The sequence below is a fragment of the Brevibacterium gallinarum genome (assembly GCF_014836885.1).
Taxonomy (GTDB): Bacteria; Actinomycetota; Actinomycetes; order Actinomycetales; family Brevibacteriaceae; genus Brevibacterium; species Brevibacterium gallinarum.
Genome location: NZ_JACSPY010000012.1, coordinates 1 through 57543, shown reverse-complemented (window position 1 = coordinate 57543; position 57543 = coordinate 1). Strand labels below are relative to the sequence as shown.

Sequence of the window (57543 nt, the reverse complement as noted above, 5' to 3'; positions counted from 1 at the left end):
ACACCTCGATCTGCATCGGCTGCAAGGCCTGCGAAGTCGCGTGCAAGGAATGGAACCGCAACCCCGCTGACGGCAGCCTCGAACTCCTCGGCTCCTCCTACGACAACACCGGCGGGCTCGGCGCGAACACGTGGCGCCACGTCGCCTTCATCGAACAGGACGCCGAACAGATCGCCGCCGCCCGCGCATCCGGCCGCAGGCTCGTCAACCTCGGCATGCCGACCCTGCGCACCCGCGACGTCGACACGCCCACCCCCGGCGCTCCCACCCCTGGTGCACCTACCCCCGGTGCTCCCACCTCTGGTGCGCCCACAGCCGGTGGACCGGCCGCCGGTGGCCCTCCGGTCGATGCGCTCGCCGCCGCTGAGACGCTCGGCGATGCCGACCTCACCCCGCCGGACACCCCGGAGTTCCGGTGGCTTATGGCCTCGGACGTGTGCAAGCATTGCACGCACGCCGGCTGCCTCGACGTGTGCCCGACCGGTGCGCTGTTCCGCACCGAGTTCGGCACCGTCGTCGTCCAGGCCGATGTGTGCAACGGCTGCGGCACCTGCGTGGCCGGCTGCCCGTTCGGCGTCATCGAACGCCGCGACGACGGCACCATCAACCCGCCGACCGAACGCGAGAGCCCCGCTGCCGGCAAGCCGATCGAACAGGACGTGCCGCATCCGCGGACAGCGAACAAGTGCACCCTGTGCTACGACCGCCTCGTCGCCGGTGACCAGCCGGCGTGTGCGAAGACCTGCCCGACGACCTCGATCAAGTTCGGCGACCGCGCCGACATGGTCGCCACCGCCGAACAGCGCGTCCGCGACCTCCACGCCCAGGGCATGACCGAAGCCCGCCTCTACGGCGCCAACCCCAATGACGGGGTCGGCGGCACCGGCTCGGTGTTCCTGCTCCTCGACGAACCCGAGGTCTACGGCCTGCCGCCGGACCCGCGCGTGGCGACGAAGGATCTGCCGCAGATGTTCGCCACCGCCGGCATCGCCGCCGCCGGAATGATCGCGGCGACCGCGCTCGCATTCCTCGGAGGCCGGAAGTGAGGGAGAGCGCGTGACGACCAGCGAATTCGACTCCTACCGCCCGCCCGAGCCGCCGCGCCGGCGCAGGCGCGACCTGTTCCGCCGCTCCCGCAGCGACGACGGCGCGCAAGCCCGTGGCCGCGCCCGAGGTGCCGGTCCCGGTGGCGGCCGCCGCCGCGGCGGCGGGGCGGATGGCTCGCGGGAGATGCCGATGGTCGAAGAGGCGGAGTTCACCTCGTATTACGGCCGGCCGATCGTCAAGGCCCCGCCGTGGGGGCACGAGATCTCGGCGTACCTGTTCCTCGGCGGACTCGCCGGCGGGTCCGGGCTGCTCGCGCTCGGCGCACAGCTGACCGGCCGGGAGCTGCTGCGCCGCAATACCCGGCTGACGGCCCTCGGCGCCGTCAGCGCCGGAGCGGTCGCCCTGATCATGGATCTCGGCCGGCCCGAACGGTTCCTCAACATGATGCGCACCGTCAAAGTCACGTCGCCGATGAGCCTCGGCTCCTGGATCCTCGCCGGCTATTCGACACCGATGGGAGTCGCCGCCGTCGCCGAGATCGACCGGATGACGGGTGAGAAGCTGCCGCTGGGCCCGCTGCGCCCCGTGCTGCGGGGCGCTGAAGGGCCAGCCGGGTTGGCAGCCGCAGTGCTCGCTGCACCCCTGGCCGCCTACACCGCGGTGCTGCTTTCGGACACCGCCGTGCCGACCTGGCATGGAGCGCGCAAGCATCTGCCGTACGTGTTCGTCTCCTCCGCCAGCCTCGCAGCCGGTGGTGCTGCGATGGTGACGACGCCGACCTCGCAGACCGGCCCGGCACGCGTCCTCGCCGCCCTCGGCGTGATCGGCGATGTCGTCGCCATGCATGTCATGAAGGACACCATGCACCCGGCCGAAGCCGAACCGCTGGACACCGGCGGCCCCGGTGCCAAGCTGAAATGGGCGGAGCGGCTGGCGATCGTCGGCGGGATCGGCACGCTGTTCGCCGGCAATCGGCTCGTCGCCGCTGCCTCGGGAACGGCACTGCTGGCCGCCTCGGCGCTGACTCGGTTCGGGGTGCTCGAAGCTGGCTTGGAGTCGACGAAGGATCCCAAGCACGTCATCGAGCCGCAGAAGGACCGTCTCGCCGCCCGCCGTGCCGCCGGCATCACCGACGATTCGATCACGACAGCCGGCTGAACCTCCTTTCCCACAGGCGGGTGAGGTTTCGATCGCCGCTGCCGGGACGCCCGGTCACGCCCCGAACCGGTCAGGCCTCGAACCGGTCAGTTCCCGGCTGCCTCGGCGACTAGGGCGAGCACGGCAGCACCGTAGCGCTCGAGCTTGGCAGCACCGACCCCGCTGACCTCGCTCAGAGCGGCCCGGTCGGTCGGCCGGGCGCGCACGATACCGGTCAGCGTTGCGTCAGAGAACACCACATACGGGGGCACGCCCTGCTCCGATGCCTGCGCGGTGCGCCAGGTGCGCAGACTCTCGAACAGCTGCGCATCGGCACCGGTGAGCTCGGTTGCCGCCGTGGAACCGCGCCGCGCGCTGCTCGTCCCGGCCTGTGCGGTGCGGGTGCGCTGCACGTCCTCACGCAAAAGCACGGTTTCTTCACCGCGCAGCACCGGGCCGGCCGCCTCCGGGACGACGAGCACTCCGTAGTCGCCGACGGCCTGCAGCAGCCCGCGCGCCAGCAGCTGCCGGACGATCGAACGCCACACCGCCGGGGTGAGATCGGCGCCGATGCCCCACACGCTCAGCTCCTCATGCCGTGAAGCGGTCGAACGATCACTGACCCGTCCGCGCAGCACATCGATGATCTGCCCGGCTCCGTAGCGCTCCCCGCGCTGGCGGTCGAGGCGGATGACCGCTGACATGAGCTTCTGCACCGGCACCGTCGCATCCCAGGTGCGGGGCGGCTGCAGACACGTATCGCAGTTGCCGCAGGCCTCGGCGTCCTGGCCGAAGTAGCGCAGAATCTGCACCCGGCGGCAGTCGACCGTCTCGCACAGGGCGAGCATCGCCTCAAGGTGCTCGCGCTGACGCCGGCGGTGCGCCGCCGAACCCTCCGACTGGTCGATCATCCGGCCCAGCTGCACGACATCGCCGAGACCATAGGCCATCCACGCCGTCGACGGCAGGCCGTCACGACCGGCCCGGCCCGTCTCCTGGTAGTAGCCCTCCACAGATTTCGGCAGGTCGAGATGGGCGACGAAGCGCACATCGGGTTTGTCGATCCCCATCCCGAACGCGATCGTGGCGACCATGACGATGCCCTCCTCACGGAGGAATCGGCGCTGATTCTCCGCCCGCTCCACCTCGCTCAGACCCGCATGATAGGGCAGTGCGGCGAAGCCCTCGCCGCGCAGGAACTCCGCTGTCTGCTCGACGCTGCGGCGGGACAGGCAGTAGACGATCCCGGCATCCCCGGCATGCTCGATGCGCAGGAACTGCAGCAGCTGATTCCGCGCCCGGGACTTCGGTTCGATGCGGTACTGGATGTTGGGCCGGTCGAAGCTCGCAACGAAATGCCGGGCATCATCGAGCCGGAGGCGTTCGGTCAGCTCAGCGTGCGTCGCCTGCGTCGCGGTGGCCGTCAGCGCGATGCGCGGGATCCCGGGGAACCGGTCGGCCAGCACCGCCAAGCCCAGATAGTCGGTGCGGAAATCGTGGCCCCACTGCGAGACGCAGTGCGCCTCATCGATGGCGAACAGCGAGATCCGTGCACGCTCCAGCACTGCCAGTGTGCGCTCCTGAACGAGACGCTCAGGTGCCATATAGAGCAGGTCGAGCTCACCGGCGAGCAGCGCCGCCTCGACCTGCTGGACTTCCTCCCAGCTCAGCGTCGAGTTGAGGAAGGCTGCTGCAACACCGTTGGCGCGCAGCGCTGCGACCTGATCCTCCATGAGCGCGATGAGCGGTGAGATCACCAGCCCGGTGCCGTCGCGCACCAGTGCCGGCACCTGATAGCACAGCGACTTCCCACCACCGGTGGGCATGAGCACGACCGCATCGCCGCCGGCGCTGACATGCTCGACGATCTCCGCCTGATCCCCACGGAACGCGTCGAAGCCGAAGACCCCTTCGAGGATCTCCTGGGCGCTGCGGGTGCTTACGGATCCGCTGGTGCGGGTGTCTGAATCGCTCACCTGTCCAACCTATCGCGGCTACCGTCAAGGCGCCCGGGCTTCAGCGGCACGCGGGCTGGGGACATCACCGCCGGATGCTGATGCCGGGTTCGGCGCGCGTGCAGCCGATGACCGGGTGACCGGGCAGCTCACCGACGATGAGCAGCCCGCCGGAGGTCTGCGCATCGGCGAGCATGAGCACGTCCTCTTCGCTCACCCCGGCACCCACCTCGAATGTGCCGACCGACCGGGAGCCGTCGGCAGCAGGAGAGCCGTCGAGCTCCGAGCGTACCCAGTCGAGGTTGCGCCGCGTCCCACCGGGCACAAAACCCTCGGCCAGACTGCGCACCGCGGCATCGAGCACCGGCACCGCGACCATATCGATCTCCGCTCCGATGCCGGAAGCCCGGCACATCTTGTGCAGATGTCCGAGCAGCCCGAACCCGGTGACATCGGTCGCGGCGGTGACCCCGGCCTCGAGCGCGGCAGCTGAGGCCGCGGCATTGAGCGTCGTCATCGTCTCGATCGCCTCATCGAACACCTCGCCGGTGGCCTTGTGCCGGTTGTTCAGCACGCCCACGCCCAGCGGTTTCGTCAACGTGAGCGGCAGACCAGCCTCGGCGGCGTCATTGCGCAGCAGCCGGGCCGGGTCCGCGGTCCCGGTGACGGCCATCCCGTAGACCGGTTCGGGTGCGGTGATCGAATGCCCGCCGATGACCGGGCAGCCGACCTCCCCGGCGACCGCCACCCCGCCGGCGAGCACCTCGCTCATGAGCTCCATCGGCAGCAGCTCGCGCGGCCAGCCGATGAGGTTGATCGCCACGACAGGCACCCCGCCCATCGCGTAGATGTCCGAGAGCGCATTCGCCGCAGCGATCCGCCCCCAGTCATAGGCGGAGTCGACGACAGGGGTGAAGAAATCAGCTGTTGAGAGCACCGCCAGGTCCCCGCGCACCTGCACCGCGGCAGCGTCGTCGCCGTCATCGAGGCCGACGAGCACATCAGGTCCGGTCTGCCCGGTGAGTGCGGCGAGGGCGTCTTCGAGCTCGCCGGGAGGGATCTTGCACGCACAGCCGCCGCCGGCGGCCAACGATGTCAGTCGAGGTGAGGGCGTGTGCGCAGCTGTGATGTCCATGCCCGCGAGTATAGGCGGTGGTAGGTTGGAGCGTGGAGGCGTCCGGGTCCTGGTGGGCCCCCCGGTCTTCAAAACCGGTGAGACCGAGCACCTCGGTCTGGCGGGTTCGATTCCCGTCCGCCTCCGCCACTGGCTTCAGAGTCGAGGAGGATCGTGGAGGACCCGCGTCGCGCCATCCCGCGCACCGACCGGCTCATGGAGCATCCGCAGCTCATCGCCGCCAGCCGCTCACTCGGCCGCAGCGTGGTGCTCGGGCTCGTGCGCGCCGCCCAGGACCGTGCCCGCCGCGGGGAGATCCCCGCCGCCGAGGTGATCGAGACGGTGCTTGAGGCTGTCGGCTCCCAGCGGGCCTCCTCCCTGACCCCGGTGCTCAACGCCACCGGCGTCATCATCCACACCAACCTCGGCCGCGCCCCCTTGGGCGAGCCCGCCCAGCAGGCCCTGGCCGATGCCGCAGGGTACGTCGACGTCGAACTCGACCTGCCCTCCGGCGCCCGGTCCCGGCGCGGGGCCGCAGCACGGGCGGCCCTGCTGCAGCGCTGCCCGCATGCCGAGGATGCGCTCATCGTCAACAACGGCGCGGCCGCGCTGCTGCTGGCCGCCACCGCACTGGGCGGGGGACCGGCAGCCGGCGGAGGCGGGCAGGAGGGACCCGGCCACGGTGGGATCGTCATCAGCCGCGGGGAGTTCATCGAGATCGGTGCCGGCTTCCGGCTCTCCGACCTCATCACCGCTGCCGGCACGCAGCTGCGCGAAGTCGGCACCACGAATCGCACCCACCCAGAGGACTACGCCGCCGCCCTCGACGCTGGAGCCGGCTGCGTGCTCAAAGTCCACCCCTCGAACTTCGCGCTCACCGGCTTCACCGCCGCCGTCGAGACCGCCGCGCTCGCCGCACTGTGCCGTGAGCACTCCGTGCCCCTCATCGTCGACGTCGGCTCCGGACTGCTGAGCGCCGATCCCGTCCTGCCGGACGAGCCGAGCATCGAGGCGGCCCTGGCGGCGGGAGCCGATGCCGTCATCGCCTCCGGTGACAAACTCCTCGGCGGCCCGCAGGCCGGGCTGCTGCTCGGCACCTCTGAGACGATCGCCCGGCTCGCCCGTCACCCGCTGGCCCGCGCCGTCCGCGCCGACAAGCTCACCCTCGCCGCACTCGACGCTACGCTGCGTGCCGGCACCAGCCCGGTGCATGCGATGCTGCACGCCGACCCTGCTGAGCTGCGCCGCCGCACCGACGCCCTCGCCGCGCAGGTCGGCGGCACCGTCGTGGCACATGACGGCCGGGTAGGCGGCGGTGGCGGCACCGGCGTGCCGCTGCCGGGCTGGGCGCTCGCCCTGCCCGAGGACTTCGCCCCAGCCCTGCGCACCGGCGACCCGGCCGTCCTGCCGCGCGTCCATGACGGCAGCTGCCTCATCGACCTGCGCTGCATCCCCGCAGACCAGGACCCGGCACTCGCCGATGCCATCAGGGCTGCCGGCGGTCGCCTCGGGAACGGCAGATGAGCAGCTTCGTCATTGCCACCGCCGGGCACGTCGACCACGGCAAGTCGACGCTCGTGCGGGCACTGACCGGAATCGAACCCGACCGGTGGGCTGAAGAGCGCAAACGCGGGCTGACGATCGACCTCGGCTTCGCGTGGACGGCCCTGCCGTCGGGCCGTGAGGTCGCCTTCGTCGACGTGCCCGGCCACGAACGCTACGTCGGCAATATGCTCGCCGGCCTCGGACCCGTCCCCGTCGTCTGCTTCGTCATCGCCGCCGATGAGGGCTGGCAGGCGCAGTCGAGCGAGCACCGCGACGCGATCGCAGCCCTCGGCATCACGGCCGGTCTCATCGTCATCACCCGCCGTGACCGCGCCCCGGACGCCGTGCCCGAGGTGACGGCCCGGGCGCGTGCCGAACTGCGCGGCACCGGTCTGGCCGCCGCCCCGATCGTCGCCTGCTCCGGCGCCACCGGTGAGGGACTCGACGAGGTGCGCGAGGCTCTCGACGGCGTGCTCGCCGGACTGCCGGAGCCGGATCCTCAGGCGCGGCTGCGGCTGTGGATCGACCGGGCGTTCACGATCGCAGGGTCGGGCACCGTCGTCACCGGCACGCTTGCCGGCGGCACGGTGCGGGCAGGTGAGCGGCTGCAGCTCCTCGGGCAGGAGACCGGCGGGCTGCGCGAGATCACCGTCCGCGGGGTGCAGTCCCGCGGGGAGCCGTCGGAGGTGCTCGAACCGGTGTGCCGGGCGGCGCTGAACCTGCGCGGCATCCCGGCAGCCGAGGTGCACCGCGGGGATGCCCTCATCTCACCTGACTGGTGGGTCACCGACACCGTCGATGTGCGCTGGGCTTCCGGCGGGGCACTCGATGAGGGCAGCGAGCACATCACCGTCCACATCGGCACCGCTGCGATCGGTGCGCGGCTGCGGCCCTTCGATGCCGATCATGCGCGCCTGCAGCTGAGCCGGCCGCTGCCGCTGCAGCTCGGTGATCGAATGGTGCTGCGCGACTCCGGGGCGAAGATGGTTGTCGCCGGTGTGCAGATCCTCGACCTCGACCCGCCGCCGCTCACCCGGCGCGGGGCCGGGCGCAGTCGCGCTGCTGCGCTGGCCGAACTGCCGGCCGCCGGCTCGGTCAGGGCTGAGGTCGACCGCCGGCAGGCAGTCGAAGCCGAGACCCTCACCCGCTTCGGCCTCGACGTCAGCCGGCTGCCCGAGGGGGTCGTCACGGTCGGGCGGTGGCTCGTCGACGTCGACGCGCTGCGCCGGTGGGCGCAGACTCTGCGCGCAGCTGTCACCGCGCACCAGGCCGTCGATGCGCTGACACCGGGCATGACCCGCCAGGCCGCTGTGCACACGCTCGAACTCCCGCACCCGGATCTGCTCGATGCTGTTGTGCAGGTGGCGAAGCTGAACCAGCGTGACGGGATCATCTCCCCTCCGCAGCCGCGTGCCGACCTTGGGCGAGCGGAGAAGAGCATCCAGGCACTCGAGCGGCAGCTCAAGGCCACGCCGTTCACCGCGCCTGAGGCAGACGACCTGTCCCGCCTGGGCCTTGGGGCACGCGAGCTCGCCGCTGCCGAACGGGTCGGCCGGCTCATCCGCATCGCCGACGGTGTCGTTCTGCTGCCGAGCGCACCGGCCCAGGCGATGCGGGTGCTCGCGGGCCTCGGCCAGCCGTTCACCGCCAGCCAGGCGCGGCAGGCACTCGGCACCACCCGCCGGGTGGCGATCCCGCTGCTCGAACACCTCGACTCCCGCGGCTGGACCCGCCGGCGGGATGGGAACCTGCGCGAAGTCGTGCGCTGAGCCGGCAACGGTTGCCGTCCTTAGCAACACACGACTTCGCGTCCCGCGGTACTGATCATCGGTGTCCCACGAAGCCGTCGACAGCAATCGTGCCCATTAGCATGAGCGCTCCGCAGTTATATCGGTTATGCGTGAACCAGGCCTCCGCGGACGAAAACGTGACGCACCGATTTCTGCGGTTCCGCCAGCACAGTAATGTCATCGAGCGGATTGGCGTTCAAGAGGACAATATCGGCCTGAGCGCCTTCGCGGATGATTCCGAGTTCGCCTTCCTGATCCAACAGGCGAGCGGCCACTGTTGTCGCAGAACGCAGGACGGCACCAGCGGACTGGACTTGCGAACGGATCTCGAACTCTTTGCTCTGCCATTTCCACATGTCACCCAGCAGGTCAGAGCCGTACGCGATGTTGACCCCGCCCTGATCCGCGGCTTCGAGTGCCTTCAGGCCCGCGTAGAGCACACTGTCGACCTTGTCGGCGCTTGCCTGCGGCAGTCCGTGGCGGACTCCTTCGGCCTTCAACCGTTCATAAGTCACAAGAGTCGGCACGAGGAACGCGTCGTTCTCAGTGAAGAGTCTGATGCTCTCGTCATCGAGAAGGTTGCCGTGCTCGATAGAGCGGACCCCGAGCTTCAGCCCACGGTTGATCGCGCGGGCAGTGTAGGCGTGTCCGAGAACGTAGCGGTTTGAAGCGGCTGCCTCTTCGACGGCGGCCCGAATCTCCTCATCAGAGAACTGTGTAGAGTCGATTCGGTCGGTTGGCGAAGCGACGCCGCCCGAGAGCATGATCTTGATGTGGTCCGCACCTGTCCGCAACTGCATGCGAGCGGCCTTGCGGACTTCATCGACGCCGTCGCACACCGTCCCAATGTGCGGGCAGCACTGGTGCTGGTCGACGATGGACGTCCCCGGTCCGCGCATATCGGCATGGCCGCCGGTTTGAGACAGAGCCTTCCCGCCGAAGAACAGCCGAGGTGCAAGGAATAGCTGCTCTGCAGCTGCCCTGGCCAGCCCGAAGTCCGCACCTCCGGCATCCCGAAGCGTTGTGAAACCGCGTCGGAGAGCACCTTGCATCGTGTTGATGGCCGACGCGGTCAGGTATGCAGGCGACTCATCACCCAGGCGTCCAAGGTCTGCAGTATTGGCCAGAACGTGAACGTGACAGTCGATGAGACCGGGTATCGCGATCGCTCCTCCGGCATCGATTGAGGAGTCGGACTCGTTGTTTGCCGCACTGATGCTCGAAATTCGATCACCGTTGATCTGGATAGACTGCGGTTCAGACACGGTTTCGGTGACTGGATCGAGGATCCGCACGTTGGTGATAGCAGTGATTGATTCATCTAGGTGCATCCGGTCTCTCCTGCCGACAGATAAGCGGTAGCTGCTGTGTCTGGATCAAACGTAACCTGCTGCAAAGGTGTTTGCAATACGATGGCTGATGGCACCGTGCTCTGGATAGAGAAGCTCATTGGAGACCGGACTCCCTCTCCGGCGATTGCGCGTGTGCTCGGTGTCATCTCGTCTGAACCTGAGACTGCCGCGTTCGCGACTGCGCAGCAGGTCGCGACAATGGCCGGGGTCAACGTTGCTTCAGCGACGCGCTGTGCTCAGTACCTGGGGTATCGCGGCTGGCCGGACTTCGTGACCGACCTGCGTGGCCACTATCTCGCTACCCTCACTGCTGATCGCATTATGGGCCAGAGTGAAGCTGCTTTTGATCGCACAGTGAGTTCTTCGATCGCCGAAGACATTCGGATGCTTGAGCTCCTGCTGGAGGCGATCGACGAAGACGAGATGGTTGCGGCCGCTCGGATGATCGCCTCGGCTCGCAGTACGGCGGTCCTGGCGACCGGTTACTGTTCCGGGCCAGGCGGTGTGCTGGCGCATGGTGCGCAGCTTTTCGGGTTCAATGTCGAGCAATACGCCGGGTCAGCTACCGCGCAGATCAATGCTGCCAGGCGGCTCGGAGAAGACGATGTGCTCGTGGTCTTCAACGTCTGGAAGACCACCGACGTCATCAATCAGCTGGCACTGGAGGCCGCCTCTCGAGGTGTGCCTCTGCTCGTCATCGCCGATCGGTCGACTGCTGTGACTGAAGCCGCCGACCACTCCATTCTCGTGTCGAGCGGAAGTCCTCGGTACCTTCCGTCGATGACGGGAGTGTTCTCTGTTGTGCAGGCAGTGCTCAAGCTCATCGCCACTGAACATCGCGAGAACGTCGAGAAGAGCCTGCGTCGTGTCGATCAGCTTTGGCATGGGCTTGGCGTCGTGAAGGACGATCCGACTGCGTTGGACGTTTCTGCGATTCTTGACTGACGCTCGGGGCAGTCTGCAAAATTCCTTGCGCCACGGTGTGATTCGTGTAACTATTCACGCATGCTTATCAGCCGAACTGAGGAGGATCCGTGTCCGTGGTGAATATCAGTGTCCTGGTCGGGTACCTACTGCTCATGGTCCTTGTTGCTGCGTGGTTCTCTCGTAAGTCGGCGATGAAGGACGGCGAGGATTTTATGTTGGCCGGGCAATCCCTGCCACCGTGGGTGCTCGCTGGCACTCTGCTCGCGACTTTCGTCGGTTCCGGTTCGATCATCGGCGGAGCAAGCTTCATCTTCGCCAATGGGCCGATTCCGGGAGTCTTCTTCTTCCTGGGCACGTTCGTCGGAATCATCGCGCTGTCTCTGATGGCGAAGAAAGTGCGCGAGAATTCCTTCCACACCGTGCCAGAACTGCTGCGTGCACGGTTTGGTCAGGCCACGGGTGTCATCGGCACGATCGTCGTCCTCGTCGCATTCATCGGGATCGCCGCGTACCAGTTCACCGGGGCAGGCTACATCTTCAGCCTCATCACACCTCTGTCCGAGGTGCAGGGCACGCTCATCGCCGTTGTCGTCATCACCTTCTTGTCACTGTCAGGCGGACTGAAATCCGTGGCGTGGACCGACTTCCTCTCTTCAGCGCTGATCGTCATCGGTTTGCTGGCAACGCTGTACTTCGTTTTCGTGCATGACCTGGGCGGCTTCGGCGGCTATGTCAACCAGCTCGACCCGGCATTCCGCACAGTGACCGGAAAACTGACCCCGCTGCAGATCCTGGGTTACTTCCTCCCACTCTTCCTCCTGGTACTTGGCGACCAGAACATGCACCAGCGCCTTGCCGCTGCGCAGAGCCCGGCGAGCGCACGCAAGGCAACCGGGTTGTTCTTTATCGGTGCGATATTCATGGTGGCGCCAATCATTCTGCTGGCCTCGGCAGCGACGATCGTGAACCCATCGTCTGAAGCCGATATGGCGATCCTCGGGCTTGCGGCAGGGGACTTCACCCCTGCAGTCGTTGGGGCGACGCTCCTGGTTGCCGCCCTGGCGCTCATCGTCACAACCGGTTCGTCGTACCTGCTCACATGCTCAGGCAACATCGTCTACGACCTCGTGTTCCGTGGGCGCCGTCGCGAACCGTCGCACGAGCGCAGCCAGGTTGTCGTCGGCCGAATCGCAGTGGCTGCAGTTGCCGTGCTCGCCTTCGTCATGGTCCAGTTCTTCCCCACGCTGCTGGAACTGCAGATGTACGCCTACACGATGTACGGGGCCGCGGTGACGCCCACGGTGTTGGCGGCGCTGTTCTGGAAGCGTGCCAGCGCTGCGGGAGCAGTGGCATCCATGCTGATCGGCGGGATCGCGACAATCCTATGGGAGGTCTTCGGCCCCGCCGAAGAAGTCCGGTCGGTGGTCATCGCCGCTCCGATCGCCATCGTCGTGCTGATCGTCGTTTCGCTCGCAACGAAACCGGCCGCTATGGTCGATCGTCCTGCCCGGGTGTAGCGCTGCCTCGACAGCACAAGGCCCCGGTCGGAGATCGCGTGGATCTCGGACCGGGGCCCAGCCGTGCCCCTATGCGCGTGGGCACGTCACGACCAGCGGCCATCGCCTCGCCGGTGAGCTGGCGGCCGGTCGAGCTCAGATATCAGCGAGGAAGCTGATGGGATTCTCGATGCAGTCGGCGATGAACGTGATGAACTCGCTCGGCTCGCGGCCATCGCACACCCGGTGGTCGAACACGAACGACAGGTACATCACCTTGCGCACCGTCAGCTCGCCGTCGACCACCCACGGCCGCTCCTTGATGCGGCCCAGGCCGAGCATCGCGACTTCGGGCAGATTGATGATCGGTGCCGATCCGTCGACGCCGAACACGCCGTAGTTGTTCAGCGTGAACGTTCCGCCGCTCAGCTCGGAGGGGGCGAAGCGCCCGGTTGAGGCCCTGTCGACCTTGTCCCCGATCGCATCGCGCAGCTGCCGCAGTGTCATCCCGCCGGCACCGTGGACGACCGGGACCATAAGCCCACGCGGGGTGTCGGCGGCCAACCCGAGGTTGACGTCTGCGTGCACGCGGATCTCTCCGGCGGCCTCATCGACAGACGAATTGAGGATCGGCCACTTCTGCAGCCCGGCGGTGACGAACCGGGCGACGAGCGACATGACCGAGAACTTCTCACCGCGCTTGGCTTCGAGCTGCTTCTTGGCAGCCAGCAGCTCGGTGGCGTCGACGTCGAGCCAGATCGTGGCCTCTGGGACCTCCTGCCGCGAGCGGGACAGCCGTTCGGCGACGACCTTGCGCAGCCCGGTCAGCGGGATGACCGTGTCCGCGCCCGAGGCGGTGGCAGCTGGTGCCGCGGCGTCGCCTGCCTGTGTGCCGGTTTCGGAGCGGCGGGCGATCTCGTCCATGACGTCGCGGCGCATGACCATGCCGCCGGGTCCGGAGCCGGTGAGCTCTTTGGCGACGAAGCCGTTGTCGGCGGCCATCTTGCGCACCAGCGGTGAGACGACGCGGGAGAACTTCCCCGCGCCCGAGGCGCCGGTCGCCTCAGCCGAGGCAGGTGCGGCATCCGGGGCGGCCGGGGCAGGTGCGGCTTCCGGCGCGGCCGGGGCTTGGGCTGCTGGCTGCGGCTGGGCGGCCTGCTGACCGGTCTTCCTGCCGAAGCTGCGGCGGCCGGAGCGTGTGGCGCCGGAGACCTCCTTGGTGCCGTAGCCGATGAGCACAGCACCGGAGCCTTCGCTCTCCTCACCGGGACCGGGAGGTGTGTCATCGCCGTCGGTGGAGCGTAGTGCCGTGCCAGGCACGACGTCCTCGCCGCCGGCTGGCCCCGCAGCGTCAGCAGCACCGTCATCCGCGGCGCCGCCTCCAGCGCTGCCGGCGGCGCTACCTCCAGCGCTGCCGTGTTCGCCGCCGATCGTCAGGATCGCCTGGCCGGCGTGGACGGTGTCGCCCTCGGCGAAGTGCAGGGCGGTGACGACACCGGCATAGGGGCAGGGCAGGTCGACGACGCTCTTGGCGGATTCGACCTCGGCGACGATCTCGTCGATCGCGACGGTGTCACCGACTTCGACCTTCCAGCTCACCACCTCGGCCTCGGTCAGACCCTCGCCCAGGTCCGGGAGGATGAAGTCCTGGCCGGTGCTCGTGTGTGTGGCGGTCACAGCTCCCACTCCCACTTGTCCAGGGCATCGAGGATGCGGTCGGGTGTCGGCAGGTAGAACTCCTCGAGCTTCGGGGCCGGGAACGGCACGTCGAAGCCGGTGATGCGCAGCACCGGGGCGGCCAGCGAGGTGAAGCAGCGTTCGGTCACCCGGGCTGCCACCTCGGCGCCGTAACCGCAGAACTGCGCGGCCTCATGCAGCACAGCAGCGCGTGAGGTCTTCGCAACCGACGCGGCGACGGTGGCGTCGTCGAAGGGGGAGAGGCTGCGCAGGTCGATGACCTCGATCGATACGCCCTCCTCGGCACCGGCCTCAGCGGTTGCGAGCGCGGTGCGCACGGTCGGGCCGTAGGACAGCAGCGTGACATCGCTGCCCTCACGCACGACCTGCGCCTCATACATCGACGCGGTCTGCACCGGCAGGGTCAGCGTGTCCTTCGACCAGTAGCGGGACTTCGGCTCCATGAAGATGATCGGGTCCGGGCTTGCGATCGCCTCACGCAGCATCGAATACGCATCAGCCGGGTTCGACGGGGTGACGACCGTCAGCCCTGGGGTGGCGCACCAATAGGCCTCCGAGGAGTCCGAATGGTGTTCGACACCGCCGATGTCGCCAGCACACGGGATGCGGATGACGATCGGCAGCTCGACCTGTCCTCGGGTGCGATTGCGCATCTTCGCCACATGCGACACGATCTGCTCGAACGCCGGGTAGGAGAAGGCATCGAACTGCATCTCGACGACCGGGCGCATCCCGGCCATCGCCATGCCGACAGCGGTGCCGATGATCCCGGATTCGGCCAGCGGGGAGTCCCACACGCGCTCAGCGCCGAACTTCTCGCGCAGCCCGTCGGTGACGCGGAAGACACCGCCGAGCCGGCCGACGTCCTCGCCGTAGACGACGACGGAGTCATCGGCTGCCAGCGCATCGCGCAGCGCGGTGTTGAGCGCGGTCGTCATCGACACCGCGCGCGCGGCTGCCGCGGTCGCCTCGCCCGAGGCGGTGTTAGCCTGAGTGCCGGCGCTCGCCTGGGTGCCAGCACCGGCCTGGGTGCCGGAGGTCATCTGGGCGGTCATGACACCTCTTCCAGCTCGGCGGCCAGCAGGGCGCGCTGCTCGGCCAGGGCCGGGCGGGCGTGGGCGTAGACGTGGTCGAAGATCTCGAGCGGGTTGCGCTCGGCTTCGGTGTTCATCGCGTCGCGGACCTCGGCGGCGAACTCCTCGGCATCGGCGGCGATCGCCTCGACCGAGCCGTCATCGAGCGCACCTGTCTGGCGCAGGTAGGACTCCAGGCGCGCGATCGGGTCGCGGCGCTTCCAGATGTCGACCTCGGCGCCCTCGCGGTAGCGGGTCGGGTCATCGGAGTTGGTGTGTGCCTCGATCCGGTAGGTCAGGCCCTCGATCAGGGTTGGGCCGTCACCGGCGCGGGCTCGGTCGATCGCGGCGGTGACGACGGCGTAGACGGCGGCGACGTCGTTGCCGTCGACGCAGTAGCCGGGCATCCCGTAGCCGATCGCCTTGTCCGCCAGCAGGGTCGCGTTCGTCTGCTCGCGCAGCGGCACCGAGATCGCGTACTGGTTGTTCTGGATGAAGAACACCGTCGGGGTCTGCCACACGGCAGCGAAGTTGAATGCCTCGTGCGCATCGCCCTCGCTGGTGGCGCCGTCGCCCATGAACGTCAGCGTCGCGGTGTCCTCGCCGCGCAGCTTGGCGGCCATGCCGAAGCCGGCTGCGTGCAGGCCCTGGGTGGCCAGCGGGGTGGCCGCCGGTGCGGTGCAGTGGTCGTGCGGGTCGAAGCCGCAGTGCCAGTCGCCGCGGAAAGCCGCGAGGATCTCCGGCACCGGGATCCCGCGGGTGAGCAGGGCGGCGGAGTCGCGGTAGGTCGGGAACAGCCAGTCGGTGTCCGTCAGCGCAGACACCGCGCCGATCTCGCAGGCCTCCTGGCCGGCCGCCGACGGGTAGGTCGCCAGACGTCCCTGGCGGGTGAGCGCGGTGACCTGGGCTTCGAAGCGCCGGGCGATGACCATCCGGCGGTAGAGCTTGAGCAGCATGTCAGCCGAGGGCATGCGCAGACCGTCGGGTGCTTGGGCGTCGGTGACCTGGCCGGCTTCGTCGATGAAGCTGATCGGGTGCAGCGACGGCACCTCCCTGGCGGCGTCGGCAGAGCGTGGAATGTCGATAGTCATGCAACCATCGTCCTGTGATCGCGGTCACCGCACCAGCAGATCGGGCCACTGCCAGACGGGTGGCCGCGCGTCTGTGCAATATCGGACGATCGCGTGTGCGAGCTCACGGCTGCGGGGACGTTCGTCCACCGTGCCCGAGGCGGTCCGCGCCCGGGTGCCTGACTTCGCGCTGGTCAGCGGGCAGGTCCCGATGTGCGCTTGAGCTCACCGAGAAATGCAGCGCATGCGGCGATCGTGGCGAGCGATCCGGTGATGAGGACGATGTGCCCGGCCTCGGCTGCCATGCCGACGATCGCCGGTGCCGGGCCCGGTTCGCCGGTGCTGTCCTGGATCGCGTAGTCGATCGCTGAGATCCCATAGGAGGCGATGAGCAGGACGAGCCCGAGGGCGAGCGTGCCGACGCACACGGTGAGGATCCGCAGCGCCGCGCGAGCGGATCCGGTGATCACGGGCTGCTGCCTGGCAGGCTTGCTGTGCGGGGAGGGGGAGGTGCGGGACATGCACCCATCTCAGCACTCCGACCTGGGACCGGCCTGTGATGGCGCCTCCCACCACGCCCGAGGCGGTGGGCGCCTTTCCGTTCGGACGGTGCCCACCGCCTCGGGAACGGTGTGCCGGCTGGCGGTTCGCCAGCGGTGACTCAGACGTCGAGTCGGTTGCCGCGGGTCTCGCGGATGACGGAGACGGCGGCGAAGCTGATGACGGTGAGCACCATGATGTACACGGCGATCGCGAGTGAGGTCTTGAACTCCACCAGCAGGAACTCGGCGATCATCGGAGCGAAGGCACCGCCGAGGATCGCGCCGAGCGCGTAGCCGATCGACACGCCGGAGTAGCGGATCTTGGCCGGGAACATCTCGGCGTACATCGCCGACATCGGGCCGTAGGACAGGCCCAGGCCGATGGTGAGGATGAACAGGCCGACCGCGTAGAGCCACACGTTGCCGGTGTCGACGAGCATGAACGTCGGGATGATCGTGAGGAAGATGAGTGCGTAGCCGATCTGGAAGCTGCGCACGCGACCGATCCTGTCCGAGATCGAACCGCCGGCAAGGGTGAAGATGAGCCAGCCGAAGGAGGCGATCGTCGTCGCCAGCAGCACCGGCGGGCGCTCGAGGCCGATCGTGCCGCCCTGGTCGAGGGGTTTGGAGGCGTAGGCGGCGAAGAAGGCGATGACGAGGTAGCCGGCGGCGTTGTTGGAGATGAAGACGAGCGCGGAGAGGATGACCTCCTTGGCGTTGGTCTTCATGAGGCTGGCGAGCGGGGCGCTGGCCTCGGCGCGGCGCTCGGCGAGTTCGGCGAAGACCGGCGACTCCTCACACGAGCGGCGGATGAAGTAGCCGACGAACACGAGCGCGATCGAGAGCAGGAACGGGATGCGCCAGCCGAAGGCGGCGAACTGCTCAGGGGTGAGCACGCTGGAGATGGTGAACATGACGCCGGTGGCCAGGATCATGCCGACCGGCACGCCGATCTGCGGGTAGGCGCCGAAGATGCCGCGCTTGGACAGCGGTGCGTGCTCGACGGCGAGCAGGGCGGCTCCGCCCCATTCTCCGCCGGCGGAGAAGCCCTGCAGGATGCGCAGCAGGATGAGCAGGATCGGGGCGGCGATGCCGATCTGTGCGTAAGTGGGCAGCAGGCCGATGAGCGAGGTGGCCGCACCCATCATGATGAGGGTGAAGACGAGCATCGTCTTGCGGCCGAGCTTGTCTCCCAGGTGGCCGGCGACGACGGCGCCGAGCGGGCGGAAGAGGAAGGCGACGCCGAGGGAGGCCCACGAGATGATCTGGGCGAGTGCCGGGTTGTCCGAGCCGAGCGGTGCGAAGTACTGGGCGGCGAGGATGAGGCCGGCGGCCTGGGCGTAGATGAAGAAGTCGTACCACTCGATGGTCGTGCCGACGAGGGTGCCGACGAGGACTTTGCGCTCCTCGCGGGTGGTGGCGGTGGGCCGCGACGTTGCGGCCGAGGTGGCGGTCATGAGGCTTGCTCCAAAGGTGAGGTGCGGTGGGCCGGTGGGGTCGAGGCGGCACAGCGGTGTGCGCAGCAGGACGGACAGGATCGTCGGTGGCGGGTGGTGCCGCCAGGGGCGTTGATCGAACGGTCGATGGCCGACCATTCGGTCAGTAATGTTTGAAGCCTAAGCGCACGCAGCGGGATGCGGTAGCCCTGGACGTGAAATAGACCACATTCCGGACGGTTGTCCGGAATGTGGTGGAACGCCCTGTCAGGCGGGGTGCCGTGAGAGTTCGCAGGTGAGGCGGCTGCTCAGCTGCCGGGGCGGTGACTTCGATCGATTTCGGTAATCCATGCGTTGACCTCCGCAACGGCGTCATCGAGGGAGAGCGATAAGCCTCCGGACTCTGCGGCTCTGGCGTAGTCGCCTGTCCAGTGAGGCAGCGCGATGACGGTCGGCGGCCATTGTCGGGTGGGGAGAGAGAGTTCGCGGGCCTCCGCTTCGCGGGCGAAGAACACGGCGAGGGATGCGTCTCGCACGTCGGCAAGAGCGGGATATCGGGAATCCGCAATGAGGTCGCGGATCAGGAGCAGGTCGACGACGTCACGCGCTCGATCGTTCAGATAGTCCGGCGGTTCGTGTGGGTCTGAAACCGCGTGGAGTTTCTGCGCGACCTGGTATCGCAGTGCGATGCCGACCAGGGCGTCGGGGTCAGGTAGGCCGAAACCGGCCAGAGAAGGAGGGGCTACGCTTTCGGATTCCGCGCCGATGCCCGCTTCGTCGGGAGATATCTCGAAACGAACTCGTCGCCACGCGACGCCCCGAATCTCCAGAACGAGATCGAACCTGCGGGGTTTGATGAGCTTCGTCGGCGTTTCGATCACTTCGACTTCCTCGCGGCGCATCGTCACCGGGCCCCAGGGATGTTTCAAGGCGCTATCGAGTGACGTCAGGAACTCGTCCATGTCTCCACGCACGATCCCGTCCACGTCGCGTGTAGCACGCGCAGCAGCTGAGAGGCGGTGCTGCAAGAGCGTTCCTCCTTTGAGGAGGAACAGGCGCTGTCCGCTTGCATCGACCGCTCGCTGTACCGCTGCAATTGCGATTGACGAGGCGACCAGCCAGCTAAGTCTGCCTCCGCCTGCCTCGGCGCCCATTTTCCCTTCCGCCTGAGCGATCCACGTATTGAGGACTCGTGTGGATGCGGGTTGCTTCGCTTTGGGCTTGAGGTTGGAGAGGCTTTGAGAGAGCGGTGAGCGGATGTGGTCATCGCTCATGTCGGCTCTCCAGCTTTGCGGTCAGAGCAGTGTGTTCATCCTTCGTCAGATAGCCGCGGGCGTGTCCTCGATCAATCGCCTGGCGCACCAGATATGTCGGGGTACCTGAATCGATGCACTGTTCGACGGCAGTCGCAGGGGTCACCGTGGGTATCTCCTGCCACCAGGTCAGCTGCTGGGGAACCAGATCCTCGTAATGGACTGCGTATCCTTCGCCGCCCGCGCGTCGAATGCGTCGATGTCGTCCTACGGTGACGTGAATGCGACTCGGGTTGACATCGCTGATGCCATATGCGCTGAGCGCGGTCTCGTGTGAGAGGGCGGCTTCTGGGGCGCGCGTCCAGAGTACGGCGAGCATGTACGGATCGAATTCCCCCACAGGGAAACGAGGGAACCTGTACACGCCGAAGGCGACGCGGTCGAGGGTGCCTCGGTGAACCAGCATCTGCAGGGCATGTTTGCTTACGCCGTGCTCGGCTGCCTGCTGAGCGGTCACGAATCCGTGTTGGTCAACTGCGATCTCCCACAGATCGTCGCGGGCCAGGCTCTTAGATGCCATGGCAAAAGTATAACGGAAGTGAAACACTTTTGATACCCCGCCTCGCGTGGACTGGCAGCTTGCCTGTGATGGAAGCGAGGCTCAGCTGCCGGGGCGGTGGCCGTCGACCTCGTCGAGCACGAGCAGCGAGCGGGTCGAGACGATGCCGGGGATCTCATGGACCTGGCGCAGGATCACCTGGGACAGCTCGGTGTTCGACGGCGCGTTGACGGTCAGCAGGGCGTCGATGTCGCCGCTGACGGCCTGGACCTTCTCGACGAAGGGCAGGGCGGCGAGGTCGTCGCGGACATCGAGCCAGGGCCGTTCGCCGATCTTGACGACGACGACAGCCGAGACCGTCATGCCGAGGGCGGCTTTGTCGATGTCGGCGGTGAAGCGGCGGATCGCGCCCGAGGCGATGAGCGCGTTGAGCCGGGAGTGGGCGGCGGAGCGGGAGATGTGCACGCGCTCGGCCAGCTGCCGGATCGAAGAGCGGGAGTCGGCGACGAGGGCCGCGATGATCCGGCGGTCGACGTCATCGATGTCACGCGCCATGTGCAGAGTCCTCCCGTCCGGATTGGCCAACAGCTTAGTACCCATGACAATAACTGACCGAACGGTTAGTATGAAAAGCGCTGCCCGCGCACCCAGCGGCGGGCGCGACGACGACGTCGATCTCAGGAGCCGCCATGACCGAAATCCTCACCTCCTACGCCTGCGGGACATGGACTGCCCCCGCCGCCGACACCTCGGGCACGGCCCAGCCCTCCGTGCGCACGATCTGCGACCCGGCCACCGGCACCGAACTGGCCGGTGTGTCCTCTGCGGGCATCGACTTCGCCGCCGTCGTCGCCCACGCCCGCGACACCGGCGGACCGGCCGTGCGCGCGCTGACCTTCCACCAGCGCGGCGTCATCCTCAAGGCCCTGGCCACCTACCTCAACGAGCGCCGCGACCGCTACCACGCCATCTCACTGACCACCGGCGCGACCGCCCGCGATGGCCTCATCGACATCGACGGCGGCATCTCGACGCTGTTCTCCTACTCCTCGGTCGCCCGCCGGCATATGCCGAACTCGACCGTCTACCTCGACGGCGGCGTCGAGCGCCTGTCGAAGCGGCAGACGTTCGCCGGCCAGCACATCTGCACCGCCCGTCCGGGAGTGTCCGTGCAGATCAACGCCTTCAACTTCCCCGTCTGGGGGATGCTGGAGAAGTTCGGGCCGATGTTCGCCGCCGGCCAGCCGGTCATCGTCAAGCCGGCCACCAACGGCGCCCAGCTCACCCACGCCGTCGTCACCGACATCATCGACTCCGGCCTGCTGCCCGAAGGCGCGCTGCAGCTCATCTGCGGGTCGACCGGCGACCTCTTCGACCACCTCGGCGAGCAGGACACCATCGCCTTCACCGGTTCGGCGACCACCGCCCGGACGCTTGCCTCGCATACCTGCGTGACCGAGCGCGGCACCCGCTTCTTCGCCGAAGCCGACTCGCTCAACTTCTCCCTCCTCGGCCCTGACGCCGGGCCCGGCAGCGAGGAGTTCGACCTCTACGTCCGCCAGCTTGTCACCGAGATGACCGCCAAGGCCGGCCAGAAATGCACCGCCATCCGCCGTGCGCTCGTGCCCGCCGAACACCTCGACGCCGTCGCCGAGGCGGTGTCCGGCAAGCTCGCCGGCGTCACCGTCGGCAGCCCGCACGACGAGGCCACCCGCATGGGCCCGCTCGTCTCCGCTGACCAGGCTGACGATGTGCGCGAGGCGATCAGCACCCTGACGGCCGCCGGCGCCGAGGTGGTGTGCGGCGGCGAGGCGACCCGCACCTCGGGCGAGGGGTCAGGTTCGCGCGCATTCGTGCCCCCCACCCTGCTCAAAGCCGCCGCTGACGTCGACGCTGTTCACGACGTCGAGGCCTTCGGCCCGGTCGCCACGCTCGTGCCCTACCGCTCGCTTTCCGAGGCCGTTGAGATCGCCGCCCGCGGCCGCGGCTCGCTCGTCGGTTCGGTCGTCAGCCACGACCCCGAGGTCGTCCGCGAGGTCGTCCTCGGCACCGCGCCCTGGCACGGCCGGATCCTCGTGCTCGACCGCGACGACGCAAAGGAGTCGACCGGCCACGGCTCACCGCTGCCCACCCTGGTGCACGGCGGGCCCGGCCGCGCCGGCGGGGGAGAGGAGCTCGGCGGCATCCGCTCGGTGCTGCACTACATGCAGCGCACCGCCATCCAGGCCTCACCCGATATGCTCACCGCGATCACCGGCACCTGGACGCCCGAAGCGGCCCGCCGGACTGAGGGCGGTCACCCCTTCGGCAAGGACTTAAGCGAGCTGCGCATCGGCGACACGATCGTCGGCGGCCCGCGCGAGGTGACACTCGAAGACGTCGAGCACTTCGCCGAATTCACCGGCGACACCTTCTACGCCCACACTGATGAGGAGGCCGCAGCCGCCAACCCGTTCTTCCCCGGGCGTGTGGCCCACGGCTACCTCGTCGTCTCGTTCGCCGCCGGCCTGTTCGTCAAGCCCGAGCCCGGCCCGGTGCTGGCGAACTACGGCCTGGAGAACCTGCGCTTCATCACCCCGGTCTCACCGGGAGATGAGCTGACTGTGACGCTGACGGCCAAGCAGATCACCCCGCGGGAGACCGATGAGTACGGCGAAGTCCGCTGGGATGCGCTGGTGACGAATCAGGACGACGACATCGTCGCCACCTACGACGTGCTCACCCTGGTCGAGAAGGAAGCCGGGAAGAGCAAGAGCTGAGTACTGGGATGGCCCCGCTACGTAAGAAGAGCGGTCGCTGCACTGACAGTCAAACAGCGAGCACGATGTCATAGCGAAATATACGGTTGCGGTCTGCCAAAACTAATAAAAAAGACGTCAGACGAGCATAGGGTAATCCGAGGCAAAGTGAGGCTAGGTATTTTGCTTACCTGCGAGGACTGCTGGTCTACCGCGCAGAGGTAAGCTCAGCATAGGCATTATACGAATGCGACACCATGGTCGTGTTGGATGACTAGATATCCGCGGAATGCTGGCGTACGCTGGCGAGGTACAGAGTGCTGTCAACCTCCTGGGGGAAACTATGCGAATTGAATCAGCAAGCAAGACAATACAGAGTTGTTTTCGTGAATGTCTGTATGATGTTCCGGCTTTCCAACGATCGTACAGTTGGGGAAGAGCTGAGCTCGAGGACTATTGGAACGACGTAGTCCTCGCCGCAGGCAACTTCTTTTTCGGAACGACAGTCACTTGGATCAGTGAGAAGCGTGATCTTTTCAATAATACGTATTCTTTAATTGACGGACAGCAGCGGATAACGACGTCCGCGATCGCGCTGTCTGTCGTGCGGGATATGGCGCGTATCCTGGCTGATGAGCATGACGAAGATAATGAATTGGCAGAAGAGGTGAAGCAACTACGAGAGCTAGAACAGAATGTTCAAGGATACTTGATTGCCAGAGATGATGACGCGCAAGAGTATCCGATTCTGAAGCGCCCAGAGAACATGTTTTGGGAGGTAATTCAGAGACCAAATTCGATTCCATCGGGAAATGTCTGGGATCATAGCGCCCGCAGGATTGGTCAAGCGCGGTCGTATTTTGAGCAAGAAGTGCGCAAATCTGTGGAGGGCGGAACTCTGCAAGAGCGTAATGTCCGGCTGCGGAATATCCGGAACAATATTCTGCAGGCACGCATAATTCAGGTTGAGCTCGATTCGGAAGAAGATGCGTTCCTTGTTTTTGAAACCCTGAACACTCGGGGGAAGGAGTTGCAGCTGGCGGATCTAATTAAAAATATGTTGACTCGCGGTGCCGCATCAAGTTCTAGCGATCAGCAGGCTGTTTCGAATAGATGGAAGTTACTCGAGAGTCGGGTGCTTTCGGAGGATGACAATCAGCCGATGATGGATCGCTTTATTTGGCAATCTTGGAATTCCAGGTACACAGCAGTTAAGGAGCCGGAGCTCTACAAGCGGCTGAAAGAAAAGCTCGGAGCAGATTCTGCTGCGCACTTGGCATACTTGGAAGAGTTAGAACTTGACGCGAAAACATATCGACACCTGCATGATTCCTCGTTTGAATTCCCTCGGCGGCAAAAGCCGGCTCCTCGTGGACCTGCTCCGGCGCTGACAATGCCAGAAGTGCAAGACAGCATTCGGGCTCTAGCCCTGTTCAACGTCACGGTGGCGAACTCTGCCGTTTTGGCGCTTGTGCGCAAGTATGACGCAGGTAGCTTATTGCCAAAGCGCCAACTCCTGAAGGCATTGCGTGCAATCGAAAATTTTCATTTCCAATATACGGCTTTGGCTTCGGGTGGTTCCACCGGAGGGACTAGGTCTAGATACAACGTCTTTTCGGTGAAGCTAGAGGAAGCTGAATCGCGGCAAGAGGTGTCTGTTGCCGTCGCGGATCTAATCGAGAAACTTCGTAATGGCTTGCCAACGACGGCGCGTGTTGAACAGGGATTTAAGCGCCTATTCTATGGGCCTTCGGAACCACGCCTGACGCAAGCACAAAAGAACTCCTCGCGCCCGGCCCTCATACGTTATGTGCTATGTCGTATCGCCCAATTCAAAAAAGAGCTCCCTGCGGGAGCCGAGCAGTCGCGGTGGACTATTGAACATATTCGTCCGCAGAGTCTTGCGGCTGACGGCCCGAGCTCGGCTGAGTATTCAATCGGTAATCTAGTACTTCTTTCCGAGCAGGCAAATAACTATTTAGGGAACGCGAATTGTTCGGATAAAAAGAATATGCTTCGAACCCACAGTGCGCCGAAAGACGACACGCTTTTGGCGTGGATTGATGACGAAAATCGCTCCGTGATCGACAAGTCTGAGATTGAGCAACGCACTCATGAATTGGCCTGTTTGGCTGTCGAGTCGGTTTGGACGCTGAGTCAATGAGTTCGTTACGAATTCTCTAGGTCTGTTCGCCAGGTCTGACGTTGCTTCCGGGGGTTCTGGATGCTTTTGCGCGCAGGGCGGTCTCTAATCCGTTCGCTGACATCGGAGCGTGCGCTCAGGCCCGCAGCCCCTCGAATGCGATCGTCGCCACCGCGTCGGCAACGGTTTCGGCGTCGCGGTCGGGGCGCGGCCGGTACCACTCGGTCAGCGAGTTGACCATGCCGAAGAGCAGGCGGGTGATGAGTCCGGGATCGATGTCGCTGCGCAGGGACCCTTCGGCGATCGCTGCCTCGACGAGTGCGCGGGTGCGCTCATCGATCTCACGGCGCTTCTCCAGCGCCCGCCGCTCTGCCGCCGAGGTGCCGCGCACCCGCAGCAGCAGGGCGACGGAGTCGCGGTAGGTGATGAGCACTTCGACGCTGCCGCGGATGACCGCCCGCAGCCGTTCTTCAGCCGAGATCTCGGTGCGAGCGTCCTGGGAGTCGATGACGGCGAAGAGCTGATTGAGGCCCTGGGCGATGGCCTGCTCCAGGAGGTCTTCCTTCGAGCCGACATGATGGTAGATCGCCGACTTCGTGATCCCGAGCTCGCGGGCGAGTGCGTCCATCGACGTGCCGTGATAACCGCGCTCGTTGAAGATCTCGATGGAGCGCTCGATGAGCGTTTCGCGGTCGTATCCGGGCCGGCCGCGCCGTCGCGGTGCCCCCGTCTGCACAGTCATCCCACCATCCTAGGACGAAAGCGGAGCCGCGCGGCCGCAGCGAACACACCTCGTCCGCCGCGACCGCATCTGCCTATCGGATGTCCTCGCGACGGTCGATGATGCGCTTGAGCTTGCCGACCGAACGCTGCAGCGTATCGGGATGGACGATGATGACCGTCGAGGACACCCCGACCGTCTCCTTGATCCGTGCGGCGAGCTGACGCTCGAGTGCCTGCCAGGTGCTCGTCGGCAGGTCCGGACGCGCCTCGACCTCGATGGTGAGCTCATCCATGCGCCCTGGGCGGGTGAGGACGAGCTGGAAGTGCGGGCTGAGCTGCTCGAAGTCGAAGATGACCTCTTCGACCTGTGCCGGGTAGAGGTTGACGCCGCGGATGATGATGAGGTCATCGGAGCGTCCGGTGATCCGCGACATCCGCCGGAATGCCGGCCGCGCGGTGCCCGGCAGCAGGCTGGCCAGATCGTGGGTGCGGTAGCGGATGATCGGGGTGGCCTGCTTGGTCAGCGAGGTGAAGACGAGCTCGCCTTCTGTGCCATCAGGCAGCACCTCGCCGGTGAACGGGTCGACGATCTCGGGGTAGAAGTGATCCTCCCAGATCGTCGGGCCGTCCTTCGTCTCCGCGCACTCCATCGCCACACCTGGGCCCATCACCTCGGAGAGGCCGTAGATGTCGACAGCGTCGAGGCCGAAGGTCCGCTCGATCTCCCGGCGCATCCCATCCGTCCACGGCTCCGCGCCGCACACTGCGGTGCGCAGCGAGGATTCGGCCGGGTCGATGCCCTGCCGGGCGAACTCATCGGCGATGGTGAGCAGGTAGGTCGGGGTGGAGGTGATGATCTCCGGCTGGAAGTCCTGGATGAGCTGCACCTGGCGCGGGGTCTGCCCGCCGGAGATCGGCACGACGGTGTAGCCGGAGCGCTCCGCGCCGGTGTGCACGCCGAGCCCGCCGGTGAACAGGCCGTAGCCGTAGGCATTGTGCAGCATCTGGCCCGGCCGGGCGCCGGCGGCCCGCAGCGACCGGCCGATGAGTGCCGACCAGCGGTTGATGTCGTCGTTGGTGTAGCCGACGACGGTCGGCTTGCCGGTGGTGCCCGAGGATGCGTGGATGCGGGCGACCTGGTCGCGGGGCACGGCGAACATCCCGAAGGGGTAGTTGTCGCGCAGATCGGACTTGCGGGTGAAAGGCAGCTTCTGCAGGTCCTCCAGACTCTGAATGTCATCGGGATGCACATCGGCCTCGGCGAACGAGCGCCGATAGTGCTCCACGTTCTCATAGGCGTGGCGGACACTGGCCTTGAGCCGTTCGAGCTGCAGGGCGCGCAGCTCATCGAGGCTCATCCGCTCCTCGGGGTCGAGGGTCTGCGGGTCCGGCGCCTGCCCGAGGTGCCGCTGGGCACCCGTTCCCGAGGCGGTGGTCGTGGAGGGGGCGGTGGTGTCGGCCATGAGGTGAGGACTCCTTCGTCTCAGCGGCAGGGGAGCGGGTTGGTTGGGGAGTGGGTCAGCGGGCGGCCGGCGGTGCCGGCAGGGTGCGGGAGCGGCCGCGGTAGACGGCGATGAGCTCGTCGCCGCGGAACACCTCGACGTCGTAGATGCCCGAACGTCCGGTGGCGGCCACGCGCTTGCCGTGGGCGGTGAGCGTGTCACCGGTGCGGCTCGGGCGCAGGAAGGTGATGTCCCCGCCCGAGGCGACGGTCACCGAGCCGATTTCGTTGCAGGCCATCGCGAAGGTCGTGTCGGCGAAGAGGAATACGTAGCCGCCGTGGGTGATGCCGTGGCCGTTGACCATCGTCTCGGTCACCGTCATCGAACAGGTCGCGTACCCGTCGCCGTGGTCGTCGAGGGTGATCCCGAGGTGGCGGGAAGCCAGATCGTTGGCGTACATCGCCTCGGGGCCGGTGTGCTCGTGGCCGCCGATGAGGTGAGGGGCGGGCTGGGTGTCGGTCATGGGGCTCCTCCTTGAGCACGCGGCGATTAAACGACCATTTGGTCATTAAATGTCCACCCTCGAGGACTGTGCTGTCAACCACACGGGCCGAACATCTCGGAATGCGCACAGATTTTCCTGTTGCGAGGCCCACGTCACACCGGTTACTATTATCTGAACAAATGGTCAGTAATTCTGATCTGCAGAGGAGCAACGATGCACACCGCAGACCGCCCGGCACCCGCTGCCGTACCCACCCAGCACGGCCAGCCCGACACCACCGAGGCACAGGCCGAATTCGACGCCCGGATCGCCGCCGAAGGCCGGATCGAGCCGCGCGACTGGATGCCCGAGGCCTACCGCAAGACCCTCATCCGGCAGATCGGCCAGCACGCCCACTCCGAGATCATCGGCATGCAGCCGGAGGGCAACTGGATCACCCGCGCGCCCAGCCTCAAGCGCAAGTCGATCCTCATGGCCAAGGTCCAGGACGAAGCCGGCCACGGCCTCTACCTCTACTCGGCCGCTGAGACCCTCGGCATCGACCGCGACACCATGACCGAGCAGCTCATCGAAGGCACCGCCCGGTACTCCTCGATCTTCAACTACCCCACCCCCACCTGGGCGGACATGGGCGCGATCGGCTGGCTCGTCGACGGTGCCGCGATCTGCAACCAGGTGCCGCTGTGCCGCGCCTCGTACGGCCCCTACGCCCGGGCGATGGTGCGCATCTGCAAGGAGGAGTCCTTCCACCAGCGGCAGGGCTTCGAGATCCTCTACGAACTTTCCCACGGCACCGAGGCGCAGAAGGCGATGGCCCAGGACGCCGTCGACCGCTGGTGGTGGCCCTCGCTCATGATGTTCGGCCCACCGGATGCCGACTCGCCGAACTCAGCACAGTCGATGGCCTGGAAGATCAAGCGCTTCTCCAACGACGAGCTACGCCAGCGCTTCGTCGACATGACCGTCCCGCAGTCCGAGGTCCTCGGCCTCACCCTGCCGGATCCGGACCTGAAGTGGAACGAAGATCGCGGCCACTACGACTTCGGCGAAATCGACTGGACGGAGTTCAAGGAGGTCCTCAAGGGCCGCGGACCGTGCAACCACCTGCGCATCGCCAACCGCAAAGCCGCCCACGACAACGGCGCATGGGTGCGCGAAGCGGCCAGCGCGTACGCCGCCAAGCAGTCCCGTCGCACTGCCGACGCCTACCAGGAGGCCAGCTGACATGACCAACCCGACGACCGCCTCGGGCACGGAGAACACCACCACCGGCACGCCGGCAGGCAGCACGCCGACCGGCGGCTGGCCGCTGTGGGAGGTCTTCATCCGCTCCAACCGCGGGCTCTCCCACGTCCACGCCGGCTCCCTGCACGCCGCCGATGCGCGCATGGCCCTGGCCAACGCGCGCGACCTCTACACCCGCCGCAGCGAAGGCGTGTCCCTGTGGGTCGTGCCAAGCGAGCAGATCACCGCCTCGGAACCGGACTCGAAGGACTCCTACTTCGAACCGGCTGCCGACAAGGTCTACCGCCACCCGACCTTCTACACCCGCGCCGAGGGGGTGCCGCACCTGTGAGCACCGAGACCAACCCCACTCCCGAAGCCGAGGCGCACGCCCCGGAGGCGTACGAGACCGTCGAGCCGGCACCGCCTGTCCAGCCGGCAGCCCAGGGCATGCCGACCGTCGGCGACGAACTCGAAGTCGACCCGCTGCTGCCTGGCGCCGGCGTCCCGCTGACAGCCACCATCACCTCCGTGCCGAGTGAGGACGTCGCCCGCTACGCCCTCATGCTCGGCGATGACGCGCTCATCACCGCCCAGCGCCTCGGGGAGCTCGTCGCCAAGGGACCTGAACTCGAAGAGGACATCGCGCTGACGAACATCGCCCTCGACCAGCTCGGGGCCGCGCGCATGTTCCTCCAGTACGCCGGCCGCGGCCTGGACAAGACCGAGGACGAGCTCGCGTACTTCCGCGACGAAGCCGAATTCCGCTCCTGCGCGCTGGTCGAACAGCCCAACGGCGACTTCGGGCAGACGATCGCCAAGGTGCTGCTCACCAGCCTGTACCAGCAGCTGCTCTACCGCGGCCTGCTCGACTCCAGTGATGAGTTCCTCGCCGCGGTCGCTGCGAAGTCGATCAAGGAAGTCGACTACCACGTCGAACACGCGAGCATGTGGACCGTGCGCTTGGGCGACGGCACCGAGGAGTCCCACCGCCGCATGCAGGCCGGCCTGGAGATGATGTGGCCCTACGTCGACGAGCTGTTCAACGACAGCCCGTGCGCAGACCTCATCGACTCCGGTGTCGCCGTGAGCCCGGCCAGCCTGCGCGAGGAGTTCGACGCCCGGCTGGCTGAGATCCTGCAGACCGCGACGCTGAGGGTCCCGGAGATCCCGCCGGCGCGCGGGCAGGGACGCTTCGGCCTGCACTCACCGCACCTGGGCTACATCCTCGCCGAGATGCAGGTGCTCGCCCGCCAGCATCCCGGCGCCACCTGGTGAGGAGTACCGATCGTGATGGCCACCGAGACCGCCGCCCCGATGACCGAACCGGCCGAGACCGCCGAGGCGATCGTGCGCTCCGTGCGCTCCGTGTGCGATCCGGAGATCCCGGTGCTCACGATCGCCGACCTCGGGATCCTGCGCTCCGTTGAGGTCGAAGCCGCCGCCGAGGCGGACGAGACCGCCGAGGGCAAGGAGACCGGCGAGGGCAAGGAGACCGGCGGGACCGCCGGGCTGCGCGCCCACGTCGTCATCACCCCGACCTACTCCGGCTGCCCGGCGATGGAGACGATCCGAGTCGACGTGCAGCGCGCCGCACGCGCCGCCGGTGCCACCGAGGTCGATGTCGAACTCGTCTTCTCACCGGCCTGGACGACCGACTGGATGAGCGACGAGGGCAAAGCGAAGCTCGACGCCTACGGCATCGCCCCGCCGACCGGAAAAGCCGCCGCCGGCCCGATCGGGCTGAGCATGGCCGTCAAATGCCCGCTGTGCCACTCGCTCAACACCACCGAACTCTCCCGCTTCGGCTCCACAGCCTGCAAAGCGCTCTACCGCTGCAGCGACTGCCTCGAGCCCTTCGACTACTTCAAGGTGCACTGATGACCGCAGCCTCTGACACCCAGACCACCAGCCCAGCCGAGAACCCCACCGCACCCGCCCCGGAGACCGCGGCCCCGCCTCGGCAGCGGCTGCGCTTCCACGACCTCGAAGTCAGCGGGATCCGCGAACTCACCGCCACCGCCGTCGAAGTCAGCTTCGCGGTGCCCGAGGAGCTCTCCGAGGAGTTCTCCTACATCCCCGGCCAGCACATCGCCCTGCGCACCACCATCGATGGCACCGAGATCCGCCGCAGCTACTCGCTGTGCGCACCCCCGGACGGCAAGACCCTGCGCATCGGCGTCAAGGAAGTCGCCGACGGCCTGTTCTCCACCCACGTGCGCAACGACCTGTCCATCGGCGACACGATCGCGGTGATGAACCCGCAGGGCAGCTTCACCTCCCGGCTGACGAAGACCGACACCGGCCGGATCGTCGCGATCGCCGCCGGCTCCGGCATCACCCCGGTGATGTCGCTGGCCGCCTCGGTGCTGCGCACCCACCCGGGAGTGCACTTCACGCTCATCTACGGCAACCGCACAAGCACCGACGTCATGTTCCTAGAAGACCTCGCCGACCTCAAAGACGCCCACATGGGCCGCTTCGACGTCCACCACTTCCTCTCCGGCGAGGGCCGCAACGCCGAGCTGTACTCCGGGCGTATCGACGAGGACAAGCTCACGCGGCTGCTCGAACTCGTCATCCCGCCCGAAACCGTCGACGAATGGTTCCTCTGCGGCCCCCTGCCCCTGGTCGAGATGGCCCGCACCACGCTTGACGCCCACGACGTCGACCGCTCACGGATCCACTTCGAGCTCTTCACCACCGGCAGGGAGGGCGAAGGCCGCGCAGGTCCGCGCAGGCCGCGCCGGGCGACCACCACCTCGGGACCGGTGCGCACCGTGACCTTCACCCTCGACGGCCGCACCGGCAAGGCCACCACCCCGCAGGACAACCCCGACACGATCCTCTCGACCGCCCTCACCACCCGGCCCGACGTGCCGTACGCGTGCGCCGGCGGGGTGTGCGGCACATGCAAGGCCAAGCTCATCACCGGCACCGTCGACATGGCCGACAACTACGCGCTCGAACCCGATGAGCTCGACGCCGGCTACGTGCTCACCTGCCAGTCCGTGCCCACCAGCGACAGCGTCGAAGTCGACTACGACCAGTAGCAGGCCAGGCTCCCCGAAAGGACCCCATGACCACCATCACCTCCACCCACTACAGCCCCGACGACGCCGCGCACACGCCGGCCGGGGCCGGGCCGGTCGCCGAGATCGTCCTTGACGGAGCTGCCTCACGCAATGCGCTCGACGCTGACGCCCTCGATGCGCTGCTCGACCACGTCGAAGCACTGCTGCCGCTCATCGACGAGGGCACGGTGCGCGCACTCATCCTGCGCGGAGAGGGCACGGTGTTCTGCTCAGGCCGCGACATCGCAGGCGTCGACGTCGAAACCGATGACGCCTACGAGTTCCTCAACAGCGACTTCTGGCCGGTCTTCGACACCATCCGGTCCCTGGAGATCCCCGTCATCGCCGCCGTGCAGGGCGCAGCGCTCGGCCTGGGCTACGGGCTGGCGGCAGCCGCCGATGTCATCTACGCGGCTGAGGATGCGAAGTTCGGATCGCCGTTCGCCGCGATCGGCGCGATCCTCGACTCCGGCGCCCACGCCGTGTTCGTCGACCGGCTCGGCTACCACCGCACCATGGACCTCATCCTCACCGGCGACTTCATGACCGGCACCGAGGCGGCGGCCACCGGGGTCGTCTCACGTGCGGTCCCCGCCGGTGAGCTGCTCGACTTCGCCCGCCAGAAGGCCGCGAAGATGGCCGCAGGACCTGCCGAGACGTTCCGGATGGAGAAGTACTTCACCCAGAACCTCGCCGATGAGCGCACCCGCCTGGCCCAGGTGTGGGACACCGAGGCGTTCATGCAGGAGCGCGCCCGGACCAGCGATGACTACCGCGAGGGATTCACCGCCTTCCAGGAGCGCCGCAAGCCGAAGTTCAGCTGAGGCTGACTCAGCTGGTGGGGTCGGGGGCGGTGCCCTCACCCCACGGGCGGTCGCTGAGCGACTCGCGGCCGTGGGCGGTGTGCCAGCCGGAGGTATCCGGGCCGAGCGGGACGATGCCGGTCGGGTTCACCGACGTCTGGACGATGTAGTAGTGGTCCTTGATCTGCTGGAAGTCGACCGTGTCACCGAAGCCGGGCATCTGGAACAGGTCGCGGGCGTAGGCCCACAGGTTCGGGAAGTCGCGCAGCTGCTGGCGGTTGCACTTGAAGTGCGAGTAGTACACGACGTCGAAGCGGGCGAGCGTGGTGAACAGGCGGACATCTGCCTCGGTGATCGCTGCACCCATGAGGAACCGCTGGTCCTGCAGGCGGGCTTCGAGCGTGTCGAGTGCGGAGAACAGCCGCTCGAAGGCCTCATCGTAGGCCTCCTGGGAACCGGCGAACCCGCACCGGTAGACGCCGTTGTTGACCTCGGTGAACACCCAGCGCATGAGCTCGTCCATCTCCTCCCGCTGCGCCTCCGGGTACAGGTCGGGGGCACCTGCGCGGTGGTAGGCGGTCCACTCGGTCGAGAAGTCGAGCGTCATCTGGTTGAAGTCATTGGTCACGACCTGGCCGCTGTCGATCTCGACGATCGCCGGCACCGTGATGCCACGCGGGTAGTCCGGGTAGCGGGCGAAGTACGCCTGCTGAAGGCGTTCGATGCCGAGCACCGGATCCACTCCGCCGGGGTCAAGGTCGAAGGTCCACGACCGCTCGTCATGGGTCGGCCCTGCCAAGGCGAGCGAGAGCGCGTCCTCGAGGCCGAGCAGCCGCCGGACGATGAGCGTGCGGTTGGCCCACGGGCAGGCCCGGGCGGCCGCCAGCCGATAGCGGCCGGCCTCAACCGGCCACAGCTGCTGATCCGCGTGGGACTTCTCAGCTGCCTGCGGGTCGGCGACGATGCGGTCGTCGATGTAGTTCATATCCCGGGTGAACGCCTTGCCCTCGGAGACATAGACGCCGGGAGTCGAGTGCTCGGGGTTCTCGTCGGATTGGGTGCCGCCGTGCTCGCGGGGGGTGGGGTTCTCAGACATATGCCTACTTTAACACTATGTAATTGAAAGTTAAATCATATGGTGACTGACGTCACGAACTTTTCCTTTCGTTACTATAGGTAAGCCTAACCTTAGGTGCTAGAGTGGTTCGTGGAGTGAGGTTGCCGCACCAGGGAAGCCCATGCGTTTCACTACTCCGGTATGGGTTTCCCTGGTGCATCTCTGTCTGCGGCGGCACCTCGCTGTTCCCGTCGGCTGCCCTGTCCGCGGCGGGCTGCCTGCTTCCGGCGGGTGGACTGCCATGGCCGGGGCCGGGCGGCCTGTCGCAACTCAAGGGTTTTGCGGCAAGGTCCGTGAGGCTTGAGCAGCAGATGTGGCACCGACCACTGTCTGTCCGACATGCTGGACTATTCGCCGTGGGTATGTCTTCCCAGGCTTTGTGTGCAGCGGTGAGCATATGCCTATGACTGCATCACCTCCGCTTCTCGACGGCATTCGGATCGCCGACTTCTCCCGTGTGCTGGCAGGCCCGTACTGCACCCGCATGCTCGCCGACCACGGTGCCGAGGTGTTCAAGATCGAAATGCCCGGCCGGGGTGATGACTCCCGGCATCTCGGGCCGTTCATCGACGCGCAGAGCACCTATTTCTCCGGCCTCAACCACGGTAAGCACAGCATCGAAGCCGACCTCAAAGACCCCGAAAGCCTTAAGCGGCTGCGCGAGTTCATCGCGACCTGTGACGTCGTCGTTGAGAACTTCCGGCCCGGCGTCGCCGCCAAGCTCGGTTTGTCCTACGACGACGTCGCAGCGATCAAACCCGATATCGTCTACGCCTCGATCTCCGGGTTCGGCCAGACGGGCAGCCAGACGAAGCGTCCGGCCTACGACACCGTGATCCAAGCGCTCTCCGGGCTCATGGCCACCACCGGCTTCGCCGACGGCCCGCCGACCCGCGTCGGCGAATCGATCGCCGATGTCTCCGCCGGCGTCTTCGCCGCTTTCGGGATCTCCGCAGCGCTCGTGCGCCGTGAGCGCACCGGGGCTCCTGCCCACATCGACATCCCGATGTTCGACGTCATGCTCGCCATGCAGCCGACGAACTCCGCTATGTACGCTGCCACCGGTGCCGCCCCGAGCCGGGTGGGCAACCGGCATCCGGTCTCCGCCCCATTCGACACCTACCAGGCCAGCGACGGCCTGTTCGTCATCGCAGTGGCCAACGACCGGCTCTTCGCAGTACTCGCCGAGGCACTGGGCAAACCCGAACTCGCAGACGACCCAAGATTCGCCACCGACGCTGACCGCAGCGACAACGACGAAGCCCTGCGCAGCGAGATCGAGGGAGTCTCCGCCTCGCGCACGGTCGAGCAGATGTGCGCACTGCTCGACGCTGCCGGCGTGCCGGCCTCCCCGGTGTGGAACATGGCAGACGCTCTCACCAGCGACCTGGGAGTCGAACGCGATCTGCACGCCCGCGACTCCCGCCTCGGGCACGGCTTGATCGCCCACCCGCTGCTCGTCGACGGGACGAGAGCCGCAAGCGACCTGCCGGTCCCACAGCTCGGCGAGCACAACGACACCCTGACCGCCGCGAACCCGATTGACGAGGAGTGAGGATGAACCTCGAACCCACCGCTGATGAACAGGAGCTCATCGACGCCGTACGCGCAGTCTCGCGCGACGTGCTCGCCCCGCAGGCCGCCGAGGCGGATGCGAACGAACGCGTCGCTGACGACGTCATCGCCACCCTCGGCGAGGTCGGGGTGCTCGGACTCAACCTGCCCGCCGAGTACGGCGGTCCCGGGGTGGGGTCTGTGGCGATGAGCCACATGGTCGCAGCCGTGGCCGAAGGCTGCGGATCGACGGCCTCGATCATCACCGCCCACTATCTGGCCACCGACGCCGTGCTGCTCGGCGGCACCGACGCCCAGCGGCAGGACATCCTCCCGGCAGCAGCCGACGGCCAGCTCATCGGCGCCTTCGGACTGACCGAACCGGGTGCCGGATCGAACCCGGCGGAGATGTCGACCCGGGCCGTCCGCACCGAAACCGGCTGGCGGCTCAAGGGCACCAAGCACTTCATCACCAACGCCGGCTTCGCCGACTTCATCGTCGTCTTCGCCATCACCGACCCGGAAGCCGCCCACCGCGGCATCTCCGCCTTCCTCGTCCGCCCCGGTGAGCTCGGCGACGCCATCAGCTTCAACCCGCCGGAGAAGACGATGGGCCTGCGCGGCAGCCCAATCTACGAATTCGTCATCGACGCCGAACTGCCCGCCGAGGCCCTCCTCGGCGAGGAAGGGCAGGGATTCGCCACCGCGATGCGGGTGCTCGATCGCGGCCGCATCGAAGTCGCCGCCATGAGCTTGGGCATCAGCCGGGCGGCGCTGGATGCCGCGATCGCCTGGGCCAACGAGCGGAAGATCGGCGGCAAGCCCATCAACCGACTGCAGGGCATCGCCTTCAAGCTCGCCGACATGCACGCCAAGCACCGTGCCGCCTGGCTGCTGACGATGGAGGCCGCAGCGGTGCGCGATTCCGGGGAGGACTTCACCTTGGAATCCGCCACCGCGAAGCTCGTCGCCAGCGAGGCAGCCGGCTTCATCACCGATGAGGCGCTGCAGATCCACGGCGGCTACGGCTACACCCGCGACTTCCCACTCGAGCGCTATGCGCGCGACGTGCGCATCTACCGGATCTACGAGGGCTCCTCGGAGATCCAGCGCACCATCATCTCCAGGGCCCTGGCAGCGTAGCCAGCCCGGGAACAGAAAGGAACACCCGATGAATCCGCTCTGGTTCGTCCTCGCACTGCTCGTCTATTTCGGCGTGCTCATCGCCTTGTCGTTCTACCGCCGGCGCGCCGACTCCGGCACGGACTACTTCCTCGGCGGGCGGACCATGCCCGCCTGGATGCTCGCCATGGCGTTTGCCGCCTCCTGGTACGGCGGCAACTCCGCGCTCATCTCCATCGATGAAGCCAATTCGCAGGGTATGGGATCCTGGTGGGTGCTCGGCGGCCCGACGGTCATCGCAGTCGTCGCCCTCATCTTCATCGGCCCCATCATCCGCCGCATCGGTGTGCTGAGCCAGGACGGCGTCATGAACATGCGCTACGGGCGGCTGACCGGCACTCTGCTCTCGCTCGTCATGGGCATCTACATGGTCGTCTGGGGTGCCTCCCAGATGGTCGCACTGGGCAAGTTCTTCGCCGCGTTCTTCGGCATCAACTTCGTCCTCGCCGTGCTCATCGGCATCGTCGTCGCGATCTTCTACGCCACCATCGGCGGCTTCCGTGCCGTCGTGCTCACCGAGACGATCCAGTTCGGGCTGCTGCTGCTCGGCCTGCTCATCACGCTCGTCGGCGCGCTCATCCTCTCCGGCGGCTTCGAACCGGTCATGGAGCGTGCGACGACCGAACGGCCTGATGACTACTTCAACCTGTTCGCCGGCTTCACCCCGAACATCGCCTTCGTCGTCAGCTTCGCGCTTGCCTTCCTCATCGAGGGTGCGGCCTGGCAGCGCATGCAGGCCGGGCGCACCCCGCGTGACGCGCGCAGGACCGCCGGCTTCGCGCTGTCGTACTTCATTCCGCTGTACTTCCTCGTCGTCGCCGCCGGCATCGCCTCGATCGGCGTGTTCCCCGAAGTTCCGGAGAACGGCGTCGTTGCCACCCTCGCCGGTGAGCGCTTCTGGCCGATCTTCGGTGTGCTCGTCTTCATCGGCATCGCCGCAGCGATCATGTCGACGATCTGTACGACGCTCAACCTGTCTTCGCTGTACATGACCGAGCTATACACGAAGATCAAACGCAACCGGGTCTCTGACAAGCAGAAGGTGCGCGTGGGAATGATCGGCACGGTCATCGCCTCGGTGCTCGGCTTCCTCATCGCCATCCAGCTGCCGGAGGCGCTCATCCTCCTCGGCCTGGCCAGCGAGATCCTGGCAGCCGGCATGTTCTTCCCGATGATCATGGGCATGTTCTGGCGCCGGGCGACGCAGAAGGGCGCGGTGGCCGGCATCATCGCCGGGTCGAGCTTCACGATCTACGGGTTCCTCGTCGAGCTCGGTCTGCCCCTGCCGTACTTCTGGCCCAATGACGGACCGACCCGGATCTTCATCGGCCTGGGCTTGAGCCTCATCTTCTATGTGGCTGTGTCGCTGATGTCGAAGCCGGACGTTGAGCGCACCGAGCGCTTCATGCACCAGTCGCGCAAGGGCACCGACGAGTCCGCTGAGCAGATCGTGCGCGAGTACGCTGCCGCTGACGACGCTGCCGCTGAGGCTGCGCGCAACTCCCGCAACGGCCGCACCAGCTGAGCCGGACCGCTGGACGCTGCGCCGCCCAGCACACGTGGAGCTGAGATGCCGAGCGCCGCCGCAGCAATCTTTCTGCGGCGGCGCTCGCGTTCACCGGGCCCGAGGCCAGTCACCTCGGCAATGGAGAGTCACCTCGGCCGGGCAGTGTCGCTGGGCCGGGGAGAGTCACCTCAGCTGTGGCGGATCCTCGGGATCTTCGCGGTCCTCGTCATCGCGGTCGACGGTGTCGGACTGCACGACCGGCCCGCCGGTGCCGAAACCGCCGCCGCGGTTGAAGGCAGCCGGGCCGAACCCGGCCGCAGGAGTCGGCAGGGTCGCCCGCCCGACGCGGACGCCGAGCACGATTGCGACGGCGCCGACGAGCAGCATGAAGCCGGCGACGAGCCACAGCAGGGAGACAGCGCCGGCAGCGGGGTTAAAGACGAAGACGAGGCCGATCGCCAGGCCGGCGATGCCGCTCATGAGCATCACCCACCAGCTGCGCAGGCCCATGCGGCGGAAGGTGAACGAGCCGAAGATCTGCAGCACGCCGAGGAGGAACGCCCAGAAGGCGATGAATGCGACGAGGGCGAGCACTGCGGTTTCGGGCAGCAGCATGATGATGATGCCGAGGATGAGGCTGAGCAGACCGGCCAGCAGCATCGTGCCGCCGCGGCCGGCATCGCGGGCGCGCAGCCAGGAGGCCATGCCGAGGATGCCGTTGATGATGAGCCAGGCGCCGACGAGCCAGGCGAACACCTGCAGGCTGGCGCCGGGCCAGAGGAACATGACGGCACCGGTGAGCAGCGCGAGCACACCCTGGATGATGAGCCCGCGGCTGGCGCGGCGCTGCAGGGCGGCCAGAGGGTTGGCATCGTAGTCGTCGTAGGGATGGCTCATAGGGCTCCTGTTCACAGTTCGGCGCAGCCGGCGGAATCCGATGCTGTTCCGCGGCGGTCTGCCTATCGGGGAAACGCACCAGGTCAGACAGCTATTCCCAAAAGGAGCCGTGTGGGGGCTGCTGCAGACTTGGCTACATTCACATCTGACCTGACTTCCACAACTGTAGTTACCCTGGCGGTGTGATTGCGACGCGGATGTGAGCGACGTCTTCGCTGACTGGGTCGGCGGCAGCGACGGTATGGCCGACCGCTGCGTAGTCGACAGCACCGAAGTCCGAAACACCTTGGCCGGGATTGAGGAACTCACGCGCTTCTTCCATCATCACAGCCAGTTCCGCTTCGGTTCGAGCCGAACCAATATGCTTAACGATCTTGTACTGCCCGCCAGACTTGTCCACGATCTGCACAAGCGTGACTCCCGGTCTTCCAGGAACACGACGGACGAACGGGCTCATAACCCCATTCTAGACACCCATGTAGTTACCCACGAGCGAACCGCGCAACGCGTTGACAGCACAAACAGTTCCAGAAACGAAGAAGACCCCAAAAATTGTGGAAGTCAGGTCTGACGTTCTGGAGTGAAGCTGAATCATCCAATGGGACTGGTTCCCTTCTTGCCTCAGAAGTGATAGGGATTCGACGGATTAAGGCTGATCGGAAGTACACTGCTCGTCTTGTGCGGCCGGTACCTGAAGTTCATTTGGACGTCCAGCATGAGCTTCAGCCCCCGTTTGTCGATGCTCTCCAGCGACTCGTCGCGGCCAGGGTCAGCCGATGGAACAGTCCCGCGGGTCCGTCTGGTTACAGAAGTTGTGGCTCGCGCCTGTCCGGGTTCGGTCTGTTCTAACGATTGAAAGAGGGCACGTAATCTGCCTCCTAACTGCGCTCAGGAGTTCAGGTAGCGTGCGTCATTCTTGGCAAGGGGCTCTTTCCAGGAGACGCAGTACTCGCAGCTACCTGCTGTCTACGCAGTGTGAACGAGGCTGAGATCAGACCTATTGCGGTAAGTAGATTCCCCGTTGCAGGCTCCAAGACACTTGAACACCTCGACTGCTCAGGAAAGCGCTTCTGTACGGGATAGGGACACGAGTGTTCGGGAAGGAGACAGGGGTGGGCCCGAGTCCTTTCCTGATCAGTAGTCGTTATGTAGCAATGGACGTGTACGGATCACTTCGACAACGCGGGCTCACGCTCATTTCAGCGCACGTCAAGTAGGAGGTGCTGCAGCATGAACCGACGTCAATCGTTTGTGGTCGGCTTCCCAGACACTGAGCAGGCCGAGTCGCTCGCTACACGGCTTCTGCCGGCTTCGAATCTTGTGTTGAAGCATGATTCTGGGCGTCCGTGGCTGGTAGGAAACCTCCCTGACGAGCACGTCACACATCACTCCAAAGGCAGGCTTAAAGTAGCTGTTGTCGGTAGGACATCTTTGGACACCTCGACAGTTGCCAGTCGGACCATGGGAGTTCGACACGTTGACCAACTTCGCACATTGAGCTCGGACTTCTCTGGAAGCTACATCGTCTTTGCCGCGCTTGGGCGATCCCTCTTCGCCAGCGGTCCTGCCGTTCCGACTCGGCGGCTGTTTACGTCCACGATCGAGGGAGTCTCGGTAATAGCAGACCGGGCAGACACACTTGCGATGCTTGGGGACCGTCCTATTGACCAAGTAGCCCTCGTGTTGAGCTTAGCGCGCGGTCTCCCTCACCCGTTTGACCAGCAGACCTTATGGAAGGGAGTTGATGCTGTCGCTCCCGGGGAGTACGCGGTGCTCGATTCCGACACGGGTCTGGTTCGGCATAACAAATGGTGGACTCGGCCGGCACCGACACTTTCGCGGAGCGAAGGGGGTCAGCTGCTGGCTGAAAGGCTTCGCGAGGCTGTCGAAACTAGGGTTCATGAGGAGGGTCGAATCGCGAGCGATCTCTCCGGGGGACTCGACTCGACGCCAGTTACGTACTTTGCGGCGCATGCTCATCCCGATGTAGTGGGCTACACGTACTACACCGAAGACCCGGGCGGGCGTGAGGACCTCGCATGGGCGCGACGCGCTGTGCCTGCGATGCCGGGGATCACGGAGCATGTCGTTCAGTCCGCCAGCCTGACTCCTGCCTTTTACGAAGGTCTTGAAGATGTGACGGTGGCCTTTGACCAGCCCACACAGGCCATCACTTCTGTCCCGCGAGTGAGCTTTATGCTCCAAGATGATCTCGAGCGTGAAGTGAATGTGCATCTAAACGGTCTCGGAGGGGACCACCTGTTACGCGGAGTGCGGGCATGGGATCATACTCTCGCACGTAAGAAGCCCCTACGAGCGTGGCGGAGAGCGCGTGCAGAGGGTATTCCACTTGGCGAACCTCCGCATCGTACGTTGCTTCAGCTGGCGGACTGCAGGAACTACCGAAAGTGGCTTTCCGACGACTGTCAGCGAGCAATTCATGATGAATCTGGCAATGGCATCCCCAATCTCAGCGACTGGTCGATTCCTCTCGGTCTCCCGCATTGGATCAGCGCCCCGACTCGGAAAGAAGTTTCCGAACGACTGCAGAGTGTTTCGGCGGAAGCAGAGCCGTTGGGCTCAACGCTGGCCGAGCACTTCGATCTGTTCACCTTGCGTCAGGCGGGCTACTTAACTCGGGGAATGATGATGACCGGACGCTATTACGGCATCGATTTCGAGTCCCCACTCCTCGACGATCGTGTTGTAGAAGCAGTGTTGAGCGTCCGCTACGAAGAGCGCGATACACCCACTGAGTGGAAGCCCCTGATGAAGTCGGCGATGGAAGGGCTCCTCCCGGGTGAGTATCTGAGAAGGACTAATAAGATTGGGGCCGGTCCCCAGCCGGTACGCGGTTACTCGACTCACTTCCAGAGTTTGCGACGGCTCTGGGAGTACTCCGGCCTTCTCGATAACGGTCTATTTGACAGTAATGCATTGTTGGAATCTGCGGCTCCTAAAGCTACGGCTCCACCGGCTGGGTACTTTCATTCTCTGACGGATACTGCGGTGTTTCTTCGGAATTGGAACACTGCTCGAGACGAATTTCGAATCTCACTTGGGAAGTTTCATGAAACAGTTTAAGAAGAATGCAAGAGTGTCCCGAGTTGCGACCGAGTATGGAGAAGTGTTGCTCGACGAGGATACAGGTGGGTATTGGCATATCAATGAAACTGCCTCCTTGGTCCTGAGGTCTCTCGAAGAGGATCACGACGAAGCTCACGCTGCTCAGCAGCTCGTAGAGCGCTACGGAATTGATCCGGTGCGTGCAAGTAAAGACGTGAAAGCGGTCGCTAAGAAGCTAGCCGAATTGGGGGCATTGTGACCTTAGTCCTGCCAGAGTTTCCGAGCAAGTTGAGCGTTTCGCAGCGAATGAGAGCGTCTCTCGCGGTTGGAATCGCAAAGCTACTTCGACGGGCTTCTCCTAAGAGGATTCGCTCGGTGCTACGTCTTATTAGTGCGGGTGCTGAACCATCGGCGTACGAGCAAGCCAAGCAAGCGCGAGACGAGATCCTCACTGCGAGTCCTTACTGCCGAGGAGGAGAAGCCTGTCTGGTGCGATCCCTGGCTACCGCTCTCTACTGTCGGATGCGCGGCTACTGGCCAACATGGTCGGTCGGAGTTCTCGCCGTACCGCCATTCGCCGCGCACGCCTGGGTAGAAGCCGAGGGGCGAATCGTCGATGAACCCCTCAGCGCGACAGACTACCGCGCCTTTTTCAAGGTGGCGGTGTAGAGCCGATCGGGTGCCCCCGATCGCAGTAAGAATCAACGGAAGGAAGGAGGTGTAGTCGCAATGCTGAAGACCTACGAGACCCCGGTCGTCGTCGAGCTGGGCAGCTTCCAGGCCGATACCGCTGCTGGCATCGGCGGACAGGCAGAGGGCTGGTTCCCCATTGCGGACCGCTCCTGAGCAGCTGTCCGCCCAACACCACGATTTCGTATATGAGAAAGGAGGTGTTCAACATGGCACTCACCTATGAAGCCCCTCAGCTCCTGGAGCTGGGCAACTTCCATAAGGACACGGGTGAGTTCATCGGTCCGCACGATGAGCAGATCCTGCCCCTGGACGACCACTCTTTTGAAGGTTGATCCAGCAACTGGTCTTCACGGCAATGACGCTCCGTACAGGAACTATAGGTTGTACTAGGGCTATGAGTTCATACGGGCGGTGCGTCGTTGGAGTGAGGCAAACTGGAGGGCTGGCCGGGAGTGCCTGGCCAGCCTTCCTTCCTTTACAGCATTTTCGGCAGATCCCATCTGCGGAGCAAAGCGAAAGGGTTCCCAATGAAGTGGGCCGAAACTCCCACCATCGAAGCAACCGGGCTGACGATGAATTATGGGCAAGGGGCCGTGCTCAAGGGCATAGATCTAACCCTGCACACTGGAGAGGTCCTCGCCCTACTTGGGCCGAATGGTGCAGGAAAGACCACTACAGTGGAGATTCTGGAAGGTTTCAGAAAGCGGTCCGGTGGCGAGGTTCGGGTTCTCGGTACCGATCCTGACCACGGCGACGAGGCCTGGAAGGCTCGATTGGGCATAGTTCTTCAATCCTGGCGGGACCATAGGAAGTGGCGCGTTCGCGAGTTACTTGCCCACATCGGCCGGTACTACCAGGTTTACAGCACCACTGAACGGCCCCGCCCATACGACGCAGACGAGCTTCTTGAGCAAGTGGGCCTGGAGGAGCAAGCTATGAGGCCGGTCGCGAAGCTTTCGGGAGGGCAGAGGCGGAGGCTTGACGTTGCGATCGGGCTGGTAGGGAATCCAGAGGTCCTATTCCTGGATGAGCCGACGGTGGGCTTCGACCCTGAAGCCAGATCGGATTTCCACGCGCTTATTAGCCGTCTCACGGAAGAACGTAAGACCTCGATTCTACTGACGACTCACGACTTGCGGGAGGCAGAGACGTTGTCGCACCGAATCGCTATCTTGATGAACGGTCGGATCTCAGCAGAGGGAAGCGCGCAGGAGCTGGCTGCACGATACTCGGGTTCGGTCGCTGTATCGTACTTCATTCGAGATGATGAGTATCATCAGCGTCTAGCCCATGACGAGGTCACCGATTATCTCTGTTCACTCCTCGAAAGAGCAGGACCAATGATCTCAGGGTTACGAGTGGAGCCATCGTCCTTGGAAGACACCTATCTATGCATGGTTCGCGAAGAGAAATCTGCGGATGCCACGGCCGAGCTGTCCAGCCTTGAAGTCTAGAGGAGATAGGTCCATGGTAAGTCTGCGTTATTTGTTCGGCATAGGTCTTTCCCGTGGAGTCATAGAGTTACGTCACAATCTCAGCTCAATCGTTAACTATATTTTCTTCCCGACGTTGGCTGTTTTCGTGATGTACCTGCTACGGAATATGCCTCTCGTCGATACCGATTATTCTTTGGGGCAGTACGCAGTTCCAGGAATTATTTCGATGAACATCTTGTTCACAGGACTGATGGGAATAGCGTCTACGCTGTTGCTTGAGCGAGAGGACGGAACCCTGCATCGGGCCCGGGCAACCCCTCACGGTGCGTTCGGGTACTTCCTGGGGAAAATTGTTAGCCAGGCGCTTCTATGCCTAGCCACTTTCACCGTAGTTCTGGCTCTATCGATGACCCTGTTCGACGGGTTCGCGCTACACAGGATCACCTCGTTGCTGACTCTGAGTTGGGTCCTTCCGTTAGGGGTCATTGCTATGCTGCCAATCGGTGTGGTGCTCGGTTCCGTTCTTCGCCACCCCCGTCAATTAAGCTTCGTCTCATTGCTGTTGATGGGGCTCACTGCCGTGTCGGGTGTCTTCTATCCTCTATCTCTCCAATCGCCCGCGCTTCAGCTCGTTGGTCAGGCGTTTCCTCTCTACTGGCTGACCTTTGGAGTCAGGGGGGCAATGCTCCCGGACGTAATTTTGGTGGATGAGCAGGGGGAATCACGGCATCTGCTCGAAGCTGCTGGCACGCTGAGCGTATGGGCTGTGATCGGCAGCGCCATGGCCATCTACGTTTTGCGAACATCGTCGCGCCGTGCTGTGGGACGCCGCATGAAGTAGACCAGGCCTAGATTACTACTAGGTTAGAGGTTTACATATGCCGGCTGGCTTGCGGGTACGTCCCGAACCTCTCTGCGACGATAAGATCGGTCTGATGGGAACGCTCAGAGAGTCGGACTCCCCTCCGGTTCAGGGACTGTGGAACGCCCGCCAGCGTCTCGACAAGAACACTGGCTGGCCGACGAAACGTGTTCGGTTGATCGACACGCTCATCGTGACCGCCGTCTTCACCTACAACCTGCCCATCCAATTCGCATCTGTTCCGGATGAGCTCTGGAGCGGCACGGGCGTGCTTGTCTCTGCGGCCCTGTGCCTGCCTTATCTGTTGAGGCTCCACCGCCCGGTGGCGGTATTCATCCTTACTTTCGCTGCGGCGCTTGTACAGCTGCTGCTGGGAGTCGAGCTGCTGGCAGCAGACGTGATGCTGCTGCTGGCCCTCTACAACGTGGCTTCGCGCACCAGATGGACAGTCGCGGTTCCTGCGACACTCGCGCTGCTGGCGTGGTCGCTCACGGCCGGTCTCCCGCAGGTCTCGCAGGGCTTTCTGAGCATTGGCGAGCTGGGAGTCCTTCTCCTGGCCGTCGTATGGGTCTGCACATGGGGAGTGCTGGTGCGCACACGCAGGCAGTACATGGACGTGCTCCGGTCGCGGACCGAGCAGCTCGAACGTGAACGTGACGCCGAGTCCCGTGCCGCCGCCGCCAAGGAACGGACTCGGATCGCCCGCGAGATCCACGATGTGGTGTCACATCACGTCGGCGCGGTGGGAATCCTGGCGGACGGGGCAGCGGCGAAAGTCGCAAGCGATCCGGAGCAGGCGAGAACGTCGATGCTGCGCGTCCGAGACACCAGCCGCCGAGCTCTGGCTGAGATGCGCACAATGCTGGGGGTGCTGCGCGACGGTGAGGATCCCGAGGCGCTTCCGCAGCCTGGTCTGGATCAGCTCGACGCTCTCGTGGCTGAGTTCCGCACATTGGGTGTTCCTGCCGAGCTCACGATCCGTGGCGAGCGTCCCGCTGAGATTCCCTCAGGCATCAAGCTGGCGGTCTATCGCGTCGTCCAGGAGTCATTGACCAACGTCCGCAAGCACGCCGGCGACGCTTCCCACGCAGCAGTGAGCATCACGCTCACGCTCAACGAAGTCCACATTGAGGTCGACGATGACGGCTGTGGAGACTCGGATCATGCGGAGTCAGACGTGCATAGCGGTCGCGGGCTCATCGGCATGCGCGAGCGAGTCCACGCCTATGGCGGACGATTCGATGCCGGGATGAAGCCGGCAGGCGGCTACCAGGTGAGAGCACAGCTCCCGCTGCGGAGCGGACAGGAGGAGCAGACATGAGCATTCGCGTGGTGCTCGTCGATGACCAGGAGATGGTCCGCACGGGATTCCGGATGGTGCTTGAGGAGCAGAACGGCCTCGAGATCGTCGGGGAAGCCGGCGACGGGGAAACCGCGCTGGAACTGGCGACTCAGACGCGGCCCGACGTTGTGCTCATGGATGTTCGGATGCCGCTGCTGGACGGGGTCGAGGCGACTCGTCGCATCTGCAGGATCGACAACGGGCCGCGGGTGTTGATCCTCACGACCTTCGACCTGGACGAATACGTCTACGAGGGGCTGAAAGCCGGCGCCAGCGGGTTCCTGCTGAAGGACAGCCCGGTCGAGGAGATAGTCGCTGCGATCCGGCACATCCATGAAGGCGATGCTGTAGTGGCCCCCGCATCACACGGCGGCTGCTCCATCACTTCACGGCGGAGCCGCTGGCTGACGATGCACCCCTGGACCGAGGGTTCTTCTCCCAGCTGACCCCGCGGGAGCATGAGGTGCTGCAACTGGTTGCCAAGGGGCACTCCAACGCTGAGATCGCGCAGGAACTGGTGGTCTCCGAAGGCACCGTGAAGATCCACGTCGGACGCATCCTGACGAAACTCGACCTGCGGGATCGCGTCCAAGCGGTAGTGCTGGCCTATGAGAGCGGATTCATCACAGCATCCTCATCCCCGAAGTGAACCGGTCGGTGTGATGCTCCGCCGCTGACGTCCCATGTATGCCCTGAGGGATACGGCGAAGATATGTCTGCGGCCAGATGTGCCGGCAGGTGCCGCGGCGCGACAGTGGAGACATGAGCTTCGTCGTCTCCACCGAACACCTGAGCAAACGCTACGGCGACACCGCTGTGGTCAACGATCTGAACCTGCGCATCCCGGAAGGATGCGTCTATGGGTTCCTGGGCCCCAACGGCTCGGGGAAGTCCACCACCATGAAGATGCTGCTGTCGCTCATCCGGCCCAGCAGTGGGACCATCGAGATCTTCGGGGAGCCGATGAGCCGACACAGTCGGCGCAGGCTTCTTGGCAGCATCGGCTCACTGATCGAATCCCCGCCAGGCTACGGGCACCTCACCGGTGCGGAGAACATGCGAGTCGTGCAGCGACTCCTGGGCCTCTCCGACCAGCAGATCGCCCTCGCCGTGGACACCGTGCGCCTCGGCAAGCAGATGAACAAGAAGGTCCGCAACTACTCGCTGGGCATGAAGCAGCGCCTCGGCATCGCCATGGCACTGGCGCGCCAGCCTCGGCTCCTGATCCTGGATGAGCCCACCAACGGCCTGGACCCTGCCGGCATTGACGAGATCAGACAACTGCTGCGCCGTCTCGCCGACGGAGGGGTCACGGTCATGGTCTCCAGCCATCTGCTCGGAGAGATCGACAAGACCGCCAATATGCTGGGGATCCTCTCTGGCGGGCAGATGCTCTTCCAGGGATCCCGCGAAGCGCTCTTCACCGCCTCGCTGCCCGACCTGATCCTCAGCACTCCCGATCCTCGGCATACCCGTTCTCTGCTCAACAGTGCAGCTGATGCTCACATCGACGGCAGCGCCGTGAGAGTCTCCGGGCTGGACAGCACTGGTGCTGCACATCTCATTAGGCACCTGGTCAATGCCGGCGATGAGATCTACGAAGCCCGTCGTGATGAGCAGTCTCTGGAAGACGTGTTCATGCACCTCACCGGGGGAGGAGAACTGTGAAGGCCTCCGCCCTGGCTGCTGAGCTCACCAAGACCAGACGGCTGCGAACGGGACTGATGACTCTTGCCCTGGCTGTCGCTGTCACCGGGCTGACCATCGCCAGCGCAGCCACCAGCCCGGCATTCTCCAGCCCACAGGACAGCTGGAGCGCACTGCTGGCCGGCATCGGCCTGGCCTTCCCAGTTTGCTCTCCACTGTTACTGGCCGTGCTGGCCAGCCGGCAGGTCGACATTGAGCACCAGTCCAATGGGTGGATCTTCGCCCAGACATCCCGCGTCACTCCAGGAGCCCTGTGTCGGCTGAAGCTGCTGACCACGGGTCCCGGTGTCGGGCTGGCGACGATCACAGCAAGTCTCCTGGTGCTGGCGTTCGGTCTGCTGGCTGGCGACGGCGGTGCACCGCCATGGGGGCTGTGGGTCGGATACACCCTTTGCGTGCTCGCGGTGAACCTGGTGGTGCTGGGGCTGCACATCCTGCTGGCGGCCCGGATCCAGAATCAGCTCGTCGGTCTCGGGATAGGAGTGCTCGGCACTCTCTTCGGCGTCTTCGCCTCAGCGATGCCCGCAGCCATCGCCCACATCACTCCATGGGGCTACTACTCATTGGTGGCTGTGGCCGAGTACCAGGGAGAAGAGCTAATGCTCCAGCGCCCGGCAGTCGTCAGCATCGCCGCTCTTGCGGCGCTGGCAGCCCTCGGCTTCACCGCCGTCACCACTTTCTTCGACCACAAGGAGGCATGATCATGCAGGCCCTGCGAGCCGAGTTCATCAAGCTCAAGCGCTCTCTGAGCTGGACAGTGGTGTTCCTGCTACCGCTGGTCATGGTGCTCTCCGGTGCGGTGAACACGCTCATGGCAGGCGAACAGCCAGACGATGGATGGCACACGATGTGGCTGCGCTCAGCCGTCTTCTACGGGCTTTTCCCCTTGGCTGTCGGCATCGGAATCCTCGCCTCACTGGTCTGGCGCAGCGAGCATCAGGGCGGCAATTGGAACGCCCTCATGAGCGGTCCCACGTCGACGTGGCGGATCGTCGCTGCAAAGGCTGGCTCCCTGAGTCTGCTCACTGCCGGTATGCAGATCCTTCTGCTAAGCTCCGTCGCCGCTGTCGGAAAACTCGTTTTCGGGCTTCCCGGCATGCCCCCGCCCGACTACCTCGGCATCACCGCGCTGATCGCCGTGGCATGTCTGCCGGTGGCAGTGCTGCAGTCCGGGCTGTCGATGATCTTCCGCTCCTTCGCAGTCCCAATCGCAGTGGCTTTCACCGGGGCTGGGCTCGCGGTCGTCCTGCTGCTGGCTGAGCTTCCCGGCCTCGTATGGGTCTTCCCCTATGCGCTCATCGGCCGGACGACGCAGCTGGGAACCGGAACCTTCGCCGACTCAGGTCACATCAGCGCAGTTGATGTGCTCACCGTGCTGGGAGCATCAGGCCTGCTCACCGTCGTTCTGCTGTTCGGCTCCGTGGCGTGGCTGGAGCGAAAGGACTTCTGAAGACCGGTGACCACTGGTGGACAAACGTAGTGCAGAGGGAGCGTGTGAGATGCCACCCTATTCACGATGGAAAGCGGACGTCTCGAAGGCGTTCAGAAGGGCCGCACCGACCTCCCTGGTCCGTGCTGCAGGGGCATTAGCCGTGTTTCCGACTTGTTTTACCCGCCATAGCTGGGAGCTGACGGCGCCGGTATTAAATGGCGCGGGGCCTGGTCTCGTCGCTTGGTGCATCAATGTAGCCCACGATGCTACAGGAATAGAGCGCCTCGTGCTGCTGCGTTCCACCGTCGTGTTTGGGTTGTACACCGGAGCATCGCTTGGTCAGCGCGCCTTCTTCCATTCGCCTGCTGATCATCGCAGGAGGGAGCAGGTTCTTCGCGCCTCAAGTGTCCGGAGTGTGCTGGTGTGCGGGTTATCAAATGAACGCCCCATCCTCTTCCTGATGTTGTTCGGCACAGTGGACGCATTTGCCGCCGCGCTGATCACACCACGAGGTTTCGGCTGCATGGTCACATCTGTGCCTACCGGCGACCAGAGGGTCGTTTATCTTGCTTCCCGGACTTCAACTGATAGCGAAACAGCGATGATCGGACAAGCGGTGACTGCGTCATGGATACCGGTGCCTACCTAAGTAGTCAGACGAGTTCGGTGTTGAGGAAAAAAGAGAATTGCTTTGCTCTAACCGCCCGATCGAAGATCTTTCACGCACCCTTTGGCTCAGAGAGTCAGGAGTGCGTCAAGCTGGTGGTAGTTCGTTTCGGGGCGGCCACTATCACCACAGACTTGGGGTCAAATTTGGTTCGTGAGGGCGACTGTCTGTTGGTGAGTCCCAATGTCCTGTTTGAGGGTGCGCCAAAAGGATCTCTAACCGCGACGACGATCTACGTTGACACCAACTATTTCGTCGATCAGGTGTTCTGGCAGTACTCCAATAGCGTTTGCGATCGGTTCGATGCGCTGGAGGTCGCTGGAACGCTTAATGCAGAGCCGGTGCAGATCTTGAAGCCAGGGTTCGAAAAGGTATCAGTCGTATCGCCGTGGTTGGATGAACTGACCCAACTAAGTGACTCTGGCGGACGACCAGAACACTTCCATCGGGTGCAGGCGCTCTGGTCCTCGACTATGGACGTTTTATCTCCACTCATCAACATCAGTTCGGTGCGGAACTTCACCATCCAGAGATCCCAATCCAGGCCCGTTCTATCGGGCAAGATTCTCGCCCCAGCTAGAGGTGAGGCTGTGAAAGTCCGGGAGATGCTCAGGAAGAATCCACAGGAACAATGGACGCTGTACAAGTTGGCGGAAGCCATCCATCTCTCGCCGAAGCAGTTGTCACGTGTCTTCTCAGCAACCTATGGCAAGACGCCATTGGCCTACCTTACGATCGTCAGGGTTGAAGAAATGGCACGTCTTCTCCGCCAGACGAGCTTGCCTATTGGAGAGGTCGGAAGACTGGTGGGGTGGAACAGCCGGAGTCGTGCTTGCCAGGCCTTTCGTGAGTGTACTGAGATGACCCCTAAACAGTACAGGAAGGTGCATCAGGAGTCGGGGAAGTCGGAATCAGATGCTTGATCAGTCTCCATTCGCTCTCGTCGAGGGCGGTGCCGGTGGTCGTGCCTCCGGTGAGATGATTCCGCGGATTGGTCGCCAGCGAGCGGCGTTAGGGCGGAGGAAGGAAAGCACACGCTTGGGTATCACAGGGTGCAGTGTCGCCGTTGCTGGCTTCGTCCTCTATGTCTTTGTACCACGCTTCAACGCTACCGACGGAGAGGTCACTGAATGGCGTGCTACTAACAGACTCTGTTATCAGCCCCGCCCCGCAGACAAGGACAAGGGATCCGAACGTGAATCGCCCCAGTGCCCCAGGCGGCCGCAGAGAGAGCAGGGGATCGGGCGGTGAAGGGAAGGCCGGGGATCGGGCGGTGAAGCCGGGGCACTCGATCCCCGGCCGGCTCAGAAGTCCCAGTCCTCGTCGAGGGTCTCGGCGGTCTCGCCGATGATGTACGAGGAACCGGATCCGGAGAAGAAGTCGTGGTTCTCGCTGGCCTCCGGCGACAGCGCTGCCAGCACCTCGGGATTCACCGCGGTCTCCGCAGGCGCGAACTGCGGCTGATAGCCCAGATTCATGAGCGCCTTGTTCGCGTTGTAGCGCACGAACGCTGCGACATCGTCCATGAGCCCGAGCGACTCGTACAGCTCGCCGGAGTACGCCAGCTCCAGCTGGTACAGCTCATCGAGCAGCGCGAAGACGAACGCATCGAGTTCCTCACGCCGCTGTGCCGAGGCCGCCTCGCGCCCGCGCTGGTACTTGTACCCGGAGTAGTAGCCGTGCACGGCCTTGTCCCGCAGGATCAGCCGGATCATGTCCGCGGTGTTCGTCAGCTTCGCCCGGCACGAGAACCACAGCGGCAGATAGAACCCGGCGTAGAGCAGCAGCGAGGACAGCAGCGTCGAGGCGACCTTGCGCTTGAGCGGATCCTCCCCGTAGTAGTGCACGAGCACCGCCTTGCACCTGGCCTGCAGCACATCGTTGCCGATCGCCCACCGGTAGGCGGCATCGATCTCCGGAGTCGAGGTCAGGGTTGAGAACACCGACGAATACGACCGCGCATGCACCGACTGCATGAACGCGATGTTCGTGTACACCGCCTCCTCATGCTCGGTGCGCGCATCAGCGATCTGCACGATCTCCCCGACAGTCGCCTGCAGGGTATCGAGCATCGTCAGCCCGGTGAACACGCGCATCGTCAGCGTCTGCTCGGTCTCGGTCAGCTGATGCCAGGCCGGCAGATCGTTCGACAGCGGCACCTTCTCCGGCAGCCAGAAATTCGCCGTCAGCCGCTGCCACACCTCCAGGTCCTTCTCATCGGTCACCCGATTCCAGTTGATCGGCCGCAGCCGGGCGGCCGGATCCTTCCGGTAGCCGGGCGGGGACACAGCCTCCGTGCCCGAGGCGGTGCGCGCCTGCGTGCTGGTGGCTGCGGTGGTCTGGGTGTTCGGTGTCATGCGGGGATGCTCCTTCTCAACAGGGTGGTTCAGCCGGCCAGGGTGCGCTGGCGTGTGCGGGCGGCGATATGGGCTTCACGGGTGAGCGCGATCTCCTCGGCCTGCCCGGTCGTCCAGAACCGGGCGAGCCCGGCGTTGACCTTGCGGGTGTCCTCGGGGGTGCCGAGCAGCTCGAAGCGGTACAGCTCCGGGACGGCGAGCTTTGCAGACAGCACCCGGCCGGCCAGGCAGTAGGCGGTGCCGAAGTTCGTGTTGCCAGCCGAGATGATCCCGCGTACGAGCTCCCGGTGCGCCCGGTCGTGTGAGAGGAAGGCGAGCACCTGCTTGGGCACTGCGGTGCGCACGGCCCCGCCGCCGTAGGTCGGCAGCATGAGCACATACGGCTCATCAATGCTGATCATCGGTTCGATACGCGGGCGCAGCGGGATCCGCACACCGGCCTCATCGAGGCGCTCGGCGAAGCGGGCGGTGTTGTTCGACACCGAGGAGAAGTACACGAGGCGAGACACCGCAACCTCCTGCAGTTAGTGATAGCGAAGAATGAAGTTCGTATCCACGAACATAGCACAGAAGGGGCGGTCCGCTCACCGTCTCCTCAGGTGGCCAGCGCCTCGGGCGCGGTGCGCGTGACCGGTAGGCTGAAGGCAGCCGATGCGAAGGAGCTGCCGTGACGTTCACCCCACCGCCGGATCCCACCACCCGCCCCACGCTGCAGGGCACCTTCGGCATGAGTGCCTCGACCCACTGGCTGGCCACCCAGACCGCGCAGGCGGTCCTCGAACGCGGCGGCAACGCCTTCGACGCAGCGGTCGCGGCCGGGTTCGTCCTCCACGTCGTCGAACCCCACCTCAACGGCCCCGGCGGGGACATGACCGGCCTGTTCGCCACCGCCGAGGCGCCGGTGCCGCAGGTGCTCATGGGTCAGGGCCCAGCCCCGGCCGGGGCGACGATCGAGCACTTCCGTGCCGAGGGCCTCGACATGGTCCCTGGTGCCGGAGCGCTGGCTGCGGCCGTACCGGGTGCGGTCGATGCGTGGCTGGTGCTGCTGCGCGATCACGGCAGCTGGGACATCGCCGATGTCCTCGCATACGCGATCGGCTACGCCGAGAACGGCCACCCGATCCACGCCGGCACCTGTGCTGCGGTCGCTGCGGCAGCTGAGACGTTCCGGGCGCACTGGCCCAGTTCAGCCGCGCAATGGCTGCTCGGCGGTCAGGTGCCCGAGCCCGGTGATCTTGTGAGGATGCCCGGGTATGCGGGCACGCTCAGGCGGCTGCTGGCGGCTGGCGATGAGGCCGGGCCGGCTGGGGATAGCGGGGCTGCCGGGGACGGTGGGGCTGATCGCGACGTGCGGGTCGCCCGGATCGAGGCGGTCAGGCGGGAGTGGCGCGAAGGCTTCGTCGCCGAAGAAGCCGCCGCGTTCATCCGCGCACCCCACATGCACTCAAGCGGCACCATGCACGCCGGGGTGCTCACCGTCGAGGACACGGCCGGGTTCTCAGCCGGGTACGAGGAGCCGGTGTCGATTGAGTTCCGCGGCCACACGATCGCCAAGACCGGCCCGTGGGGGCAGGGCCCGGTGCTGCTGCAGACCCTGCGGATCCTCGACGGCTTCGATGACGCGGACCTCGACCCGTCGACCGAGCGCGGCGCGCACACCATCCTCGAAGCTCTCAAGCTCGCGCTCGCCGACCGCGACACCCACTACGGCCACGGAGAGGTCGATCTGGAGACTCTGCTGAGTGAGGAGTACGCGGCCAGCCGGCGCAAGCTCATCAGCGAGTGGGCCTCCCTCGACTTCCGGCCCGGGCTCCGCGACGCAAGCGAGCCTGGTTTCGTGCCGCCGCTGGTGACCGGTGATGAGTTCGAGCTGCCAGCCCAGGCGGTCGGTGCCGATGCGGGAGCCTCCGTCGGTTCGGCAGCCGGTGCCGGTGAGCCGACGATGCAGACGAACGCCACCCCGCGTGCGGTGCGCGGCGACACCTGTCACCTCGATGTCATCGATCGCTGGGGCAACATCATCTCCGCCACCCCATCCGGCGGCTGGCTGCAGTCCTCCCCGCTCATCCCAGCCCTCGGCTTCTGCCTCGGCACCCGCCTGCAGATGATGTGGCTCGATGAGGACTCCCCCTCCCGGCTGGCCGCCGGCAAGCGCCCGCGTACGACGCTCACCCCGACGCTCATCAGCCGCGGCGGCACACCGGTGATCGCCATCGGCACGCCGGGCGGGGATCAGCAGGATCAGTGGCAGCTGCTGGCGATCCTGCGGATGCTCGTCGGCGGCTACACCCCGCAGCAGGCCATCGACGCACCGGCGTTCCATACGACCGCGCTGCCGGGCTCGTTCTGGCCGCGCACTTGGACTCCCGGCGGTGCTGTGGTTGAGGACCGGCTCGGCGATGAGGTCATCGACGGTCTCATCGCCCGCGGCCACGACGTCTCCCGGGCAGGAGACTGGTCACTCGGCCGGCTCTCCTGCGTCACCTACGACCCGGAGACCGGGATCATGCAGGCGGCGGCGAACCCGCGCGGCATGCAGGGATACGCCGCCGGACGGTGACCCTCAGCGCGGCGGTGTCAGCCGGGCGAGCGTCGCAGCGGCCGGCTCCTCGCGTGCAGACTGCCAGCCGGTCCCAGCCCACAGGTGCACCCAGTCGGGCTGGCCGGCCTTCGCCGCCGCGGTGCGGATGGGCTTGGTCAGGTGATGGACCTGCGGATAGGCAGGCGGAGCAGCGGCCGCGTAGTCGTCGATGAACCGGTTGCGCAGACTGCGGGCCAGCCGCCCGGTGAACGCCCGGGTCAGTGCGGTCTGGGTGAAGTCTGGGTCGGCGAGTGCCTGCCGGTGCACCGCCGAGGTGCCTGCCTCATGCGTGCGCAGCAGCAGCGTGCCGACCTGCACGGCCAGCGCACCGGCCTCGAGCAGAGCGGCCACCGCCTCGGGACCGTCGACACCACCAGCGGCGATGACCGGCAGATCCACCCGCTCACGCACCTCGCGCACCAGATCAGCGGTCTCAACCTCGGCCACCGCCCGCAGCGGATCATGGGTGCCGGCATGCCCGCCGGCCCGGCTGCCCTGCACGATGAGACCATCGCAGCCGATCCCGGCCGCCGCCTCGGCCTCAGGCGCGTCCGTCACCGTGGCGAGCACACAGGTGCCGACCGCGTGCAGACGCGCAACCGCCTCGGGGGCGGGGAGCCCGAACGTCAGCGAGACCACCGGAACCGGGTCGGCCAGCAGCGCCTGGAGCTTCTCGCCGAAGTGATCGTCATCGTCCATGACCGGGCGGACGCTGATCGGCGCGTCGAGCTCATCGGCCAGCGGGGCGAGCCGGTCGGCATAGGCAGCGAACGCAGCCTCATCAACGACAGCCTGCCCGGGCACGAAGAGGTTGACGCCGAAGGGCACATGGCCTGCCAGCTGCCGGAACTCATCGATCTGCACCCGCAGGGCCTCGGCGGTCAGATAGCCGCCGGCCAGGAACGGGAACCCGCCAGCAGCGGCGATCGCCGCGGCCAGCCGGGGCGTGGTGGCTCCGCCTGCCATCGGGGCACCGACGAGCGGGCGGGCAGTGGCCAGCAGCTCGGTGACAGGTGGGCGGGCGGCATCAGAGGCGGTCATATCTGCATGGTAACAGCGCCATCGGCGCAGCGGAACGGGGCGCGGGCGAGGGTGGGCGGCGGTTTCTCAGGGTTCGGGAACCGGCATCGCCCACGGGGGTGCGGATCGGCCAGACTGGTCGTCATCGAGAGGCAGATCACTGATGCCGCCGCGATCATCGGCCGGCAGGAGGGACAGGCGTGAGAGCACTCGCAGACACCAGCACCGAGCCGGCTCAGCCGCTGGCCGGCAGCCCGTCGATCACAAGCTTCGACGGACCGGACATCGACATGCTCATCCGGCAGGGCTTCCGGCCCGCCCGCATCGAGTCACTCGAGGCCGTCGCCCGCGGGATCCTCTCCATCACCTTCGCTCCGCCGCTGGGCGGCGAACCGGCGTTCACTCCCGGCGCGCACCTCGAAGTCGCGATCCCGCTGCCTGACGGCCCGGCGATCCGCCACTACTCGCTGTGCTCGAAACCCGACGGCAGCCAGGGTTGGAAGGTCGCGATTCTCGACGAGCCGACCGGCCGCGGCGGCTCCCACTGGCTGCACGAGCACCTCGCCGACTGCACGAGCCTGCTCATCCGCGGACCGCGCGACACCTTCGGCTATCAGCGCCGGGCACCGATGCTCTTCGTCGCCGGCGGCATCGGCATCACCCCGATCTCCGCGATGATCCACGACGCCGAGGACGCCGGCCTCGACTGGCACCTCATCTACGTCGGCCGCCGCAACGAGCTCATGGCGTTCGCCGACGACCTCATCGACTCCCACGGATCCGAACGGGTCGATGTGCGCATCACCGCCGAGACCGGCCGGCCCGATGTCGTCGCCCTGGCCCGTGACTGGTTCGCCACCGCGCGTGCCTCCGGTGCCACCGCGCCCGAGGCGGAGGGCACCGAAGGCGGTCCGGTCGTCTACACCTGTGGCCCCGTTCCGCTCATGCGTGCGCTGGCCGCCGGGATGGAGGCCGAGGGCATCGAGGTGATCTTCGAGGACTTCGACGATGACGCCCCACCGACAGCCGAAGCCACGGCGAGCGGTCAGGCCGAGGCGGCCGGCGCCTCGGGAACGGACACCGCCTTCACCGTCGAGACCACCAGTGGCGAGGAAGTGCGGGTGGCCTGCGGCCAGTCGATCCTCGCAGCCCTCGGTGCCGCTGGAGTGCGGACCCTGAGCTCATGTCAGAAGGGCACCTGCGGGACGTGTGAGACGACGATCCTCGACGGGCGGGCCGATCACCGCGATCATGTGCTCAGCGATGAGGAGAAGGAGGCGCAGGAGACGATGATGATCTGCGTCTCGCGTGCCCAGACCGACCGGATCGTCCTCGACATCTGAGCCTAGATGTACTTCCCGGTGAGGTTGTGAACGCGGTCTGCTGGTGAGAGTCCCCCAATCGCGGTGTGGGCTCGATGGTGATTGTAGTCATGCAAGAACGCTGCGTACGAGTTTTCGCGAGCACTCTCACTGGC

52 protein-coding genes, 1 tRNA gene and 2 pseudogenes (1 of these 55 only partly in view) are annotated in these 57543 nt (G+C 65.5%); 34 read left to right on the top strand and 21 right to left on the bottom strand.

Annotation, left to right across the window (positions count from 1 at the left end):
• Both H9634_RS11515 and nrfD read left to right on the top strand, forming a co-directional pair.
• Positions 1-1046, top strand: partial view of a 4Fe-4S dicluster domain-containing protein gene (locus tag H9634_RS11515; protein WP_225210876.1) — the 3' portion only. It extends 130 nt beyond the left edge of the window; only the last 1046 of its 1176 coding nucleotides appear in the window; its start codon lies beyond the left edge, outside the window; it ends in the stop codon at positions 1044-1046.
• Positions 1047-1056: 10 nt separating this feature from the next.
• Positions 1057-2205 (top strand): NrfD/PsrC family molybdoenzyme membrane anchor subunit, encoded by a 1149-nt coding sequence (gene nrfD, locus H9634_RS11510; protein ID WP_191726786.1) that lies wholly within the window; start codon positions 1057-1059, stop codon positions 2203-2205.
• Between the two features lie 86 nt (positions 2206-2291).
• Here the strand turns inward: nrfD and recQ are convergent, their stop codons facing one another.
• Together recQ and selD are read right to left on the bottom strand one after the other, a co-directional pair.
• The gene (gene recQ, locus H9634_RS11505; protein WP_191726785.1) at positions 2292-4160 is read right to left on the bottom strand and encodes a DNA helicase RecQ; all 1869 of its coding nucleotides are present in this window, start codon (positions 4158-4160) and stop codon (positions 2292-2294) included.
• Positions 4161-4224: 64 nt separating this feature from the next.
• A complete protein-coding gene (gene selD, locus H9634_RS11500) occupies positions 4225-5274 on the bottom strand; it encodes a selenide, water dikinase SelD (protein WP_191726784.1) in 1050 nt (349 codons plus the stop codon).
• Between the two features lie 34 nt (positions 5275-5308).
• Here selD and H9634_RS11495 point away from each other — a divergent pair.
• The 3 genes from H9634_RS11495 (at position 5309) to selB (ending at position 8567) form a co-directional block, all read left to right on the top strand.
• Positions 5309-5403: transfer RNA gene (locus tag H9634_RS11495), tRNA-Sec, on the top strand.
• A 21-nt stretch (positions 5404-5424) separates the two neighbouring features.
• Positions 5425-6777 (top strand): L-seryl-tRNA(Sec) selenium transferase, encoded by a 1353-nt coding sequence (gene selA / locus H9634_RS11490; protein WP_318245098.1) that lies wholly within the window; start codon positions 5425-5427, stop codon positions 6775-6777.
• On the top strand, positions 6774-8567 hold the full coding sequence (gene selB, locus H9634_RS11485; protein WP_191726783.1) for a selenocysteine-specific translation elongation factor: 1794 nt from the start codon (positions 6774-6776) through the stop codon (positions 8565-8567). The genes selA and selB overlap by 4 nt, the downstream gene beginning before the upstream one ends.
• A 125-nt stretch (positions 8568-8692) precedes the next feature.
• On the opposite strand, the gene H9634_RS11480 is transcribed toward selB, so the two are convergent.
• Positions 8693-9919 carry a metal-dependent hydrolase family protein gene (locus tag H9634_RS11480; protein ID WP_170274922.1) on the bottom strand — a complete coding sequence of 409 codons (1227 nt, stop codon included), beginning with the start codon at positions 9917-9919 and terminating at the stop codon, positions 8693-8695.
• Positions 9920-10000: 81 nt separating this feature from the next.
• Here H9634_RS11480 and H9634_RS11475 point away from each other — a divergent pair, with 81 nt between their 5' ends.
• Both H9634_RS11475 and H9634_RS11470 read left to right on the top strand, forming a co-directional pair.
• Positions 10001-10885 (top strand): MurR/RpiR family transcriptional regulator, encoded by an 885-nt coding sequence (locus H9634_RS11475; protein WP_170274921.1) that lies wholly within the window; start codon positions 10001-10003, stop codon positions 10883-10885.
• 89 nt (positions 10886-10974) lie between these two features.
• On the top strand, positions 10975-12384 hold the full coding sequence (locus H9634_RS11470) for a sodium:solute symporter family protein (RefSeq protein WP_175293472.1): 1410 nt from the start codon (positions 10975-10977) through the stop codon (positions 12382-12384).
• 135 nt (positions 12385-12519) lie between these two features.
• Here H9634_RS11470 and H9634_RS14930 read toward each other — a convergent pair whose 3' ends face one another.
• The 8 genes from H9634_RS14930 to H9634_RS11430 all read right to left on the bottom strand — a co-directional run bounded on the left by H9634_RS14930 (position 12520) and on the right by H9634_RS11430 (position 20549).
• A complete protein-coding gene (locus H9634_RS14930; protein WP_191726782.1) occupies positions 12520-14040 on the bottom strand; it encodes a dihydrolipoamide acetyltransferase family protein in 1521 nt (506 codons plus the stop codon).
• Positions 14037-15116: an alpha-ketoacid dehydrogenase subunit beta gene (locus H9634_RS11460; protein WP_191726781.1), complete on the bottom strand. Its 1080-nt coding sequence runs from the start codon at positions 15114-15116 to the stop codon at positions 14037-14039. The genes H9634_RS14930 and H9634_RS11460 overlap by 4 nt, the downstream gene beginning before the upstream one ends.
• The gene (gene pdhA / locus H9634_RS11455) at positions 15113-16225 is read right to left on the bottom strand and encodes a pyruvate dehydrogenase (acetyl-transferring) E1 component subunit alpha (protein WP_191726780.1); all 1113 of its coding nucleotides are present in this window, start codon (positions 16223-16225) and stop codon (positions 15113-15115) included. The genes H9634_RS11460 and pdhA overlap by 4 nt, the downstream gene beginning before the upstream one ends.
• Before the next feature lie 173 nt (positions 16226-16398).
• Positions 16399-16674: a hypothetical protein gene (locus H9634_RS11450; RefSeq protein WP_191726779.1), complete on the bottom strand. Its 276-nt coding sequence runs from the start codon at positions 16672-16674 to the stop codon at positions 16399-16401.
• 191 nt (positions 16675-16865) lie between these two features.
• Positions 16866-18203: an MFS transporter gene (locus H9634_RS11445; protein WP_191726778.1), complete on the bottom strand. Its 1338-nt coding sequence runs from the start codon at positions 18201-18203 to the stop codon at positions 16866-16868.
• Positions 18204-18490: 287 nt separating this feature from the next.
• Positions 18491-19456, bottom strand: a complete 966-nt coding sequence (locus H9634_RS11440) for a nucleotidyl transferase AbiEii/AbiGii toxin family protein (protein WP_191726777.1) — start codon at positions 19454-19456, stop codon at positions 18491-18493.
• Complete coding sequence (locus H9634_RS11435) at positions 19446-20015, bottom strand: type IV toxin-antitoxin system AbiEi family antitoxin domain-containing protein (protein WP_191726776.1); 570 nt, start codon at positions 20013-20015, stop codon at positions 19446-19448. The genes H9634_RS11440 and H9634_RS11435 overlap by 11 nt, the downstream gene beginning before the upstream one ends.
• Before the next feature lie 81 nt (positions 20016-20096).
• Positions 20097-20549, bottom strand: a complete 453-nt coding sequence (locus tag H9634_RS11430; RefSeq protein ID WP_191726775.1) for an Lrp/AsnC family transcriptional regulator — start codon at positions 20547-20549, stop codon at positions 20097-20099.
• A 134-nt stretch (positions 20550-20683) separates the two neighbouring features.
• On the opposite strand from H9634_RS11430, the gene paaZ reads away from it, so the two are divergent.
• Positions 20684-22753, top strand: coding sequence for a phenylacetic acid degradation bifunctional protein PaaZ (gene paaZ / locus H9634_RS11425; protein WP_191726774.1), 2070 nt, complete (start codon positions 20684-20686; stop codon positions 22751-22753).
• A 322-nt stretch (positions 22754-23075) separates the two neighbouring features.
• Positions 23076-24896, top strand: a complete 1821-nt coding sequence (locus H9634_RS11420; protein ID WP_225210875.1) for a GmrSD restriction endonuclease domain-containing protein — start codon at positions 23076-23078, stop codon at positions 24894-24896.
• A 115-nt stretch (positions 24897-25011) separates the two neighbouring features.
• On the opposite strand, the gene H9634_RS11415 is transcribed toward H9634_RS11420, so the two are convergent.
• The 3 genes from H9634_RS11415 to paaI all read right to left on the bottom strand — a co-directional run bounded on the left by H9634_RS11415 (position 25012) and on the right by paaI (position 27563).
• Positions 25012-25617, bottom strand: a complete 606-nt coding sequence (locus H9634_RS11415) for a TetR/AcrR family transcriptional regulator (RefSeq protein WP_102162200.1) — start codon at positions 25615-25617, stop codon at positions 25012-25014.
• A gap of 73 nt (positions 25618-25690) precedes the next feature.
• Complete coding sequence (paaK, locus tag H9634_RS11410; protein WP_191726772.1) at positions 25691-27061, bottom strand: phenylacetate--CoA ligase PaaK; 1371 nt, start codon at positions 27059-27061, stop codon at positions 25691-25693.
• 55 nt (positions 27062-27116) lie between these two features.
• Complete coding sequence (paaI, locus tag H9634_RS11405; RefSeq protein WP_191726771.1) at positions 27117-27563, bottom strand: hydroxyphenylacetyl-CoA thioesterase PaaI; 447 nt, start codon at positions 27561-27563, stop codon at positions 27117-27119.
• Between the two features lie 195 nt (positions 27564-27758).
• Between paaI and paaA the strand changes: the two genes are divergently transcribed.
• The 6 genes from paaA to H9634_RS11375 are packed head-to-tail and all read left to right on the top strand — an operon-like array spanning position 27759 to position 32667.
• Positions 27759-28769 carry a 1,2-phenylacetyl-CoA epoxidase subunit PaaA gene (paaA, locus tag H9634_RS11400; RefSeq protein ID WP_191726770.1) on the top strand — a complete coding sequence of 337 codons (1011 nt, stop codon included), beginning with the start codon at positions 27759-27761 and terminating at the stop codon, positions 28767-28769.
• A gap of 1 nt (position 28770) precedes the next feature.
• Positions 28771-29121 carry a 1,2-phenylacetyl-CoA epoxidase subunit PaaB gene (paaB, locus tag H9634_RS11395; RefSeq protein ID WP_191726769.1) on the top strand — a complete coding sequence of 117 codons (351 nt, stop codon included), beginning with the start codon at positions 28771-28773 and terminating at the stop codon, positions 29119-29121.
• Complete coding sequence (gene paaC, locus H9634_RS11390; protein ID WP_318245096.1) at positions 29118-30047, top strand: 1,2-phenylacetyl-CoA epoxidase subunit PaaC; 930 nt, start codon at positions 29118-29120, stop codon at positions 30045-30047. Before paaB ends, paaC begins: the two co-directional genes overlap by 4 nt.
• Positions 30048-30062: 15 nt before the next feature.
• Positions 30063-30650, top strand: coding sequence for a 1,2-phenylacetyl-CoA epoxidase subunit PaaD (gene paaD / locus H9634_RS11385; RefSeq protein ID WP_404801689.1), 588 nt, complete (start codon positions 30063-30065; stop codon positions 30648-30650).
• The gene (paaE, locus tag H9634_RS11380) at positions 30650-31822 is read left to right on the top strand and encodes a 1,2-phenylacetyl-CoA epoxidase subunit PaaE (protein ID WP_191726768.1); all 1173 of its coding nucleotides are present in this window, start codon (positions 30650-30652) and stop codon (positions 31820-31822) included. Before paaD ends, paaE begins: the two co-directional genes overlap by 1 nt.
• A 26-nt stretch (positions 31823-31848) precedes the next feature.
• Positions 31849-32667, top strand: a complete 819-nt coding sequence (locus H9634_RS11375) for an enoyl-CoA hydratase/isomerase family protein (RefSeq protein ID WP_191726767.1) — start codon at positions 31849-31851, stop codon at positions 32665-32667.
• A 7-nt stretch (positions 32668-32674) separates the two neighbouring features.
• Here H9634_RS11375 and H9634_RS11370 read toward each other — a convergent pair whose 3' ends face one another.
• The gene (locus H9634_RS11370) at positions 32675-33742 is read right to left on the bottom strand and encodes a glutathione S-transferase family protein (RefSeq protein ID WP_191726766.1); all 1068 of its coding nucleotides are present in this window, start codon (positions 33740-33742) and stop codon (positions 32675-32677) included.
• Between the two features lie 424 nt (positions 33743-34166).
• Between H9634_RS11370 and H9634_RS11365 the strand changes: the two genes are divergently transcribed.
• Genes H9634_RS11365 through H9634_RS11355 form a run of 3 tightly spaced genes read left to right on the top strand, consistent with a single transcriptional unit; the run spans position 34167 to position 38024 of the window.
• Positions 34167-35318: a CaiB/BaiF CoA transferase family protein gene (locus H9634_RS11365; protein ID WP_191726765.1), complete on the top strand. Its 1152-nt coding sequence runs from the start codon at positions 34167-34169 to the stop codon at positions 35316-35318.
• Between the two features lie 2 nt (positions 35319-35320).
• Positions 35321-36460, top strand: coding sequence for an acyl-CoA dehydrogenase family protein (locus tag H9634_RS11360; RefSeq protein ID WP_191726764.1), 1140 nt, complete (start codon positions 35321-35323; stop codon positions 36458-36460).
• Positions 36461-36488: 28 nt separating this feature from the next.
• A complete protein-coding gene (locus H9634_RS11355; protein ID WP_191726763.1) occupies positions 36489-38024 on the top strand; it encodes a sodium:solute symporter family protein in 1536 nt (511 codons plus the stop codon).
• A gap of 165 nt (positions 38025-38189) precedes the next feature.
• Here the strand turns inward: H9634_RS11355 and H9634_RS11350 are convergent, their stop codons facing one another.
• Together H9634_RS11350 and H9634_RS11345 are read right to left on the bottom strand one after the other, a co-directional pair.
• Positions 38190-38903, bottom strand: a complete 714-nt coding sequence (locus H9634_RS11350) for an HdeD family acid-resistance protein (RefSeq protein WP_191726762.1) — start codon at positions 38901-38903, stop codon at positions 38190-38192.
• Between the two features lie 169 nt (positions 38904-39072).
• Positions 39073-39360, bottom strand: coding sequence for a hypothetical protein (locus H9634_RS11345; protein ID WP_191726761.1), 288 nt, complete (start codon positions 39358-39360; stop codon positions 39073-39075).
• Positions 39361-40133: 773 nt separating this feature from the next.
• Between H9634_RS11345 and H9634_RS11340 the strand changes: the two genes are divergently transcribed.
• The 14 genes and pseudogenes from H9634_RS11340 (at position 40134) to H9634_RS14925 (ending at position 51031) form a co-directional block, all read left to right on the top strand.
• Positions 40134-41987 (top strand): asparagine synthase-related protein, encoded by a 1854-nt coding sequence (locus H9634_RS11340; protein WP_318245095.1) that lies wholly within the window; start codon positions 40134-40136, stop codon positions 41985-41987.
• Entirely contained in the window at positions 41974-42228 is a 255-nt protein-coding gene (locus H9634_RS11335) for a lasso peptide biosynthesis PqqD family chaperone (RefSeq protein ID WP_191726759.1), read from the top strand. The genes H9634_RS11340 and H9634_RS11335 overlap by 14 nt, the downstream gene beginning before the upstream one ends.
• A 47-nt stretch (positions 42229-42275) precedes the next feature.
• Positions 42276-42638, top strand: a complete 363-nt coding sequence (locus tag H9634_RS15010; protein ID WP_191726758.1) for a lasso peptide biosynthesis B2 protein — start codon at positions 42276-42278, stop codon at positions 42636-42638.
• Between the two features lie 60 nt (positions 42639-42698).
• Positions 42699-42815, top strand: a complete 117-nt coding sequence (locus tag H9634_RS11325) for a lasso RiPP family leader peptide-containing protein (protein WP_191726757.1) — start codon at positions 42699-42701, stop codon at positions 42813-42815.
• 53 nt (positions 42816-42868) lie between these two features.
• Complete coding sequence (locus H9634_RS11320; RefSeq protein ID WP_191726756.1) at positions 42869-42994, top strand: keywimysin-related RiPP; 126 nt, start codon at positions 42869-42871, stop codon at positions 42992-42994.
• 195 nt (positions 42995-43189) lie between these two features.
• Positions 43190-44116 (top strand): ABC transporter ATP-binding protein, encoded by a 927-nt coding sequence (locus H9634_RS11315; RefSeq protein WP_225210873.1) that lies wholly within the window; start codon positions 43190-43192, stop codon positions 44114-44116.
• 13 nt (positions 44117-44129) lie between these two features.
• Positions 44130-44939, top strand: a complete 810-nt coding sequence (locus H9634_RS11310) for an ABC transporter permease (protein ID WP_191726755.1) — start codon at positions 44130-44132, stop codon at positions 44937-44939.
• 94 nt (positions 44940-45033) lie between these two features.
• A complete protein-coding gene (locus H9634_RS11305) occupies positions 45034-46281 on the top strand; it encodes a sensor histidine kinase (RefSeq protein WP_191726754.1) in 1248 nt (415 codons plus the stop codon).
• Positions 46278-46951: pseudogene (locus H9634_RS11300) on the top strand (response regulator). Before H9634_RS11305 ends, H9634_RS11300 begins: the two are co-directional and overlap by 4 nt.
• Positions 46952-47064: 113 nt before the next feature.
• The gene (locus H9634_RS11295; RefSeq protein WP_191726753.1) at positions 47065-47970 is read left to right on the top strand and encodes an ABC transporter ATP-binding protein; all 906 of its coding nucleotides are present in this window, start codon (positions 47065-47067) and stop codon (positions 47968-47970) included.
• Positions 47967-48710, top strand: a complete 744-nt coding sequence (locus H9634_RS11290) for an ABC transporter permease (RefSeq protein ID WP_259800060.1) — start codon at positions 47967-47969, stop codon at positions 48708-48710. The genes H9634_RS11295 and H9634_RS11290 overlap by 4 nt, the downstream gene beginning before the upstream one ends.
• Before the next feature lie 2 nt (positions 48711-48712).
• Entirely contained in the window at positions 48713-49459 is a 747-nt protein-coding gene (locus H9634_RS11285) for an ABC transporter permease (RefSeq protein ID WP_191726796.1), read from the top strand.
• A 49-nt stretch (positions 49460-49508) separates the two neighbouring features.
• On the top strand, positions 49509-50090 hold the full coding sequence (locus tag H9634_RS11280; RefSeq protein WP_191726752.1) for a hypothetical protein: 582 nt from the start codon (positions 49509-49511) through the stop codon (positions 50088-50090).
• A gap of 191 nt (positions 50091-50281) precedes the next feature.
• Entirely contained in the window at positions 50282-51031 is a 750-nt protein-coding gene (locus tag H9634_RS14925; protein WP_191726751.1) for a helix-turn-helix transcriptional regulator, read from the top strand.
• A 381-nt stretch (positions 51032-51412) separates the two neighbouring features.
• On the opposite strand, the gene nrdF is transcribed toward H9634_RS14925, so the two are convergent.
• Positions 51413-52465 carry a class 1b ribonucleoside-diphosphate reductase subunit beta gene (gene nrdF, locus H9634_RS11270; RefSeq protein ID WP_191726750.1) on the bottom strand — a complete coding sequence of 351 codons (1053 nt, stop codon included), beginning with the start codon at positions 52463-52465 and terminating at the stop codon, positions 51413-51415.
• A 29-nt stretch (positions 52466-52494) separates the two neighbouring features.
• Positions 52495-52974 carry a class Ib ribonucleoside-diphosphate reductase assembly flavoprotein NrdI gene (gene nrdI / locus H9634_RS11265; RefSeq protein WP_102162214.1) on the bottom strand — a complete coding sequence of 160 codons (480 nt, stop codon included), beginning with the start codon at positions 52972-52974 and terminating at the stop codon, positions 52495-52497.
• 158 nt (positions 52975-53132) lie between these two features.
• Between nrdI and H9634_RS11260 the strand changes: the two genes are divergently transcribed.
• Complete coding sequence (locus H9634_RS11260; protein WP_318245094.1) at positions 53133-55025, top strand: gamma-glutamyltransferase family protein; 1893 nt, start codon at positions 53133-53135, stop codon at positions 55023-55025.
• A gap of 3 nt (positions 55026-55028) precedes the next feature.
• Here H9634_RS11260 and H9634_RS11255 read toward each other — a convergent pair whose 3' ends face one another.
• Positions 55029-56087: a nitronate monooxygenase gene (locus tag H9634_RS11255; protein WP_191726749.1), complete on the bottom strand. Its 1059-nt coding sequence runs from the start codon at positions 56085-56087 to the stop codon at positions 55029-55031.
• A 179-nt stretch (positions 56088-56266) separates the two neighbouring features.
• Between H9634_RS11255 and H9634_RS14920 the strand changes: the two genes are divergently transcribed.
• Positions 56267-57409 (top strand): PDR/VanB family oxidoreductase, encoded by a 1143-nt coding sequence (locus H9634_RS14920; protein ID WP_191726748.1) that lies wholly within the window; start codon positions 56267-56269, stop codon positions 57407-57409.
• Between the two features lie 2 nt (positions 57410-57411).
• On the opposite strand, the pseudogene H9634_RS14575 reads toward H9634_RS14920, so the two are convergent.
• Positions 57412-57543: pseudogene (locus H9634_RS14575) on the bottom strand (IS481 family transposase); the annotation flags it as partial.

Coding starts and splice junctions, on each gene's coding strand:
- H9634_RS11340 (WP_318245095.1), top strand. CDS start 40,134: ATGAACCGACGTCAATCGTTTGTGGTCGGCTTCCCAGACACTGAGCAG.
- paaI (WP_191726771.1), bottom strand. CDS start 27,563: ATGACCGACACCCAGCCCGCCCCTCACCTCATCGGCGGCCACGAGCAC.
- H9634_RS11325 (WP_191726757.1), top strand. CDS start 42,699: ATGCTGAAGACCTACGAGACCCCGGTCGTCGTCGAGCTGGGCAGCTTC.
- H9634_RS11320 (WP_191726756.1), top strand. CDS start 42,869: ATGGCACTCACCTATGAAGCCCCTCAGCTCCTGGAGCTGGGCAACTTC.
- H9634_RS15010 (WP_191726758.1), top strand. CDS start 42,276: ATGAGAGCGTCTCTCGCGGTTGGAATCGCAAAGCTACTTCGACGGGCT.
- H9634_RS11375 (WP_191726767.1), top strand. CDS start 31,849: ATGACCACCATCACCTCCACCCACTACAGCCCCGACGACGCCGCGCAC.
- H9634_RS11310 (WP_191726755.1), top strand. CDS start 44,130: ATGGTAAGTCTGCGTTATTTGTTCGGCATAGGTCTTTCCCGTGGAGTC.
- paaA (WP_191726770.1), top strand. CDS start 27,759: ATGCACACCGCAGACCGCCCGGCACCCGCTGCCGTACCCACCCAGCAC.
- H9634_RS11355 (WP_191726763.1), top strand. CDS start 36,489: ATGAATCCGCTCTGGTTCGTCCTCGCACTGCTCGTCTATTTCGGCGTG.
- H9634_RS11305 (WP_191726754.1), top strand. CDS start 45,034: ATGGGAACGCTCAGAGAGTCGGACTCCCCTCCGGTTCAGGGACTGTGG.
- paaD (WP_404801689.1), top strand. CDS start 30,063: ATGGCCACCGAGACCGCCGCCCCGATGACCGAACCGGCCGAGACCGCC.
- H9634_RS11315 (WP_225210873.1), top strand. CDS start 43,190: ATGAAGTGGGCCGAAACTCCCACCATCGAAGCAACCGGGCTGACGATG.
- H9634_RS11435 (WP_191726776.1), bottom strand. CDS start 20,015: ATGGCATCTAAGAGCCTGGCCCGCGACGATCTGTGGGAGATCGCAGTT.
- H9634_RS11420 (WP_225210875.1), top strand. CDS start 23,076: ATGCGAATTGAATCAGCAAGCAAGACAATACAGAGTTGTTTTCGTGAA.
- H9634_RS11295 (WP_191726753.1), top strand. CDS start 47,065: ATGAGCTTCGTCGTCTCCACCGAACACCTGAGCAAACGCTACGGCGAC.
- H9634_RS11365 (WP_191726765.1), top strand. CDS start 34,167: ATGACTGCATCACCTCCGCTTCTCGACGGCATTCGGATCGCCGACTTC.
- H9634_RS11415 (WP_102162200.1), bottom strand. CDS start 25,617: ATGACTGTGCAGACGGGGGCACCGCGACGGCGCGGCCGGCCCGGATAC.
- paaE (WP_191726768.1), top strand. CDS start 30,650: ATGACCGCAGCCTCTGACACCCAGACCACCAGCCCAGCCGAGAACCCC.
- H9634_RS11255 (WP_191726749.1), bottom strand. CDS start 56,087: ATGACCGCCTCTGATGCCGCCCGCCCACCTGTCACCGAGCTGCTGGCC.
- H9634_RS11360 (WP_191726764.1), top strand. CDS start 35,321: ATGAACCTCGAACCCACCGCTGATGAACAGGAGCTCATCGACGCCGTA.
- H9634_RS11345 (WP_191726761.1), bottom strand. CDS start 39,360: ATGAGCCCGTTCGTCCGTCGTGTTCCTGGAAGACCGGGAGTCACGCTT.
- nrdF (WP_191726750.1), bottom strand. CDS start 52,465: ATGACACCGAACACCCAGACCACCGCAGCCACCAGCACGCAGGCGCGC.
- H9634_RS11475 (WP_170274921.1), top strand. CDS start 10,001: ATGGCTGATGGCACCGTGCTCTGGATAGAGAAGCTCATTGGAGACCGG.
- paaB (WP_191726769.1), top strand. CDS start 28,771: ATGACCAACCCGACGACCGCCTCGGGCACGGAGAACACCACCACCGGC.
- pdhA (WP_191726780.1), bottom strand. CDS start 16,225: ATGACTATCGACATTCCACGCTCTGCCGACGCCGCCAGGGAGGTGCCG.
- H9634_RS11350 (WP_191726762.1), bottom strand. CDS start 38,903: ATGAGCCATCCCTACGACGACTACGATGCCAACCCTCTGGCCGCCCTG.
- selD (WP_191726784.1), bottom strand. CDS start 5,274: ATGGACATCACAGCTGCGCACACGCCCTCACCTCGACTGACATCGTTG.
- H9634_RS11440 (WP_191726777.1), bottom strand. CDS start 19,456: ATGAGCGATGACCACATCCGCTCACCGCTCTCTCAAAGCCTCTCCAAC.
- H9634_RS11445 (WP_191726778.1), bottom strand. CDS start 18,203: ATGACCGCCACCTCGGCCGCAACGTCGCGGCCCACCGCCACCACCCGC.
- H9634_RS11430 (WP_191726775.1), bottom strand. CDS start 20,549: ATGGCGCGTGACATCGATGACGTCGACCGCCGGATCATCGCGGCCCTC.
- H9634_RS11335 (WP_191726759.1), top strand. CDS start 41,974: ATGAAACAGTTTAAGAAGAATGCAAGAGTGTCCCGAGTTGCGACCGAG.
- H9634_RS11460 (WP_191726781.1), bottom strand. CDS start 15,116: ATGACCGCCCAGATGACCTCCGGCACCCAGGCCGGTGCTGGCACCCAG.
- paaZ (WP_191726774.1), top strand. CDS start 20,684: ATGACCGAAATCCTCACCTCCTACGCCTGCGGGACATGGACTGCCCCC.
- selB (WP_191726783.1), top strand. CDS start 6,774: ATGAGCAGCTTCGTCATTGCCACCGCCGGGCACGTCGACCACGGCAAG.
- H9634_RS11480 (WP_170274922.1), bottom strand. CDS start 9,919: ATGCACCTAGATGAATCAATCACTGCTATCACCAACGTGCGGATCCTC.
- H9634_RS11370 (WP_191726766.1), bottom strand. CDS start 33,742: ATGTCTGAGAACCCCACCCCCCGCGAGCACGGCGGCACCCAATCCGAC.
- H9634_RS11280 (WP_191726752.1), top strand. CDS start 49,509: ATGCCACCCTATTCACGATGGAAAGCGGACGTCTCGAAGGCGTTCAGA.
- paaK (WP_191726772.1), bottom strand. CDS start 27,061: ATGGCCGACACCACCGCCCCCTCCACGACCACCGCCTCGGGAACGGGT.
- H9634_RS11285 (WP_191726796.1), top strand. CDS start 48,713: ATGCAGGCCCTGCGAGCCGAGTTCATCAAGCTCAAGCGCTCTCTGAGC.